Source organism: Streptomyces sp. DH10 (assembly GCF_029813805.1).
Lineage (GTDB): Bacteria > Actinomycetota > Actinomycetes > Streptomycetales > Streptomycetaceae > Streptomyces > Streptomyces coeruleofuscus.
Window position 1 is genome coordinate 113019 of record NZ_JARVKU010000020.1, and the last position, 57390, is coordinate 170408.

The following is a 57390-nucleotide window of genomic DNA, read 5'->3' on the forward strand; positions in this document are numbered from 1 at the left end:
CCGGTACGGGCACGCCGGTGTCGGGGTCAAAGCCGAGGTAGTCGTTCTCGTCGGAGTAGTAGCAGACGAGCCGGCCCTTGTGGGCCATCAGATACGGCTCCCAGAGGGGGTCCACCTGCCGGTGGGTGTTCGCGGCGGCGACGTTCCGGCCGACCGCGCCCGCGCTGCCGCCCTGCCATCCGCCGGTCGCGACGACGTTGACGACCTTCCACGACCTGCCCTCGTCCGTGCTGGAGTACAGCGCGATCGCCAGGTCCTCGCGGTCGCCGTCGTTGGACGGCGTCCAGTCCGGGTCGTCCGCCTTGTGCTCCCGGTAGTACCGGTCGTCGCCGGACACGACGCTCGCGAGCGGCAGCGTGCCCTTCTTCAGCTTCCCGACCGTCTGGGGGAGCACGTAGAGGTACGGATTGGTCCAGTTGCTCGTGTACTTCGCGTACTTGGGATCGCGGGAGAGGTACGCGGGAGCCCTGACCTCCGACAGAGGCTGCCAGGACGGGCCGTGGTCGTGGTCGTCGCTCTTGTAGACCGGCAGCGTCTCCCCGTCGGCGCTGCCCGTCTCCGGTACGACGGTGGCCTTCTCGAACGACGCGACGAGACGTCCGCCCGGCAGTTGCGCCGACTTCGGGTAGACCGCGCAGTTGCCCCTGCCCTTCAGGCACGGTTCGTCCCCGAGCCGGTACATGATGCCGCCCGTCGGGTTGTACGCCCGCGCGGTGGCCATGGGGACGGCCAGCAGCGCGGCCGCCGCGATGAAGCTGCCCAGCGCCTTGGCCGGTCTTCCTCCGTGCATGGCCCCTCCACGTTCGGCGTCATCGTATGACTGCGCAGTCAGAGGGGAGTCTGTGGGCGGTGTCGCGCCGCAGTCAAGACTCCGGCACCATCTGTCGAGGGAGGGGATTGCATGAAAGACGCGTGCAGCGGAAGGGCCGGCCGTTGAGTGCCCGTCGGCGGATCGTCGCCGCCTGGGCAGGAGTGTGTCTGGCCGGTCTCGTCGGTACCTACGCGCTCAACGCCGAGTCGCCCACGGGCGGTTCGGGCTCCCCCGCCGGGGAGCCGACGCCGACCGGCACGTACGCCGTCGACTGCCAGGAGTTCGCCGACCACATCGAGCAGGCCCGGGCCGAGGCCCTGCGCGAGCACCGGGAGGCGTTCGGGCCGTCGCCGACCGTGGGGTACCAGTCGGTCATCGTCGGGGACGTGGCCGTGCCGGAGGAGTGCGCGGAGGAACTCGAAGACCTGGGTATGGGAGAGCCCTGACGCGGGGTCAGGTGTCGAAGTCCACCGTCAGCGCGTCGGAGACGGGGAACGACTGGCAGGTGAGGACGTAGCCCGCGTCGACCTCGGCCGGTTCGAGGGCGAAGTTGCGGCGCATGTCGGCCTTGCCGTCGGTGACCAGGGCGCGGCAGGTGCCGCAGACCCCGCCCTTGCAGGCGAACGGCAGGTCGGGACGGGTCTGCTGGGCACCTTCCAGGATGGTCCGCTCGCGGGGCAGGGCGGAGGTGGTGGACCTGCCGTCGAGGGTGACGGTGACCTGGCTGACCGGGCCGGAGGGGCCGGCCTCGGCGTGGTGGACCTCGCGTACGGGTTCGTCGTCGGCGTAGAACAGCTCCTGGTGGACGCGGTCGCCGGGCACGCCGAGACCGGCCAGGACCTCTTGGGCGGCGCGGACCATGCCGTGCGGGCCGCACAGCCACCAGTGGTCGGCGGCGTCCACATCGACCAGCGCGTCGATGAGCGCCGACAGCCGCTCGGCGTCGAGGCGGCCGGAGAGCACCTCGGCCTCGCGGGGCTCCCGGGAGAGGACGTGGGCGAGCTGGAACCGCGTCGGGTACAGGTCCTTCAGGTCGGCCAGTTCGTCGGCGAACATCACCGTGCCGGTGCGGCGGTTGCCGTAGAGGAGCGTGACCGTCGAGCGGGAGTCGGCGGCCAGGACGGACTCGGCGATGGACACCATGGGCGTGATGCCGGAGCCGGCCGCGATCAGGACGTGGTGGCCGGAGGTGGTGAGGTCAGGTGTGAAGGCGCCGGTGGGGGCCATCACCTCGACGGTGTCGCCGGGGCGTACCTCGTGCACCAGCCAGGAGGAGAACAGGCCGCCGGGTACGACCCGGACGCCGATGCGCGGTGCCGTGCCGACGGGTGAGCAGATCGAGTACGAGCGGCGCTCGTCCCGGCCGTCGACCTCGCGCCGCAGGGTGAGCGACTGGCCGGGCGCGAAGGCGAACTCCTCGGCCAGCTCGCCCGGGATGTCGAAGCCGACGGCCACCGCGTCCTCGCACAGCGGCTGCACGGCGGCGACCCGCAGGGGGTGGAAGACCGGACGTCGGCGGGCACGCGCGCGTGCCGCCGGGGCGGGGGCCGGCTCCATCAGGTCCTCCATCAGATCTCCTTGACGTACTCGAACGGCTCACGGCAGGCGAGGCAGCGCCACAGCGCCTTGCAGGACGTGGCGGCGAAGCGGGAGGTCTCCTCGGTGTCCGCGCTGCCGCAGCGGGGGCAGGGCACGGAGCGGCGAGTCGGCGACAGCACGAGCGGGACCGATCCGGCAGTGCGCGCGGGGGCCGCCCCGGGCGGGGCGATGCCGTGTTCGGCGAGCTTGCGGCGGCCTTGTGGGGTGATCCAGTCGCTGGTCCACGGTGGGTCGAGGACGGTGCGGATCTCCACGCGCGCGTAGCCCGCGTCCTTGAGCCGGGCGGCCACGCCGGCGCGCATCTCGGCCATGGCAGGACAGCCCGAGTAGGTCGGGGTCAGGCTCGCGACCACCGTCCCGTCCGAGTCCAGGGACACCTCGCGCAGCACTCCGAGGTCGGCCAGCGTGAGCATGGGCAGCTCGGGGTCGGGCACCTGCTCGGCGATGCGCCGGGCCCGTCGCGCGTCCAGGGTCGTCGTCACCATGTCGCCTCCGGGTGGGCGCGGGCCACGCCCTGCAACTCGGCCAGCAGCGGGGCGAGATGCTCGGTGTGTTCTCCGGTGCGGCCCGAGCCGGGCAGCGGCCGGTAGACGGGCATGGGCAGCCCGGCCGCCTCGGTGACCTGGCGCAGGACGGCGACGACCTCGTCCCGTACGTCGTACGCCGTGAACAACTCGCCCAGGTAGGGCGCCACCTGCTCAAGCGCCCTGCGCGTCCGGCGCTTCGACTCCTCGGTGCCGTCGCCCAGCCGTACCGCCCACTCGGCCGCGTACTGCCGGTGGTAGGCCAGTTCCTTCACGCCCTTGGCGGCGATCGCGGCGAGCACCGGGTCGCGATGGGCGGTGAGCCGCTCGAAGTGCGCGAGGCGCCAACTGGAGAACACCAGCAGCCGCACGACCGAGAACGCGAAGTCGCCGTTGGGGAGTTCGGCCAGGCGTACGTTGCGGAACTCGCCGGCGTCGCGGAAGTAGGCGTAGGCGTCCTCGCCGCGCCCGGTCCCGTCGACCTGGCCCGCGCGGGAGTACAGCAGACGGGCCTGGCCGAGCAGGTCGAGGCCGATGTTGGCCAGCGCCACCTCCTCCTCCAGCTCCGGGGCGCGGGTGGTCCACTCGGCCAGCCGCTGAGCCGAGACCAGGGCGTCGTCGGCCAGGGTGACGCAGAGGGCGGCCAGTTCTCCGGCGTCCACGCCGTCGGGTACAGCGGTGTCGACGCCGTGCAGGGGGTCCTCGAAGCCGGTGCCGTAGGCCCAGCGGGTGTCGTCCTCGTGCCCCTCGGCGAGGGTCATGTAGACGTGGTCGTCGCTCATGCCTGTTCCTCGATGGCCTCGGTGACTAGATGTGCGGGACGTCTTCGGGGATGTCGTAGAAGGTCGGGTGCCGGTAGACCTTGTCGGCGCTGGGCTCGAAGAACGGGTCCTTCTCGTCCCGGGTCGAGGCGGCGATGTGCTCGGAGCGCACCACCCAGATGCTCACGCCCTCGTTGCGCCGCGTGTACAGATCGCGGGCGTGCGTGAGCGCCATGCGGTCGTCGGCGGCGTGCAGCGAGCCCACGTGGACGTGGTTCAGTCCGCGCTTGCCGCGCACGAACACCTCGTACAGCGGCCAGTTCTGCTTCCCGTCGGTCATGCCACCGCTCCCTTCTCCGCGCGGGCGGCCTGCTTGGCCGCGTGTGCGGTGGCCGCCTCACGCACCCAGGCGCCCTCCTCGTGGGCCGCCCGGCGCCGCTCCATCCGCTGGGCGTTGCACGGGCCGTCGCCCTTGATGACCCGCATCAGCTCGTCCCAGTCCGGGGTGCCGAAGTCGTGGTGCCCGCGTTCCTCGTTCCAGCGCAGCTCCGGGTCGGGCAGCGTCACACCGAGCTTCCCGGCCTGCGGGACCGTCATGTCGACGAAGCGCTGACGCAGCTCGTCGTTGCTGTGCCGCTTGATCTTCCAGGCCATCGACTGGGCGGAGTTGGGCGAGGCGTCGTCGGGCGGGCCGAACATCATCAGCGACGGCCACCACCAGCGGTCCACCGCGTCCTGCACCATCTCCCGCTGCTCCTCGGTGCCGCGCATCATCGTCATCAGCAGCTCGTAGCCCTGCCGCTGGTGGAACGACTCCTCCTTGCAGATCCGCACCATCGCGCGCGCGTACGGCCCGTACGACGACCGGCACAGCGGCACCTGGTTGCAGATCGCCGCCCCGTCCACGAACCAGCCGATCACCCCCACGTCCGCGAAGCTCAGCGTGGGGTAGTTGAAGATCGAGGAGTACTTCTGGCGGCCCTCGATGAGCCGCTCGGTCAGATCCGCGCGGTCGGCGCCCAGCGTCTCCGCCGCCGAGTACAGATACAGCCCGTGCCCGGCCTCGTCCTGGACCTTCGCGAACAGAATGGCCTTGCGGCGCAGCGACGGCGCACGCGTGATCCACTCGCCCTCCGGCTGCATGCCGATGATCTCCGAGTGCGCGTGCTGCGCGATCTGCCGGACGAGTGTCTTCCGGTAGCCCTCCGGCATCCAGTCACGCGGCTCGATCCGCTGGTCCCGCGCGATCGTCGCCTCGAAATGCCGCTGGAGAACCGGCTCGGCGCCGTCCGCCCCCGGGGGGCTGGAGTGTGTCGTGTCCATCCGTCCCACTTCCCAACCGACCATTCGTTCGGTCCATCATAGAACGACGCCGCGCGCCTTGGTAAGCCCCCGACCCTTGACAGGCCTCAGGGCGACTGGATTACTTGGCAACGCCGAAGCTAACCGAATGTTCGGTCGGGTCACAAGATGATGCGATCGATCCACGAGGTGGTGCGAGAAGTGACCGATACGGCTGACATGACGCCGGCCGCGGAGGCGATGTTCGCCACGGACGAGGCCTCCCGCAGCCTGGGCGTCGAGCTGCTGGAGCACGGTGAGGGGGCCGCCGTCCTCCGGATGACCGTGACGCCGGCGATGGTGAACGGCCACGGCATCGTCCACGGCGGCTACGTCTTCCTGCTCGCCGACAGCGCCTTCGCCTGCGCCTGCAACAGCCACGGCCCGGTGACCGTCGCGGCCGGGGCCGACATCACCTTCGTGGCTCCGGCCTGCGAAGGCGAAATTCTCGTCGCGCGGGCCGAGGAGCGCACGCGGTACGGCCGCAGCGGCCTCTACGACGTGACCGTCCTGCGGGGTGACGAGGTGATCGCGGAGTTCCGGGGCCGCAGCCGCAGCATCCGGGGCACGACGCCGAAGGAGTCGGGATGACCAGCGAGACGACGGCCATGACGACCCCGGCGACGGCCGGGCAGCGGCGGGGCGAGCCCCTCCCCCACGACCTGCTGGACGACGGCGAGCGCCTGACGCGCGAGGAGCTCCGCGAACTCCAGCTCGACCGGCTGCGGCGGAGCCTGCGCCACGCCTACGACAACGTGGAGACGTACCGGAAGAAGTTCGATGACGCCGGTGTCGGACCCGACGACTGCCGCTCGCTGGAGGACCTGTCCCGCTTCCCCTTCACGACCAAGGCGGATCTGCGCGACACCTACCCGTTCGGCATGTTCGCCGTCCCCATGGACCGGGTCCGGCGCGTCCACGCCTCCAGCGGCACCACCGGCCGTCCCACCGTGGTCGGCTACACGGAGAACGACCTGTCGATGTGGGCGGACCTGGTCGCGCGCTCGATCCGTGCCGCGGGCGGCCGCCCCGGGCACAAGGTGCACATCTCCTACGGCTACGGGCTGTTCACCGGGGGCCTCGGCGCGCACTACGGGGCCGAGCGGGCCGGGTGCACCGTCATCCCCGCCTCGGGAGGCATGACCGCACGCCAGGTGCAGATCATCCAGGACTTCCAGCCCGAGATCATCATGGTCACCCCCTCCTACATGCTCACGCTCCTCGACGAGTTCGAACGCCAGGGCGTCGACCCGCGCGACAGCAGCCTGCGCGTGGGCGTCTTCGGTGCCGAGCCGTGGACGGAGGAGATGCGCCGCGAGATCGAGGAGCGCATGGACATCCACGCCGTCGACATATACGGCCTCTCCGAGGTCATCGGCCCGGGTGTCGCCCAGGAGTGCGTGGAGACCAAGGACGGGCTGCACGTGTGGGAGGACCACTTCTACCCCGAGGTCGTCGACCCGATCACGGGTGAGGTGCTGCCCGAGGGCGAGGAGGGCGAGCTGGTCTTCACGTCCCTGACCAAGGAGGCCCTGCCGGTCGTCCGCTACCGCACCCGCGACCTGACCCGGCTGCTGCCCGGCACGGCCCGGCCCGCCTTCCGCCGCATCCGGAAGATCACCGGCCGCTGCGACGACATGATCATCCTGCGTGGGGTGAACGTCTTCCCCAGCCAGATCGAGGAGATCGTGCTGCGCACGCCCGGTGTCGCACCGCACTTCCAGATCCAGCTCACCCGGCGCGGCCGCATGGACCACATGACCGTCCGTGTCGAAACCCGCCCCGGCACGCCCGCCGAGCGGCGCGAGGCCGCCGCGCGCGCGATCGCCAAGGACGTCAAGGACGGAGTCGGCGTCACCGTCGACGTGACGATCGTCGAACCGGAGGCTCTGGAGCGCTCCGTCGGCAAGCTCCGCCGGGTCAAGGACCTGCGCGAGCAGCGGTAACACGCCCTCACAGGTAGCACCGCGCCTCGGAAGCCGCACCGGGAGGGGTCACCTCGGCGGGCACCCCTGCTTCGGACGCGGCCGGCTTGCGGATCAGGAGCAGTGCCGCGTCGTCGTGCAGCCGGCCGCCCACATGGGCCAGCAGCTCGTCGTGGAGCGCGTCGAGGGTGCGGGCCGGCTCGTGGGACACGTGGCGCTCCAGTCCTTCGGCGAGCGGGTAGAAGGCCCGCCCGTGGTCGCGGGCTTCGGTGACCCCGTCGGTGTAGAGCAGCAGCTGGTCACCGTCGGCGAAGGGCAGGGCGTGGAGGCTGGGCGCGTGACCGGCGAGGGCGCGCAACCCGAGAGGCGGGGACGGGTGGGCGGGCTCCACCGGCGTGACGCTCCCGCCGGCGCGCACCAGCAGCGGAGGCGTGTGCCCGCAGTTCACCACCTCCAGATGCCCGGCGGCCTGCGGGTATCCGGCGACCACGGCGGTGACGAAGTCGTCGTGACCGAGGTTGCGCGCCAGACTCCGCTCGATCCTGTCGACCACGGCGAGGAGGTCGGGCTCGTCGTGGGCGGCCTCGCGGAAGACACCGAGCACCAGCGCGGCGGTCCCCACGGCGGGCAGCCCCTTGCCGCGCACGTCGCCGACGATCAGCCGCACCCCGTGCGGGGTGGGTATCAGGGCGTAGAGGTCCCCGCCGATGCGGGCCTCGGCCGCCGCGGCGCTGTAGCGGACGGCCACCTGGAAGGGCCCGACGGTCGACGGCACGGGCTTGAGCAGCGCGTGCTGGGCGGTCTCCGCGACCGAGCGGACGGCCGCGAGCACCCGTTCCCGGCGCCCCCGCAGGACGCCGGCCAGGCCGCTCGCGAGGGTGACGGCCGCCAGGGCGGACAGTACGGCGGCCAGTTCGCGGCCCGGGATGCCGTCCCGGAAACCGAGCGTCGCGCCGAGCACGACGGCGAGGAAGCCGACCGAGAGGACTCCGCGCGGTCCGTTGGTCGTGGCCGCGAGGGCGGGACCGGCCGCGAGCAGGGGCAGCCAGATCATCCCGGCCCCGCCGACGAGGTCGACGAGCGCGATGACGATGACGATCAGTACGGGCAGGACGGGCGTACCGGCGGCCAGCTGCGCGAATGCGCGTCTGCGGGCCGAGGCCCGGGTACCGGCCACTCGGTTCCTGAACGGCCGTACGGCCCAGTGGTCGTCACCAAGGTCTCGGGGGTGGCTCATGTCTGTATCCGTGTTCCTCACCTGTGAGCGGGGCGCCGGGCTGGGGGCGCACCCCTGAAATGTCTGTTTCATCCAGAAAACGGGGTGAGCCGGGACAGCGGCAAGGAGCGGATTTTCAGATAGTGAGCGAGAGACTCCGCGTCACGCGGCTCGCGGTCGGGAGCAGCCGCGCGCTGATCTCCGGCAGCCGGGAGAGCCGGTTCGCCGGCAGTGACACACCGAGGGAGCCGAGTGTGTCCCCGCTGTAGACCGGGACGGCGACGCAGACCGTGCCGAGGGCGTACTCCTCCAGGTCCGTCACGGCCGGGGCCAGGGGCGAGGTCTCCAGCCTCCGGAGCAGTTCCGGCAGGCTGGTGACCGTCCGCGGGGTGAGGTCGGCGAGGTGGTGGCGGGAGAGGTAGTCCTTGCGGGCCTCCTCGTCCAGTTCCCTGAGGACGGACTTGCCCAGCGCGGTCGCGTGCCCCGCGTCCTCGAAGCCCACCCAGAGATCGACGCGGGGCGCCCCGGGGCCGTCCACGATCTCGGCGACCCGGATCTCACCTTCCTCGTAGAAGGTGAGGTAGGCGGGGGTCGTGAGCTCGTCCCGCAGCGCGGCGAGCGTGGGCCGGACGCGGCTGAGCAGCGCCTGCGCGCGGCCGGTGGTGCGAATCGTCTGCAACTTGTCGCCGAGGACGAACCCGCCGTCGTCCAGTTTCCGCACGTACCCGTCGTGCACCAGCGTCCGCAGCAGGTGATAGGCGGTGGCCAGGGGCAGGCCGGTCTCACGCGCCAGCTGCTTCGCCGGCGCGCCGTTCTGGTGCGCGCTCACCGCTTCCAGCAGCCGCATGGCCCGCTGGACGGAGGTGATGAGCGTAGGGCCCTCTTGCGCACCCATAGGAACAGCGTGCGCCACCGGTCCGGCGCGGGCAAGGCCCGGGAGGAGGCGGGCATCACCGGGAGGGCGGTGGTGCGGTCGAGCCGCGGACCACGAGTTCGACCGGGGGGTCGTTCGCCGGTGCCGGTTCCGCGTCCGGTTTCTCGATGGCCCGCACCAGGAGCCGGAGTCCCTCGCGCGCCACGGCGTCGAAAGGCTGGCGCACCGTGGTCAGCGGCGGGGTCACATACGCGGCGACGGGGACGTCGTCGAAGCCCACCACGCTGACGTCGTCCGGTACGCGCCGTCCGGCTTCCGTCAGGGCGCGGATCACGCCGATGGCCATGTCGTCGTTGGCGGCGAACACGGCGGTGACGTCACCGTCGGCGGCGAGTGCGCGGCCCGCCTCGTAGCCCGACGCGGCCGACCAGTCGCCGACGAGCACGGCCGGCCGCTCCCGGCCCCGCGCGGTGAGTGCGCCGCGCCAGCCCTCCATGCGGTCCCGGGCGGCGAACCACCGTTCGGGGCCCGCGAGGTGGTGGACCGTCGCGTGGCCGAGGTCCAGCAGGTGTTCGGTGGCCGTGCGCGCGAGGAGTTCGGCGCCGACGCCGGTGGCGACGGTCCGGGTGCCGCCGAACGTCGCCGGCGCTCCGAGGACGAGGACCGGCACGTCGACGCTGAGGGAGACGGCTCCCTCGTCGATGGGCTCGGAGACGACGATGCCGTCCACGCCCTGCTCCAGCAGCGACTCCACGGCGCCGACGACACCTCCCGGCTCGCCTTCCAGCGTGTTGACCACCCGGAGCGCGTATCCCGCGTCCCGCGCGGCCCGCTCGACGCCGATCAGGAGCGACGCGGGCCCGTAGAGGGCGGTTCCGAGCGTGACGACACCGATGGAGCGGGTCCGGCCGGAGGCCAGCGCCCTGGCCGCGCTGTTCAGCCGGTAGCCGAGCTCCCCGGCCGCGTCCAGCACCCGCCGGCGTACCTCGTCGGAGACGTACCGCTCCCCGTTGAGGACCCTCGACACCGTCTTCTGCGAGACGCCGGCCAGCCGGGCCACGTCCACGCTGCGCGGCGCGGTTCCGCCGGGCCGTCCTCCCGCTGACGTCATGCGTGTCTCCTTCGTCCTGCCGGATGCCGGATGCCGGATTGCCGGATGCCGGACTGCGCAGTCATACGTACGCAGTGAGACGGGCCGCGTCAAGGCGTCGAGCCTCGTGCGCTCGACGCGCGCCGCCCGGCCCCCGGCCTCCTGGAGGGGCAGGTCGGGGCGCGCTGAGCGCATTCGCGAGCAACGCCACCCTGAAAGGTTTTCCGGACCCGCGACCGCGTCGTTCACTCACTCTCCGACCACACCTCATCACCCGGCCGCCCAACTCCCATGATGTACGGCTCTCTTGACACTTCATCAGCTCCCTCCTACGTTGCGAAAACCTTTTAGGTCGTTTCCGTGCTCTTCCCGGTCCGGACAGGGAGCATCCGATGAGAAGACCGCAGGTACTGCTGGCCGCACTGGTGCTCGGCGTCTGTTCCCTCGTCCCGGCCGGCCCGGCCGCGGCGGCGCAGACGATCGGGTTTCCCACCTTCAGCGGCCCCTCGATCCCCGCCCCGCCCGTCGCCCACACGCCAGGCGACATGATGCGGGCGATCTACGACGCGGAGAGTTCGGGGACCGACTTCTGGATGGACCGCCTGCTCGCCCGCTCGGGCAACGACCCGGCCGGGCCCTGGCTGATGAGCCGGGGACGCGCGCTCTTCATGAAGGAGCACGACCCCGCCCGGTTCGGCTTCGGCGGCAAGGTCGCCTACTGGGAGAGCATCACCGGCGACAACGCCTACACCGTCGCGGTGTCCCCGGGCACCTTCACCGAGCAGGTCGCGCAGCGCCGGCAGACGCCCAGCCACTGGAAGAGCGTGCACACCAGCGGCTCGGTCACGGTCGAGCAGACGAAGTTCATCACGGACGACAACGTGGCCGTGACCAACCTGTCGATCAGGAACAACGGCTCCGGCTCCACCACGCTCCGGTTACGGGCGACGTCGCCGTACGCCACCTCCGGCAGCGGCAGTGAACTGACCGGGCAGGTGAACGCCCACAACAACCTCACGACCATCCGCCCGCGACTCACGGGCGACGGGTTCACCGTCTCCGGCGGCGGCCTCGACCGGTCCGTGACGGTCGCCGCCGGGGCCACCGTGACCGCCAAGGTGGTCATGGGCTTCGTCACCGACGAGATCCCCGGGTCGCGCACGGAGTACGACGCCTACGCGGGCTACTCGGCGGCCACCGCGTTCGCGACCCACGTGAGGGCCTACAACCGGTGGTGGGCGCAGAACGTGCCCTACATCGACGTGCCCGAGCCCGCGATCAAGAAGAACATCTACTACCGCTGGTGGCTGATGCGCTTCAACCACCTCGACGCCGACATCCCCGGGCAGACCTTCCAGTTCCCGACCTCGACCGAAGGCGTCCTCGGATACAACAACGCCATCGCGCTCACCCAGCCGATGCACATCGACGACCTGAAGTACCTGCGCGACCCGTCGTACGCCTACGGCGACTGGCTCAGCGTCGGCCAGACCTCCAAGGGCGGCCGTTTCCTGGACAACCCGGGCGACCCGGAGAACTGGTCCAACAGCTACACCCAGTACATCGCCGAGGCGGCCTGGAAGAGCTACCAGATCCACGGGGGCCAGCCGGCGATCGCCGCCGGCCTCGCGCGGTACGCCGAGGGCGACGTCAAGGGCCAGCTCGCCCACTACGACCACGACGACAACAACCTCATCGAGTACGACTGGGGTGCCCTGACCGGCAACGACGCCGACGCGGTGTCCTTCCACTGGAAGCCCGGGAACATGGACCGTGCCGAGTCCGCCTACCAGTACAGCGGGGCGCTCGCCGCCGCGCAGGCGTACGAGGCGACCGGCAACACGGCCAAGGCGGGCGAGATGCGCACGCTGGCGAACCAGATCAAGGAAGCCATCGTCGATGTGCTGTGGAACCCGAACCGGCAGCTGTTCGAGCACCGGCTGAAGTCGACGAACGAGTGGGTGCCCTGGAAGGAGATCAACAACTACTACCCGTTCTCGGTCGGTGCCGTCCCGAACACAGCGACGTACCGGCAGGCCCTTCGGCTGTTCGACGACCCGGCCCAGTACCCGGTCTTCCCCTTCTTCACGGCCAACCAGGCCGACAAGAAGGCGGCGGCCGAGGCCGGTGAACCGGGCTCCAACAACTTCTCGACCATCAACTCCACCGTCCAGTTCCGGCTCTACTCCTCGGTGCTGCGCAACTACCCCAACTCCTGGATGAACGCCACCGACTACAAGAAGCTCCTCTACTGGAACACCTGGGCGCAGTACGTCGGCGGCGACACCCGGTGGCCGGACGCGAACGAGTTCTGGGCCGACTGGAACGGCAACTCGATCAACTACCGGTCATGGATCCACCACAACATCCTCGGCAGCAGCAACTGGACCGTGATCGAGGACGTGGCGGGATTGCGGCCGCGCAACGACGCCAAGGTCGAGCTCTCCCCCATCGACATCGGCTGGTCCCACTTCACGGTGAACAACCTCCGCTACCGGGGCGCCGACCTGTCCATCGTCTGGGACGACCCGGCCGACGGCGTGGCGCGCTACCCCGGCGTCCCGGAGGGCTACTCGATCTACGTCAACGGCGACCGGGCCGCCACCGTCAGCTCACTGACGCCCTTCACCTGGGACCCGGCCACCGGTGAGGTCACCACCAAGGGCACGGTCACCCACCGCACGGCCGTCGCCGGGCTGAAGGCCCCCACCCAGGTCGTGCAGGACAGTCCCCGCATGGTCGACATGTTCGCCAAGGCCGGTGTCGACCTGACCGCCGACCCGGCGAACCTCGCCTCCGGGGCGACCGCGTCCGCCTCCCACACCGGGCCGGGCAGCACGGTCTCGGGTGCCGTCGACGGCTACCCCGTCAACGAGCCGTTCTGGGGCGCGGGCGGCTCCGCCGGAAGCCAGGACTGGTACGAACTGAACTTCGGCACCGCCCGGACGCTGAACGAGATACGCCTGTACTTCAAGGACAGCCGCCCGGCGAGCACCACCTACCGCGCACCGTCGTCGTACACGGTCCAGTACCACGACGGCGGTTCCTGGGTGAACGTGCCCGAGCAGACCAAGAGTCCGGCCGCCCCTCGGGCCAACTACAACCTGGTGCGGTTCCCGGCGATCAGCGCCCAGCGCGTCCGGCTCCTGGCCACCCATGCCTCCGGGGCGAAGACGGGCCTGACCGAGATCAAGGTCCACCACCGGGGCGGTGCCCAGCCACCCGCCAACCTGGCGTCGTCGGCGACGGCGTCCGCTTCGTACACCTCCCCCTGGGAGAGCGTCACCGCCGTCAACGACGGGGTCGACCCGCCCTCCTCCCACGACACGGTGAACCCGCGGTGGGGCACCTGGCCGGAGAGCGGGCAGCAGTGGGCCGAGCTGACCTGGCCGTCGGCGAAGACGCTGAACAAGGCCGAGGTGTACTTCTTCGACGACGACCAGGGCATCGACATGCCCGCCTCGTGGAAGCTCCAGTACTGGAACGGCGGCGCCTACGTCGACGTGCCCGGTGCGAGCGCCTACCCGGTGGCGAAGAACCGGTACAACACCGTCACGTTCACCGCGACGAACACCACGCGACTGCGTGTGCAGCTCACCAGCAACGGCACCAACTCCGTCGGCCTCCTGGAAGCGAAGGTGTACGGCCCGTGACCCGTTCCCGCCGCCTGTCCGCGCTCCTCGCCTCCCTCACCATGGCGGTCGCCTTCCTGGCCGCACCGCCGCCCGCTGCCGCCGCCGTCTCGTTCACCTCGACGGGCGTGAACCAGAACGGCGGCAACTGCCTCGACCTGCCGGGCGGTTCGTCGGCCAGCGGGACGCAGCTGCGTGCTTTCGCGTGCGACTCCGGCGCGAACCAGAGCCTCGGCTTCGCCCCCGTTGCGGGGACGAGCGACTCGTACACGATCACGACCCGGTCCGGTCAGTGCGTCGACGTCCACGGCGCCTCCACGGCGGACAACGCGACGATCATCCAGTGGCCGTGCCACGGCGGCACCAACCAACGGTGGCGACTGGTGCCGGTCAGCGGCGGGGACAAGACCTTCAACCTCGTCTCGGCGAGCTCGGGCAAGTGCGTCACGCCCAGTGGAGGTTCCTCGGCGTCGAACACCGGCCTGGTGCAGCTGCCGTGCTCCGCTTCGAACGGCAGGTTGTGGCGGCTGCCCGGCTTCACCCGGGGCGGCACGGGCCCGAACACCTTCACGAACCCGATCGCCCAGCGCGGCCCCGACCCCTGGATGACCTACCACGACGGCTACTACTACCTCGCCACCACGACCTGGAACTCGACGATCACCATGCGCAGGTCCCGCACATTGGCAGGGCTGGCCACGGCCACCGAGCAGGTGCTCTTCAACCTGACCCGGCCCAACGGGGCGGGCACGATGTGGGCGCCCGAGTTCCATCTGCTGGACGGCCCGAACGGCAAGCGGTGGTACTTCTACTACACCGCCGGGCGGGAGCCGTTCGACCTGGGTACGCAGCGGATCCACGTCCTGGAGAGCGCCGGCCTGGACCCTATGGGGCCGTACACCTTCAAGGCCGACCTGCTCGACCCGGCCCAGGACAACACCTGGGAGCTGGACCCGGGCATCCTCCAGCTGAACGGCAAGCTCTACCTGCTGGGCACGTTCTACAACGGCTCGCAGCCGATGTTCATCCGGCCGCTGTCGAACCCCTGGACCGCGAGCGGTACCCGCCGGATCCTGTCCACCCCCACCTACGGCTGGGAGACGGTCGGCGGCGCGGTCAACGAGGGCGCCGAGGTGCTCCAGCGGAACGGGAAGACGTTCATCGTCTACTCCGCCAGCCACTGCTCCACCCCCGACTACAAGCTGGGCATGCTCACGTACAACGGCGGCGACCCGCTCAGTTCCTCGTCCTGGACCAAGTCACCGAACCCGGTCTTCCAGCGGTCCGACGCCAACGGCGTGTACGGCCCCGGTCACAACGGCTTCTTCAAGTCGCCCGACGGCACGGAGGACTGGATGGTGTACCACGCGAACAGCTCGGCGAGCGGCGGCTGCGACATGAACCGCTCGACCAGGGCACAGAAGTTCACCTGGAACGCCGACGGCACGCCGGACTTCGGCACCCCGGTGGGCCTCGGCGTTCCGCTGACCGCGCCCTCGGGCGAGTAGCGGCCGCGCAGGTATCCGGATGGAGCAAGGGGCCCGTGAAGACCGGCGAAACGCCGCCGCGGTCCTTCTCGGGCCCCCCTCGACCGGCGAGCATGCCATGTCATGGACATCTTGCTCGTCGTCAGCGCGTTCAACAGCCTGTCCCAGCGTGTGTACGCGGAACTGTCGGACCAAGGGCACCACGTGGACGTCGTCCTGGCCTCGCACGGCGCCGACGCGGTCCGGGCCGCCGTACGGGAGGTGCACCCGGAACTGATCGTCGCGCCGATGCTGAAGTCGGCCCTGCCGGAGGACGTGTGGCAGGAGCACACCTGCCTGATCGTGCACCCGGGACCGCCCGGCGACCGGGGCCCGTCGTCGCTGGACTGGGCGATCGCCGAGGAGGCACCCGAGTGGGGCGTGACGGTGCTCCAGGCCGAGGCGGCGATGGACGCGGGAGACATCTGGGCGGACGGGTCCTTCCGGGTGCCGCAGGCCGGCAAGAGCGACGTGTACCGCAACGAACTGTCCGACGCCGCCGCGGACGCGGTGCTGCTGGCCGTCGGGCGGTTCGCCGACGGATCGTTCAAACCGCGGCCGCAGAGCGATCCCGGGATCCGTGTGGTGTGGCGGGACTTCTTCCGCCAGGAGCAGCGGCGGATCGACTGGGAGGACGACAGCACCCAGACGGTACTGCGCAAGCTCCGCGGCGCCGACTCGCAGCCGGGCGTCCTGGACGAACTGTGCGGCCAGGAGGTGTTCCTGCACGGCGGGCATCCCGAGGACCGGCTGCGCGGCCGGCCGGGCGAACTGCTGGCGACCCGGTCCGGCTCGCTCTGCCGGGCCACCCGGGACGGCGCGGTGTGGATCCCGGAACTGCGCCCCCGCAAGAACTCCGGCGACCCGGCCCCCTTCCGCCGTCCGGCGGCCTCGGTCCTCGCCTCCCTCCCGGTGCCGCCCGGCAGCGGCCCGGGCATGCCGGGTTCGAACGACCGCCCGTACTGGCTGCCGGAGATCGCCGCCCCGCTCGAACTGCCGCCGAACCGCACCACCTGGGCCGACATCCGCTACCGGCAGCGGGACGACGTCGGCTTCCTGTCCTTCTCGTTCCCGGGCGGGGCGATGAGCACCAACCACTGCCGCAGGCTGCTCGCCGCCTACCGGTACGCGCTCACCCGCTGCACCTCGGTGCTGGTGCTCGGCGGCGCCCGCGACTTCTTCTCCAACGGCATCCACCTCAACGTCATCGAGGCGTCGAGCGACCCGGCGGGTGAGTCCTGGTCCAACCTCATCGCCATGAACGACCTGGTGGAGGCCGTGCTGCGCACCACCGACCGGCTGGTGGTGGCGGCGCTCGGCGGCAACGCGGCGGCAGGCGGTGTCATGCTGGCCCTGGCCGCCGACGAAGTGTGGTGCCGCTCGGGCAGCGTCCTCAACCCGCACTACCGGAACATGGGTCTGTACGGATCGGAGTTCTGGACGTACTCGCTGCCGCGCCGCGTGGGAGCCGAGACGGCCGAGCGGCTGACGAGCGAGGCGTTGCCGGTGAGCGCCGCGACGGCCGCGCGGATCGGGCTGGTGGACCGTCTGGTGCCTGTTCCTCCCCAGGAGTTCGCCATGGAGGTCGAGCGTCTGGCCGCCGATGTGGCCGGCGACCCGGACATCGCCCGCCGGATCACCGCCAAGGCCACGGCACGCCACGCGGACGAGCTCCAGCGCCCCCTCGCCGAATACCGGCGAACGGAACTCGCCCGCATGCGCGCCATCTTCTTCGACCCGCAGGCCCCCTACCACGCGCTGCGGTCCGCCTTCGTCCGCAAGGTCCCGAGCGGCTCCGCCCGGCCGCTCGCGACCGAAGGCGCGCGATGAGCGCGCGGCTGCTCGTGGCGGGCGTCGGCAACATCTTCCTCGCGGACGACGCCTTCGGCCCCGAGGTGATCCGCGCACTGGAGCAGCGCCCGCTGCCGCCCGAGGTGCGGGTAGAGGACTTCGGCATCCGCGGCATGGACCTCGCGTACGCGCTGCTCGACGGCTACGACACGGCCGTCCTGGTCGACGCCGCCGTACGGGGACACGAACCGGGCACCCTGTCGCTGATCGAGCCGGACCTGCCCGACCGCGCCACGGTCGGCGCCCCGCCCGAGGCGCACGGCATGGACCCGGCGAAGGTCCTCGCCCTCGCCGCCCACCTGGGTGACGAGTCGCTCCCGCGCGTCCTCGTCCTGGCCTGTGAGCCCGAGCTGCGGACATCCGCCGACGAGGACATCGCCCCGGGCATCAGCGCGACGGTGCGCGAAGCGGTCGGGCGGGCCGTCGCGGCCCTGCACGCCATGGTTCCGGTGCTGCTCGCCGACCCGGCTGCCACGCCTCCGTTGAGCCGCCCGGACGAATCCCCCGCCCTGTCCCCGCCGGGCTGCCGGGCACCGTGACAGACGGCGCCGAGGATCGGTGGCGGACCGATTTCCCCACCCACCGCGAGGAGCGGCGCCCATGTGCGATTCCGTGGACGAGGTCACTCAGGCCGTCCTGGCGAAGAACGACGGTCTGGCCGCGGGCCTGCGCGACGAACTGGCCCGGCGCGGAGTGAGCGTGGTCAACCTGCTGTCCAGCCCGGGCAGCGGGAAGACGGAACTGCTCGGGCGGGTGCTCGCCAGGGCGGTGGAGCGGGGCCTTCCGGTGGCCGCGCTCACCGCCGACCTGGCGACCGAGAACGACGCCGACCGGCTGGCCCGTTCGGGAGCCCCCGTGAAGCAGCTGCTGACGGACGGGCTGTGCCATCTGGAGGCGCGGCAGCTGCGCGGCCACGTGGAGAGCTGGCTGCCCGAGGACACCTCGCTGCTGTTCGTGGAGAACGTCGGCAACCTCGTCTGCCCGGCGTCCTACGACCTCGGCGAGAGCCTTCGGATCGTGCTCATGGCGGTGACGGAGGGGGAGGACAAGCCGCTGAAGTACCCGACGGCCTTCGGGTCCGCCCAGCTGGTGGTGCTGACCAAGACGGATCTGTCCGGGCCCGCCGGGTTCGACGAGACCGCCTTCGGCGCCCACGTCCAGCGGGTCAACCCCGGGGTGGAGGTGCTGCGGTCCTGCGCCCGCACCGGCGCCGGCGTCGACGCTCTTCTGGAGCGGGTCCTCGCCGTACGGGACGGGGGGCCGGTGCACCGGCCTCCGCTGGCGCCCCGCCCGCACACCCACACCCATGAGGGCGCCGAAGCCGGCCTCGTCTCGTGACAGCGCCCGCCACACAGGCGGTGCGCCGCCGCGTCACCGTGCGCGGCACCGTACAAGGCGTGGGCTTCCGGCCCTTCGTGTACCGCCTGGCCACCGATCTCGCCCTCGCGGGCTTCGTGAGCAACACGGCGAACGGAGTCCTCATCGAGGTGGAGGGCCCGCCGGACCGTGTCGCCGGCTTCTGCGACCGGCTGGCCACGCAGCCGCCGCCGCTGGCCACCGTCAACGGCGTCGGGTTCGAGGAGCTGCCCGTCAGCGGCGCCGACGGCACCTTCACCATCCGCTCCACCGACCGCTCCCCCGGCCGCACCCTCCTCCCGCCCGACACGGCGACCTGCGCCGACTGTCTGCGGGACCTGACCGATCCGGCCGACCGCCGGCACCGGCACGCGTTCGTCACCTGCACCCACTGCGGGCCCCGCTTCACCATCGCCACCGGCATGCCGTACGACCGGGCGGTCACCACCATGGCCGGCTTCCCGATGTGCTCCGACTGCGCCCGGGAGTACGGCGATCCCTCGGACCGGCGTTTCCACGCCCAACCCGTGGCCTGCCCCGGTTGCGGTCCCCGGTTGCGCTTGGTGCCCGCCGCCGGCAGCGAGGCCCGCCCGGCACGGGACGCCGACGCACTCGCGACGGCGCGGGCCCTGCTGGCCGCCGGGCGGATCGTCGCCGTCAAAGGCCTCGGCGGCTACCACCTGGCGTGCGACGCGACCGACGCGCGAGCCGTCGAGACGCTGCGCACCCGTAAGGCGCGCGGCGGCAAGCCGCTCGCGGTGATGTGCGCGGACCTGGACACCGTACGGCGGATCGCCGTGCTCTCGACGCCCGAACTGGCCGCCCTCACCAGCCCCCGGCGCCCCATCGTCCTGCTCCCCCGACGGGCCGGGCAGGCGGGCCTCGCGCCCGGCGTCTGCCCCGGCAGCCCCCACCTGGGCGTCATGCTGCCCTACACGCCCGTGCACACCCTGCTGTTCGGCCTCCCCGGAGATCCGCCGGGACCGCGTGTGCTGGTCATGACGAGCGGCAACCGCTCCGGCGAGCCGATCGTCACGGACGACGACGAGGCGCTGACCCGGCTCGCCGGGCTGGCCGACGCGTGGCTCGCCCACGACCGGCCCATCGCCTCGCCCTGCGACGACTCCCTGCTGCGGGTACGCCCGGACGGCACCGAGCAGGTGCTGCGCCGCTCCCGGGGATACGTGCCCCGCCCGCTGCGGCTGCCGGTCCCGGTGCGGCCCGCGCTCGCCGTGGGCGGCGATCTGAAGAACGCCCTGTGTCTCGGCGAGGGCGACCAGGCCTGGTTCGGCCCGCACATCGGCGACATGGGCGATCTGACCACTCTGGAGGCGGCCCGGCGGGCGGAGACGCACCTGCGGTGCCTGACCGGCGTCGCCCCCGAAGTCGTCGCCGCGGACCGGCACCCCGGATACCACTCGGCGAGGTGGGCCGCCCGGCTGGCCGGGCACGCCCCTGTGCTGGTCCAGCACCACCACGCGCACATCGCCTCCGCGATGGCCGAGCACGGCCTCGACGGCACCGCACCCGTCATCGGCGTCGCCTTCGACGGCACGGGCTACGGCGACGACGGCACCGTCTGGGGCGGCGAGATCCTGCTCGCCGGCTACAACGGCTTCCGGCGCTACGCCCACCTCACCCCCGCCCCGCTGCCCGGCGGCGACGCGGGCGTGGCCAACCCGTGCCGTCTGGCGCTGGCCCGGCTGTGGGCGGCGGGGCTGCCGTGGGACGCGGACCTGCCGAGCGTGACCGCCTGCACGGCCGATGAGCTGGCCGTTCTGCGGCGGCAGTTGGCGCGCGGTGTGGCCTGTGTGGCGACCTCCAGCATGGGCCGCCTCTTCGACGCCGTGTCATCGCTCGTCGGCGTGTGTCATCGCGCGGGATACGAGGCCCAGGCGGCCCTGGAGCTGGAGGCGGCCGCCGCCGCGGCCTGGGACGCCGATTCGTCGGCGTACGCCTTCGCCGGCGATCTCGACCCGGGGCCGGTGCTCGGCGCGCTGGTCGCCGATCTGCGGCGCGGCACCCCGGCCCCCGTGCTCGCCGCCCGCTTCCACCGCGCGGTGGCACGGGCCGTCGCGGAGGTCTGCCGGCGTGCGCGCCGGGACACCGGCCTGGCCACCGTCGCCCTCAGCGGCGGGGTCTTCGCCAACGCGCTGCTGGAGGAGGAGTGCGCACGGCTGCTGGACGGCGAGGGCTTCGTGGTGCTCCGCCACGGCGAAGTCCCCCCGAACGACGGCGGATTGGCCCTCGGCCAGCTGGTGGTCGCGGCGCACCTACGACAGGAGGAGTGACCCATGTGTTTGGCAGTGCCCGGCAAGGTCGTGGCCATCGACGACGGCGCGGATCCGCTCACCGGGCTGATCGACTTCGGCGGAGTGCAGAAACAGGCGTGTCTGGAGTACGTGCCCGACGTGCGGGTGGGCGAGTACGTCATCGTGCACGTCGGCTTCGCGCTCCAGCGCCTGGACGAGGAGTCGGCCCTGGCCTCGCTGAAGCTGTTCGAGGAACTGGGGCTGCTGGAGGAGGAGTTCGGCGACGCCTGGGAGCAGGCGGCGAAGGAGGCGGGAACGGCGTGAAGTACATCGACGAGTTCAACGACCCGGAGCTGGCCCGGCGGCTGCTGGACGAGATCCGGGCCACCGCGACCCGGCCGTGGGCCCTGATGGAGGTGTGCGGCGGGCAGACCCACTCGATCATCCGGCACGGCATCGACCAACTGCTCCCCGAGCAGGTCGAGTTGATCCACGGCCCCGGCTGCCCGGTCTGTGTCACACCGCTGGAGGTCGTCGACAAGGCACTGGAGATCGCCTCGCGGCCCGGGGTGATCTTCTGCTCCTTCGGCGACATGCTCCGGGTACCGGGCACCGGCCGCGACCTGTTCCGGGTCAAGGGCGAGGGCGGCGACGTACGCGTGGTCTACTCGCCGCTCGACGCCCTGGAACTGGCCCGCCGCCACCCCGACCGGGAGGTGGTGTTCTTCGCGATCGGCTTCGAGACCACGGCCCCGGCCAACGCGATGGCCGTGCACCAGGCGCGGCGGCTGGGTCTGAACAACTTCAGCCTGCTGGTGTCGCATGTGCGGGTGCCCCCGGCCGTCGAGGCGATCATGACGGCTCCGGCCTGCCGGGTGCAGGGCTTCCTGGCCGCCGGGCACGTGTGCAGCGTGATGGGCACGGCGGAGTACCCGGAGCTGACCGAGCGGTTCGGGGTGCCGATGGTGGTGACCGGGTTCGAGCCGCTGGACATCCTGGAGGGCATCCGCCGGGCGGTCCGGCAGCTGGAGCGTGGCGAGCACCGCGTGGAGAACGCGTATCCGCGTGCCGTGCGCGAGGAGGGCAATCCGGCCGCCGTGCGCATGATCGAGGAAGTGTTCGAGGTCACCGACCGGTCCTGGCGCGGTATCGGGCGGATCCCTGCCAGTGGCTGGCGGCTGCGCGACGCCTTCCGCGCGTACGACGCCGAGCACCGCTTCGACGTCACCGGGATCCGTACCGAGGAGCCGGCGGAGTGCCGCAGCGGTGAGGTGCTCCAGGGGCTGATCAAGCCGACCGAGTGCGCCGCGTTCGGCACCACCTGCACCCCGCGCACCCCGCTCGGCGCCACCATGGTCTCCAGCGAGGGCGCCTGCGCGGCCTACTACCTGTACCGCCGGATGAACGCCCCGACGCCGCAGACCGGCCGGGCCACGCAGGAAGGGGTGACTCCCGTTGCCTGAGCGACTCTCCGATGTGGTCGACCCGGCCACCTGGACCTGCCCCGCCCCGCTGCGCGACCAGGGTGTGGTGGTGATGGGCCACGGCGGCGGCGGAGCCCTGTCGGCGGAGCTGATGGAGCAGGTCTTCACCCCCGCCTACGGCAACGCCACCCTCGCCGGTCTCGCCGACTCCGCCGTCCTCGAACTGGGCGGCGCGCGGCTGGCCTTCTCCACCGACTCCTACGTGGTCCGGCCACTGTTCTTCCCCGGCGGCAGCCTGGGCGACCTCGCGGTCAACGGCACCGTGAACGACCTGGCGATGAGCGGTGCGCGGCCCGCGTATCTCTCCGCCGCGTTCGTCCTGGAGGAAGGCGTCGAGCTGACCGTCGTGGAGCGGATCGCCCGCGCCATGGGTGCGGCGGCCGAGACGGCGAGGGTCACCATCGCCACGGGTGACACCAAGGTGGTGGAGTCCGGGCACGGCGACGGTGTCTACGTCACCACCGCCGGTGTCGGGCTCGTCCCGGACGGGGTGGACATCCGGCCCCGGCGTGCGCGGCCCGGGGACGCCGTGATCGTCAGCGGGCCGATCGGCCTGCACGGGGTGGCGATCATGAGCGTGCGGGAGGGGCTGGAGTTCGGGGTGGAGATCGCCAGCGACACCGCGCCGCTGGCGGATCTGGTGGCGGCGATGCTGGCCGTCACCCCGGACATCCATGTGCTGCGCGACCCGACCAGGGGCGGCCTGGCGGCGTCGCTCAACGAGATCGCCCGTGCTTCGGGGACCGGGGTCAGGCTTCAGGAGCGCGCCATTCCGGTGCCGGACGCGGTGGCGAACGCTTGCGGCTTCCTGGGGCTCGACCCCCTCTACGTCGCGAACGAGGGCAGGCTGGTCGCCTTCGTGCCCCCGTCGGCGGCGGACGAGGTCCTCGCGGCGATGCGCGACCACCCGCAGGGTGCCGGAGCCACGCTGATCGGCGAGTGCGTCGCCGATCACCCGGGCATGGTCGTGGCCGCCACCGGCCTCGGCGGCACGCGGGTGGTGGATCTGCCGCTCGGCGAGCAGTTGCCGCGCATCTGCTGATCCGGTCCGGATGTGAAGGGGCCCCGCCGCACGCGTCGGCGGGGCCCCTCACGCTATGCCGGGGCCGGTGACGGCTCGATCCCGGTGATCTCCAGTTCCCGGCCGCTGCGCAGGTCACTGGTGGGCTGGTCGCAGCGCGGGCACCAGAAGAACGGGGGCATGCCCACCGGGAACTCCTCGGCGCACGGGCCGCACCAGGCCTGCGCGGGGACCTGCTCGACCACGAGCCGGGCCCCGGCGAGGGCGGTGCCGTCGCGGGCCACCTCGAAGGCGAAGTCCAGGGCGTCGGGGACGACGCCCGCCAGTTCGCCGACCCGGACGGTCACCGCCGAGACGGTGGCCGTCCCGTCCGCCCGGGCCAGCTCGCCGGCCCGCTCGATGATCGCGGTCGCGATCGACAGTTCGTGCACGGCCGGCTCACGGGTAGCGGTGGCCGGCGCGGAAACCTCCGGCCATCCGCCAGATCCGCATCTCTCGCCTCAGGCTGGGAAACTCCCAGCACAGCAGTGCCAGGGCCGCACCGCCCACCAGGACGGCCTCGGCCTTCAGCACCCGCTGTCCGCTCACACCGCCTCGCCTTCGCGCGACGGGTCTGCGTGCTCGTCGGACCTTCATTACGGTGACTCCCTGCTTTCTCATCACGGCTCTCATCCCGGCGAGATGTTCGGCATGGTCTCCGCGAGGGCGTCATGCCGCTTCCAGTGGATCCCCGTGGAACGGCGCGCGTCGGCGGTGCCGTCCTCGTGATGCCCCTTCTGCTCGTCGTACCGCCCCTTGTTGCCCTGGTGCATGCCGGCGACGTGCCCGGGCGTGTCGGGCTTCGCCTGCGCCCGGCCCACTCTGATGCTGCCCATGGGGTGCTCTCCTTCCTCGCCTCCGACCTGCGGAGTGCGTCTTCATGGCCGCTCGGTGAGGTCCTCGAAGAACCGCTCGACGGCCGGCCAGACCTGGCCTCCGCCGGACAGGCCGCGCCACTCCCCGCGTACGACGGCGACCATCCGGTAGCAGTCGTCGATCGGCACGATCCAGTGGTGGTCGAGGCCGTGGACGGTGTTCACCAGCAGGGCCTCCACATCGGGTTCCACGCCGGCGAGCTGCGGACACGTCCCGGTCAGTTCCTGCCAGGCCGCCGCGTCCACCTCCCACCGCATGGCTCCCGCCGGGCTCGGGCCCTGCGCGGTGACCGTGCCGTCCGTCCGGGGCACGAAGAAGACCAGGCCGACGGGTACGCCCAGCACGGCCGTGTCCACCTTGGGCAGCCGGACCCGGCGCCGGGGCACGAGCCGGTAGTGGCCGTCGCCCGCCCCGGCCCCGGCGAACAGCACGGAGCAGGGGCCGCAGACGCAGTGCACCTCCTCCTGCCCGGTGTCGTAGAGGTGGGCGTGCTCGTCGGCGACGGGCGCGGCGCACAGGTCGCACCCCTCCGCCCCGGCCGCCGTCGTGCGGTCGGCCGAGGAGCGGATCAGGCGGGCCAGCGCCCCGTCGGTGGTCACCGTGCGCCTCGGTGCGTCAGCGTGGTCAGGGGTACGAACGCGGGAGCCGGCGTGCTCGGCAGGGGCTCCACCGCCGTCAGCTCGGGAGCGACGGCGAGCACCGCCTCCCGGACCGCGTCGGTGACGTCGGAGCCTCCACCGCCGCAGCCGGAGCCGCAGCCGCTCGTCTTCAGACGCACCCGGCCGGTCTCGCCTTCCACACCGGCCCACTCCACGTCGCCGCCCCGTTCCCGTACGGCGGGCCGCAGCCGCTCGACCGCGCGGGCCGCCCGGCGCTCGGGGGGCTCGGGGTGGATGTCGTGCAGCACCAGCAGGTGGCCCAGCAGCTCGTCGTCGGCCAGGCGTTCCGCCAGCTGTTCGTCCGCCTGGTCCAGGACGCGGGCCAGGGCCTCGCCGTAGACCTCGGTCAGCAGCCGGACCGCCTCCGTGGCCGCGCCGGGCAGGGGTTCGAGGCCTTCCAGTACCTCGTCGAGCCGGGCTAGCCGGGCCTCGACGTCCGGGTCGGCCAGCCGGGTGCCGGCGGCCTCAGCCATGGTTCGCTCCGTACGTCGGCGAGTGCAGGGTGGTGAGCGTCTTGCCCTTGCCGACGTACATGTGCACGCCGCACGGCAGGCAGGGGTCGAAGCTGCGGACCGTGCGCATGATGTCGACGCCCTTGAAGTCGTCCGGCCCGTTCTCCTCGAAGATGGGCTGGCCCTGGACGGCGTCCTCGTACGGGCCGGGGGTGCCGTACTTGTCGCGCGGGCTGGCGTTCCACGGGGTGGGCGGGTACGGGTGGTAGTTGGCGATCTTCTTGTCCTTGATCACCAGGTGGTGGGAGAGGACACCGCGCACCGCCTCGTGGAAGCCGCAGCCGATCGCCTCGTCGGGCACCTCGTAGTTCTCGAACACCTTGGTCTCGCCCGCGCGCACCATCCCCATGGCCTCTTCGATGAACTGAAGGGCCATGGCGGCGGCGTAGGCGACGAAGTACGGCCGGGCGCGGTCGCGTTCGATGGTGTTGCTCCACCGCGGGATGCGCCACTCCAGGGTGGTCTCCGGCAGGGACTCGCCCTTGGGCAGGGAGATGCGCACGCTGTGGCCGGTGGACTTGACGTACGGGGTGTCGACCAGGCCGCTCAGCGCGGTCGACCACAGGCGGGCCAGCGGGCCGCCGCCGGTGTCGAGGGCGAGGTGGTCGCCGGTGCGCTGGTCGAACCAGCGGGGGCTCATCACCCAGCTGTACTTGTCGTCGAAGTCGCGCTTCTGCGGCACCGGGACGGTGGTCTGGTTCCACGGGTGGCGCATGTCGACGGGGTTGCCGAGCGGGTCGTGGGTGACGAAGGGATCCTCGTTGACCCAGTCCTCGTAGTACGAGCTGCCGAGCATGATCCGCATGCCGAGATTGATGTCGACGAGGTTGTTGGTGACCAGTTCGCCGTCGACGATGATGCCCGGGGTGACGTACATCGCCTTGCCCCAGGTGTTCATCGACTCGTAGCGGTAGTCGACGACCTTGGGGTCCTGGAAGGCGCCCCAGCAGCCCAACAGGACGCGGCGGCGGCCGACCTCCTCGTAGCCGGGCAGCGCCTCGTAGAAGAAGTCGAAGACGTCGTCGTTCATGGCGACGGCCTTCTTCACGAAGTCGATGACCCGCATGAGGCGGCTGAGGTAGTCGGTGAAGGTGGTCGGCTGCGGCATCGTGCCGACGCCGCCGGGGTACAGCGTGGACGGGTGGACGTGCCGCCCCTCCATCAGGCAGAACATCTCGCGGGTGACCCGGCTGACCTTCAGGGCCTCCTTGTAGACCTCGCCCTCGAAGGGGTTGAAGGCCTTCATGATGTCGGCGATGGTGCGGTAGCCGTGGATGTCGCCGCGGGGCGCCGCGGTGCGTTCGGCGCGGGCCAGCACCCCGGGGTTGGTGGCCTTGACCATCGCCTCGCAGAAGTCCACGAAGACCAGGTTGTCCTGGAAGATCGTGTGGTCGAACATGTACTCGGCGGCTTCACCGAGGTTGACGATGTGCTCGGCCAGCGGGGGCGGCTTGACGCCGTAGGCCATCTGCTGCGCGTAGTCGGAGCAGGTGGTGTGGTTGTCGCCGCAGATACCGCAGATCCGGGACGTGATGAAGCCCGCGTCCCGCGGGTCCTTGCCCTTCATGAACACCGAGTAGCCGCGGAAGAGCGACGAGGTGCTGTGGCATTCCACGACTTCCCGGTTGGCGAAGTCGATCTTCGTGTAGATGCCCAGGTTCCCGATGATCCGCGTGATCGGATCCCAGGACATGTCCACGAGCTGTGGCGGCTTGCGGTCCGTGGGCCGGGCCTCGGTGGTGGTCATCTGCGGTGCTGCCCCTCGCTGTCGGTGCTGCGTGGTCGGGTGGTGGGGTGTGTGTCGCGCGGCATCAGGGCCGCCAGCGCGGGTCGTAGCCGCTGGACAGCTTGCGCTTGTTGTGACGCCACTTGGGTTCGTGGTTGACCAGTTCGTTGGTCATGCCGCGCAGGCGGCGGATGACGGCGCCGTACGGCTTGATGGCCAGGGAGGACAGGGTTCCGCCGGGGGGTTCGTCCATGAACGGCATGAACGCGTCGGGGAAGCCGGGCATCGTGCAGCCGATGCAGATGCCGCCGACGTTGGGGCAGCCGCCGATGCCGGCCATCCAGCCGCGCTTGGGCACGTTGCAGTTGACGACCGGACCCCAGCAGCCCGTCTTGACCAGGCACTTGGGCGAGTTGTAGTCCTTGGCGAAGCTGGCCTGCTCGTAGTACGAGCCGCGGTCGCAGCCCTCGTGGACCGTCTTCCCGAACAGCCACTGCGGGCGCAGCATGTGGTCCAGCGGGGGCGGGGGCGCGGAGCCGGCCGCGTGGTAGAGGACCCAGACCAGGGTCTCCATGAAGTTCTCGGGCTGGATGGGGCAACCGGGCACGTTGACGATCGGCAGGCCGCCCTGGGAGGTGAAGTCCCAGCCCAGGTAGTCGGCGAGGCCCATGCAGCCGGTGGGGTTTCCGGACATGGCGTGGATGCCGCCGAAGGTGGCGCAGGTGCCGGCGGCGACCACCGCCCAGGCCTTGGGGGCCAGTTGGTCGATCCACCAGTTGAGGGTCTGGGGCTCGCCGGTCTCCGGGTCGTTGCCGAAGGACGTCCAGTAGCCGTCGCCCTCGATGATGTTCTGGTTGGGGACCGAGCCCTCGATGACGAGGATGAACGGTCCGAGTTCGCCCCGTACGGCCGCCCGGTAGGGGGCGAGGAAGTCCTCGCCGCCCAGGCTCGGGGAGAGCACCTTGTTGACGAGGTTCACCTTGGGCAGGCCCGGGATCAGTCCGAGCACCAGGTCCTCGATGGAGGGCTGGCCGGCGGCGGTGAGGGAGACGGTGTCGCCGTCGCAGCTCATGCCTTCGGAGATCCAGAGGATGTGGATCTCGTCCATGCCCTGCCGGTCCTCGGACCGGTCGGGTTCCTTGCTGACTTCCGTGGTGCTGCTGTGCGTTGTCATGTCACTCGGCCTCCGCTGCGGGGGTCTCGGAGTCGGTCATGTGCCGCGCCTTCGCTGCGGCGGGAGCCGGTGCCGACGGCTCGTCCGGGGATCCGGCGGGCTCGATCGGTTCGAGCTCGTCGGGCCGGAAGTAGTGGAAGCGGCCGTACCAGGTGTGCAGTTCGGACGCGGGGTCGTCGTCGAGGGTGACGGCGAGGTGCACGCTGCCGTCCACGTCGTGGAAGACGGCGGCGACTTCGGCGGTGCGGCCGGCCAGGAACATGTCCTGGGCGTCGGCACCGCGTCCCCGGGGACGGAGCCGGACACGGCTGCCGCCGCCGAGCCGGACGCCGTCGACGAGCACGGTGTCGGTAGCCGGGGAGAGACCGTCGTCTGCGCCCTCCTGCCACCAGGCGGGGCGGTCGGTGGGGGTGGGGGATACGGACTCCGGGGGCGCGGGCGTCCCGAGCGCCGGGGGCGCGGGCGTCGCGGGGGCGGGAGCACCGGGTACCGGAGTCGCAGGCGCGGGGGTCACGGGCGCGGCAGGCCCGGCCGCAGACGTCGCAGGCGCGGCAGTCCCGGGCACCGGGGCCGCGGGCGTCACGCCGTCGGGAAACCCGGGCGCCTGAGTCACAGGGGCGGGAGTCCCAGGCGCTGGGGTCGAAGGGACGGCAGTCCCACGCGCCGAGGTCACGGGCGCGGCAGCCCCGGCCGCCGAAGTCGCAAGCACGGGCGTCATGGGCGCGGCACCCGCAGGCGTCGAAGTCGCAGGCGTGGCACCACCCGCAGGCGCCGGGGCCCCGGGCGCGGCGGCCCCCGGTGCCGGGGACGCGGGGACGGCAGCCCCGGGCGATGGGGACACCGCGGCGACCGGTGCCAAGGAGCGGACGGCGCCGTGCAGTCGTTCGAAGACCTCCTGCGGCATGGTGTCGACCCGGTCGAGGATCGCGGCCGCCCGCGGGTCGGTGGCCCGCGCCTCGCGCTTCTCCTCGTCGGTCAACAGCATCGTGCGCAGCGTGAGGATCTCGTCGATCTCGGCGGCGTCGTGCAGGTCACCCGGGCTCTCGGGGGCCACCTGGGGGTGGTCGGGCAGGATGATGGGTGCGGAGAGCAGGACGTGGCCGTCGTCGCCGCCGAGGACGGGGAAGGTGAACTCGTTCCGGCACGAGCGGGCGAGTGCGCTCAGGTCCGTCGGCGGGTCGGTCAGCGAGACGAACTCCACGCCGTCGCCGCCGATGAGGGTGTGCGTGGCGATGAGGGCGCGGCGCAGCGCCTCGTCACGAGTGGTCCGCGATTGCGGTGCGGGCCCGGTGTTCGTGGTGCGCACACGGAGCCGGCAGAGGTCGTCCGACAGTCGCTCGGCGGTGACGGTGGTGTCTGCCCGTACCTCGTCGCGGTGCCGCACCACCCGCCCGGCGTCACCGGGCAGCGGCTCGACGTCCACGCCGGCCGGCGCGACCACCGGCACGGTGCGTCCGTCCCGAAGGAGCTCGTCGAGCGGGACCTCGATCTCGTGTTCACGCGGCACGGCCTCGTCGAAGGTCAGATGCGTCGTGCCGTCGGCGGTGCGCAGCGACTCGACGGCGTGATGACGGCCCTCCCGGGTCTCCTCCACCTGCTTGCGCTGCATCTGGAGGTGACGGATCCGCACACGTACGGACGCGCTGCCGGGCTGCCGGATCCGCAGCAGGCACTCGGTCTGCTGGTACCAGGAGTCGGCGCTGCCGGAGACCCCGGGGACCACGGGGCCGTCCGCCTCCACCCAGTCCCTCGGGAACAGGACCCCGAACTGCCATCGGACGCGGTTCTTGGCCGAGGACCGGCGGTAGGGGTAGAGGAGGTATCCCTCGTAGAGGACGGCGTCGGCGACGGCGCTCACCTGCTCGAAGGAGTCCAGGGTTCGGTCCGGGGGCAGATCCTCGCCACCTGCGGCGGCAGCGCGCACCGTGCCGCCCTCGGCCAATCCCTCCGCCATCGCGTCTCCTCGTCCGGGTGTGCACACGCCTTCAGGGGTGCACGCGCATCCCTTCCACCACGTTCACACCGCTCATCCAAGGTCGCCTCCTCCGGCGCAGTCCCGTTGGGCCGTTCGGGTCTGTCGCGGTGGGCACGACGACGGCCCGTCGCGGTGAGCGCGACGGGCCGGTGTCGGGATCGTGGGGGTCGAGGGGTGTCACCTCCGCACGTGGGACAGCCGCCGTGCCACCAGGGGGATGATCACCGCGGCGGCCACCACGTGCGACACGGCGAGGACGATCTGGGTGGACGCGGCCGTGTGCGGGGCGACGGCCGGGCCGGCGAGGGACAGCGCGGTGAGGACGACGGTGGTCACGGTGAACGTCCGGGCGGGCTGCTTGGCCCAGCGGGCGAGCACCACCGCGAGGATGATCCCGGCGACCGACCAGAACACCACGCCGCCGCCGAAGCCGCCGACGGGGATCTCCGCCGCCTCCTTGGCCCCGGGGCTGGCCGCCTCCATCGGGACGCCCGCGGCCCGGGCGACGAGCGCGAAGGCCTCGGTCACGACGGCACCGGCGAGCGTCGCCAGGACGCCGACCAGCCATACGGGGCGCGTGGAGAGGAAGCCGGTGGTGTGCCGGGAGTCGGACCGGGTCTGCGTCTGAGGGGTCGTCACGCTCATGTCGCCTTCTCCTGCTCAGTGTTGGGCTCGGTACGCCTTACGGAGAGGTAGACCGGGCGAGGCGCCGGAACTCATCGGTGCACCGAGAACCGGCACGGCCCATCGGCCGAACAGCGCAAGTCGCCTGCACGAACCGGTGAGTCCAGGGAAGGCGTCACCCCATGGACCAGACCCAGCACCCCCGCACGACCACCAGCCCCGCCCTCACCACCCTGGCCGACCCGCTCGTCAACAAGGGCACCGCCTTCAGTCGGCAGGAGCGCGCCGAGCTCGGCCTCGACGGGCTGCTGCCGCCCGCCGTGGAGACCCTGGACGAGCAGGTCGCCCGCGCCTACGAGGCGTTCCACGGCTACGACAAGCCCCTCAACCGGCACATCTACCTGCGTCAGCTCCAGGACACCAACGAGGTGCTCTTCTACCGTCTGGTCACCGAGTACCTGGAGGAGCTGCTGCCCGTCGTCTACACGCCGACGGTGGGTGAGGCCTGTCAGCGTTTCAGCGAGATCTACCGGCGGCCGCGCGGGCTGTTCCTGACGTGGGAGGACCGGCACCGCTTCCGGGACATCCTGCGCAACCGCCCGCACCGCGACAAGGACGTGGACGTCATCGTCGTCACCGACGGGCAGCGCATCCTCGGCCTGGGCGACCAGGGCGTCGGCGGGATGGGCATCCCGATCGGCAAGCTCAGCCTCTACACGGCGATCGGCGGCATCCACCCCGCCCACACCCTGCCGATCCTGCTGGACATCGGCACCGACAATGAGGACCTGCTCGGCAACCCCCGCTACCTCGGCCGGCGCGACCGCAGGCTGTCCGGCGCCGACTACGACGAGATGATCGAGGCGTTCGTCTCGGCGGTGGAGGCGGAGCTGCCCGGCACGCTGCTCCAGTGGGAGGACTTCGCCACCGCCCACGCGTACCCGATCCTCGCCCGCTACCGGGACCGGCTGCTCACCTTCAACGACGACATCCAGGGCACGGCGGCCGTCACGCTCGGCGCGCTGTCCACGGCCGCTAACGTGTCCGGCACCCCGCTGTCCGGGCAGCGCCTGGTGATCCTGGGTGCGGGGTCGGCCGCCATCGGTGTCGCCGACATGATCCGGACTGCCATGATCGAGGAGGGCCTGTCCGAGGACGAGGCCACGGCACGGTTCTGGATCCTCGACGTCGACGGCCTGCTGGTGCGCTCGCGCACGGAACTGACGCCGCAGCAGCGGGTGTTCGCGCGCGACGACAGCGAGGTGAACGGCTGGGACGGCACCGGCCTCGCGGAGGTGGTGCGCCGTGTCGAGCCGACGGCGCTCATCGGACTGTCGACGGCTCACGGCGCGTTCACCGAGGAGATCGTGCGGCAGATGGGCTCGACCTGCGAACGGCCCGTCATCTTTCCGCTGTCGAATCCCACTTCCCACTCCGAGGCCGATCCGGCGGACCTCACCCGCTGGACCGACGGCCGGGCACTGATCGCCACCGGCTCGCCCTTCCCGCCGCTCACGGTGGACGGGCACGAGGTGCCGGTGGCGCAGTCGAACAACGTGTACGTCTTCCCGGCCATGGGGCTCGCGGTGACGGCGAGCCGGGCCACCCGCGTCACCGACCGCATGATGGTGGCCGCCGCCCGGGCCGTCGCCGAGTGCGCGGTACGGGCGGCGCACGGAGACGACGGCCCCGTGCCGCTGCTGCCGCCCCTGAATGGGATGCGCGAGTCCGCTCGCGAGATCGCCCTGGCGGCGGCTCTCGCCGCCGTCAAGGACGGGGTCGCTCCGCAGGCGACGGAGGAGGAACTGCGCAGGGCCGTCGCGCAGGCGCAGTGGACACCCCGTTACGAGGGCTGAGCGCCGCCACGGCTTGACTCACCAGAGAGACAGGGCAGGGCCCGGGTCTGTGACAGCCGTCCCGGCCCTGCGAGCCCTCTTCCCCACCGGAAGCCGTCGTGGCATGCTCATGCAACCCACCACCTGAACGTTGTTCACAGCCATGAACTCGAAGGGAGTGGATTCATGAGGGCACGATCTCGATTAGGCGTTGTGCTGATGGTTCTCGCCGCGCTCGTCACGGGAGTCGCCCCCGCCGCCTCGGCCCGTGCTGAGGCCGAGCACACGTACCGCGTCCCGCACACCGCCGTCATGGACGGTGCCCGTCTGCACCGCACCAAGGTCCGGCTGCAACACGGGGATCCCCGACTCCGGCGCGCCGTGGCGGTGTTGCGGGAGCGCGCCGACCGGTGGCTGGACCAGGGGCCCTGGACCGTCGTCGACAAACCCCGCCCCGCCCCCAGCGGGGACCCGCACGACTACCTCAGTCAGGCTCCGTACTGGTGGCCCACCAAGACACCGGCCCCGGACAATCCGTGGGGCTGTCCGTACGTGCAACGCGACGGCGAGCGCAATCCCGAGGTCGACTCCGGCACCGACCGCCAGGACGTCGAGAAGACCTTCGACTCCGCCTACGACCTCTCCCTCGCCTGGTACTACACCGGCGACGCGCGGTACGCCGAGAAGGCCGGTCAGGTGCTGCGCACCTGGTTCCTCGATCCGGCCACGAGGATGAACCCCCACCTGAAGCATGCGCAGTTCATCCCGTGCAAGTACGACGGTCGCGCCATCGGCATCATCGACTTCTCGCAGTCCTACACCAGCGTCCTCGACGCGCTCGCCCTCCTGGAGAGCGGCGCCCCGGGCTGGACCGCGAAGGACCGCAGGGGCATGACCCGCTGGAACACCGCCTTCCTCGACTGGCTCAGGAACAGCTACTTCGGCAAGCAGGAGGCCGCCGCCACCAACAACCACGGCACCTTCTACGACCTGCTGCTCGCCGGCCTCGCCTACGCGACCGGCGACCGGGAACTGGCCCGCCGAACGGTCCTGGACGCCCGGCACAAGCGCATCGCACCGCAGATCGCGGCCGACGGCAGCCAGCCCCAGGAGCTGACCCGGGCCAGGAGCTGGCACTACTCGACGTTCACCCTGGTCGCGCATGCGCGGCTGGCGGCCATCGGCCGGAACGCCGGAGTGGATCTGTGGGCCTATCAGGGACCGGAGCAAGAGAGCTTGTTCAAGGCGGTCGGTTACCTCCTGCCCGCCGCGACGGGAGCCGCCGCCTGGCCGCACCCGGAGCTTCAGTTCCGCCGGTACGCGGCGACCGACGTCGTGCACGCGGCGGCCGATGCCGGGGACAGGCGGGCGCAGCGGGCCGTCCGCTCGCTGGAGGAGCCGCCGGGCGGCGACTTGTGGGTCCTGCGCCCGGCGGCGGAACAGCTGGACTCCATCGCGGGCTGAGCGGCGCTGCCGGTCAGACCGTGGAGAGGTCGATCGCCCGGTCGATGTCCTGCGGCCGAAGCACCCGCAGGATGCCTTCCAGCAGGTAGTAGTCGGCGTACGGGAGGGAGATCTCGATGCCGTCCTCGGCCGGGCGGTTGCGGGTGCAGCGGGCCACCACCGCTTCCGCCCGGGCCGAGTTCTTCGTCAGGCACGTCTGCGCCAGTGCGGTGAGCAGCCGGAGCGCCACCTCGCGATAGGCCTGCCCGCCGGTGGCGGCGGACAGGTCGAGCAGCCCGCAGGCGGTGATCGCTCCGGCCGACGCGTCCTTGATGTCGTGAGGTTGCTGCGGCGCGCGGTAGTCCCACACCGGGACGTGGTCCGGGGTCAGTGCTCCGATCGCGTAGTCCGCGAGTGCGCGGGCAGTGGTCAGGAAGTCGCGGTTCCCGGTCCTTCTGTACATGGTGGTGAAGCCGTACAGCCCCCACGCCTGCCCGCGCGACCAGCAGGACGTGGGGCTGTAGCCCTGCACGGTGTTCGGGCCGACGGGGGTGCCGCTGTCGGGCTCGAAGTCGTAGACGTGCGGCGTCGATCCGTCCGGGCGGGGGAAGACCCGCCGGGTGGTCTTCGCGTGTTCCACGGCGATGTCCAGGTACCTGCCGTCCCCGGTCTGCCGGCTCGCGAACGCCAGCAGGTCGAGGTTCATCATCGTGTCGATGATGACGCGGCCGGCGTTCTTCGGATCGTTCAGCGCGCCCCACGCCCTGATGAAGCGCCCGCGCGGGTTGTACCGCTGGATCAGGGAGTCGGCAGCCCGCAGGGCGCCCGTCCGCCAGGCCTCGTCGCCGGTCAGCCGCCAGGCGGTGACCCAGGACGGGTAGAAGAGGAAGCCGAGGTCGTGCGTGCCGGTGTCGTGCTGGCGGGGGGCCAGCTTCCGCGCCGAGGCCACGGCCTGCGTGCGGAAGGCGTCGTCCTTGCTGTAGAGCCATGCCATCCACAGCGTGCCCGGCCAGAATCCGCCGACCCAGTCGCCGTTCTGCGAGTAGACCCACTTCTCGAACTTCGTGCCGACGGGGAAGGCGGTCACGTCCGGCGCGACGGCGGCGACCTTCTCGACGGCGTAGTCGGCCGCCGCGCGGAGCGTGCGCAGGGTGGCCGCCGTTGTCCGGCCGGCGGTCGTGTCCGCGGCCGCGGCAGGTGCCGGGGAAACGCATAACGCCGTGGCGCCGGCCGCCGTGGCCAGCACGGTACGCCGGGAAACACTCATGATGATCCCTCCCACTCGGTGTGCACGCACGGTGAACAGGCTCAGCGGTGGCAGGTGGTGACACCCGCGCGCCAAGGACAGGCGATCGCGGCGAAGCCGCCGTTCGCGACCACGTCCACGGCGAGCGTGTCGCCGCCGCGCAGCACCTGCCGGTTCCTGACGAGCCCGTCGGCACCGTCCTGGATCGTTTCGACCAGCCACCTCCCCGAGCCGATGGTCAGCGGCACCTCGGCCTTGCGGGCGGACCCGGCGTACACCCCGCCCAGGAACCAGCGGTCGCCGCTGCGGCGGCCGAGCACGGCTTCGCGGCCGGGCCGGCCGGCGAGCAGCCGGGTGTCGTCCCACGCGGCGGGGACCTGATCGAAGTAGTCCCGGGCGAGCGGCCGGGCGTCGTACGACTCGGGGGTTCCCGCGAACATCTGGAGACCCGACTCGTAGGCGACGGTGAGACCGACCTCTGCCGCGTCGGAGTTGGGGCGCAGGCCGACGCGCTGGAACGCCCCGGGGGTGAAGTCCATGGAGCCGATGACGTTGCGGGTGAAGGGCAGGGTGGTGAGGTGGGCGGCGGTGTTGGTCCGCTTCTCCTCGCCGGCGACGCCCTCCAGGGTCATGACGTGGGGCCAGGTGCGCTGCATGCCCTTGGGGATGGTCGACCCGTGGAAGTTCACCATGAGGTGGTGGGCGGCCGTCTCCCGGAGGATGGCGTCGTACCACTGGAGCGTGGCCTGCGCCTCGGAGTCCATGAAGTCGATCTTGACTCCCTTGACGCCCCACCGCTCCAGCGTGGGCAGCCACTGTGCGCGTTCCTCGGGTGTGTCGAGGTCGCGCTGGTGGATCCAGACGATGATCCCGACACCCTTGGCGCGGGCGTGGTCGACGAGTTCCGGCATCCAGCTGTTGGTCTGCCAGTCCGGGTCCGTGACGTCCCACTCGTCGGCCTTGAAGTACCAGCCCGCGTCGACGGCCTCGTAGGGCCAGTTCCGCTCGGCGGCGTAGTCGACGTAGGCCTTCTGCGCGGCGAGGCTCTGCCCGGCCGGGCGGCCGCCCGCGAGCCAGGTCCACAGCACGGTGCCGGGCCTGCTCCAGGACGGGTCGGCGACCTTGGATGCGGGAGCGAGGTCGTCGGTGAAGGTCGACCGGGTGACGGTGGCCAGGTCGCCGGTGACCATGGCGCGCCAGGGCGTGGCCAGGGGGCCGTCGGTCTTCACCCGGTCGTCGGCCAGCTCGACGCGGTAGGTGCCGGTGCCTTTGTCGTGGGCGAGCCGGGCGCCGGAGTAGGCGCCGGTGAGGTCGGATTCGGCGAGCAGGGTGTAGCCGCCGTCGGTCGCGAACAGCGCCTGGGGCGAGTACGCGCCGGTGGGGGCCGTGGCGGCGGTGTACTCGGTGAACTGGCCCTCGTTGTCGGGCCGGTAGGTGCCCAGCCACGCGCCGGCGTCCGGCGGCAGGTTGAAGGCCGAGGTCTCGCCGAGCACATCGCCGTGTCCGGCGGGCAGGACGTAGCGGTAGGCGACGCCGTCGGCGGCGGCGCGGACCAGCAGGTCGAGCCGGGCGCCGGCGGGGGTGGCGAAGGACAGGCGGGTCTCGTTCATGCGGACCCGGCGGTCGAGCCGCTTGCCCGACTTGGTGCGGTAGCGCTCCTCGACCTTCCGGTTCTTGCCGCGGATGAAGCGCAGGTCCTTGGAGAAGTCGGCCCGTTCGGTGACGATGCCGACGGGCGACGGCTCGATGACCGTACGGCCGGCACGGGTCACCGACAGGCTCAGTGTGCCGGTGCTGTCGTCCAGGGCTATCCGTGCGCGGGGTGCGTCGGCGGCGACGGTCACCGTCCAGGCGTGCTCCCGCTGCTCGGCCCCGGCGGGAGCGGTGGTGAGGAGGGTGGCCGCCAGTGCGGTGCACAGCGCGGCGACCACGGTTCTGATCGGAACAGCCATGTGAACCCTCCGAGGTGTGCGGTGATTACGGCAGTCCCCAGGCCGGACCCGGTTCGCCGGCGGTGACGGGCGCGATGACGAGGTCGGGCCGCGCTCCGGAGTGGACGAGCACCTCGCGGCCCTTGGGCAGGTCGATGGCGAGGGTGCCGCCGCCCAGGTCGCGAGTGCGGGCCGGGGTGCCGTCGTCGAGCAGCACGGTGAGGGTGCCGGTGAGGCCGTGCCGGAGCTTGAGCGGCTCGCCCGCCAGGCTCTTGATCCGGATGAACCGGGTGGTCCCCTTCTTGCGGACGGCGCTGACCAGGAAGGCGCCCTGGGTGCGGAAGTCGTGCAGGGTGACGTCCGCCCATGCGGTCGGGACGGCCGGGAAGACGCGGATCACGCCGCCCCAGCTCTGGCAGAACATGTCGTGCAGGGACTGCGAGGCGGACAGCGGCGTCTCGATGACCGGACCGGCCTCGGTGTAGTGGGTGTTGGCCTGGCAGGGGTAGCGGGTGGAGGTGTCGAAGAACTTCCGTAAGTAGCCGATCGCCGTGTCACCGTCGCCCGTCATCGCGTACATCGAGGCGGCGCCGGTGTAGCTGTAGCCGCGGTGGGCGCCGGTCAGCGCGTGCCAGTGCTCCACGGACCTGGTGATCAGGTCGCGGCTCTCGGGCTGGTCCCAGTTGACGAGGTACAGCGGGTACACCATCAGCAGGTGCGAGTAGTGCCGGTGGGACCGCTCGTACGGCGTGCCGGCGCCGATCATGAAGCCGTTGTCGTCGACCGGGTAGGGCGTGAGCTTGGCCAGCACCTCCCGCCAGCGCGGGGCCAGGTCGTCGTCGATGCCGAGGAGTTCGGCGGACTCTATGAGCGTCTGGCAGGCCCAGCGGATCAGGGCCAGGTCGTAGTTGGTGTCCTGCGGCGGTACGACGGGGTATTCGGGCGAGAGCGTGCTCGGCAGGTGGAGCTTGCCGTCGCTGCCCGGGGTGAGGAAGTGCAGGTAGTAGTTGACGGCCCGGCGCAGGACGGGGAAGACCGTGTCGCGCAGGAGTCCCTTGTCCATGGAGTGCCGGTAGGACAGCCACACGTTGTGCAGCGCCCAGGTGAGGTTGCCGGCCTCGGTGCCGCTGCCGGGCCTACCCACTCCCCGGTTGGCGAACATGTCGGAGCTGCGGCCGACGCCCGAGCTGTCGGCTCGGTAGGCGGTGGGCACGTTCGCGATGAGCTGTTCCTGGTTCTGGCGCAGGGTGGTGGCGAGCGCGTCGAGTTCCAGGTGGTTGGAGCCGTGGATGAGCCAGTACTCCAGCTGGACGTTGAGGTTCCACCAGACCGCGGGCCAGGGGGTGGGCTCCAGCCACGGGCCGGAGGTGGCCATGACGGGGCCGCCGGCCCGGCTGGCCGAGGCGACCTTGTAGAGCTGGATCCAGTGGAAGCTCTGGAGCCGCTGGTCGGGGAACGAGACGAAGCTCTTCTTGTAGAAGGCGTGCCACCAGCGGAGGTGCCGTCGCCGGAGGGTGCCGTACGACCCGGCGCGCCGCAGGTTGCGCAGGGAGTCGGCCTCGGCCGCCGTGGTGGAGGGGGCGCTGTGCCCGACGCTGAGCAGCAGGTCGTCGCCGTCGCGCCGGTAGGCGGTGGCGGTCTGGGCTCCGGTGAGGGGCTGGAGCACCTGCTCGGTGCCGTCGGCGGCGGTCTTCGTGGTCCAGGGCGGGTTGGGGATGTAGTCGGCGGGCGGGGCCTCCTGGATCTTCCGGGGGCTGATGGCCTCCTCGGGGTGGAAGGTCCAGACGGCGCGCTCGCCGCCGGAGGCCCGCACCCGGACGGCGAGTACCTCGTCGTGGATGAGGGCGGAGAGGGTGAGCCTGCCCGCGGTGGTGGTGACGGTGCCGGTGAGTTCGGCGTTCCACAGGCTCAGCCGCCAGTCGACGGCGGTGATGGTGCCGGCCGGTTCGAGCGTGAGGTGCCCCACCGGCAGTCGGCAGGTGCCCCAGCCGCTGCCGAACTCGGGGCGGTGGTCCTGCACTCGGCCGTGCTGGACGGTGAAGCGGACCTGGTTGGCGTTCGGCTCCCGGTAGATCATGCTGCCGAGCAGCCCGTCGCCGAGGAACGGGCCCTCGTACCAGCGGGTGGGCAGCCTGGTCCACAGCAGGTCCTGGCCGCGCAGGAACGTCGACCAGGCGCTGTCGGTGGTCATGGTGTCGCGGAGATTCCAGGGGCGTCTGCCGCCGCCGGTGACGGACGGCACCGGCCCCGCGGGCACTTCGGCATGGGCCGTCCCGGGCAGGGCCGCCGCTGCCGCGCCGGAGAGCGCGGTGCCGAGTACGGCTCTGCGGGCCACCTTCGAACGTTGCTCCGGCTGTGAGGTCATCGTGTCCTCCAGACCTGACGGATCATCGATACATCGGGTGTATCGGCGAACCTAAGCAGGGCTCATGCACCTGTCAATGGCCCGGAATGAGTTCACGTGGACGACCCATCCGATGTATCGAGGAGACTCCAGCTCCGTTCACCGGGCCTGAACAGGACGGCTCGGCCGCCCGCTGGCTCCCGTACGCCTTCTTCGCGTTCGTCCTGGTCATCGGCCTGCTGTACGGGGCGGCGCTGAGCTCGGTGGCGTCGCTCGCGCTGTCGACGCTGTTCCCCGCGCTGCCGGTGAGACCACTCGGCCTGGTGATCGCGCTGGCGTCGGCCGGGATCGTGTACGTGGGCCGGTACACGCTGTTCGAGCGGGTGATGAGCGGTTTCATGCTGGCCAAGTTCGTCGGCATGGTCGTTCTGGCCGTGGCCACGCTGGTGACCATGGACGACCCGTCCGGACTGGTGTCCTCGCTGCGGCCGCGGCTGCCGGAGGGCGACGTGATCACCGTGCTGGCGCTGGTCGGCGGGGTGGGCGGCACGGCCGGAGTGGCCTCGTACAGCTACTGGGTGCGGGAGAAGCGCTGGCGGCACGCGAGCTGGCTGCCCGTCATGCGGGCCGACACGGCGATGAGCTACACGGTCACGTTCCTGTTCGTGGCGTGCACCTCGATCGTGGGCACGGGCCTGCTGTACGGCAGCGGCCGGACGATCACCGGCAACGACGGACTCGCCGCGCTGGCCGAACCGCTCGGCGCGGACCTGGGGTCGGGGGCCCGGGTGCTGTTCCTGGGCACCTTCTTCCTCGTGACCTTGAGCGCCCTGGTCGGCGGCTTCAACGCCCTGTGCTACCTGCTGGCCGACTCGCTGCGCACCCTGCGCGGAGTGCCGGACGACGAGGCCGAGCGGCACATGGGCCAGCGCAGCCTCCCGTTCCGCCTGTTCGTCCTCTACTGCGCGGCAACGTCCGTGGCGGTGACCTTCGCCGGGAAGCCGGTCCCCCTGCTGCTCACCTACGCCGCCGTGGGCTCCCTCGTCCTGCCGCTGCTGTCCGGGGCGCTGCTGGTCCTTCTCAACCGGCGCGGCCTTCAGCCGCCGTATCGCAACAAGACCCTTTCGAACGTGCTGCTGTCGGGCTCCTTCGTCCTGTTCGGGGTGCTCGCCGTCGTGCAGCTCGAGGAAACCCTGGGAGGACTGTGAACCCCGCCGACCTGTGCTTCAGCACCGCGACCGAGCTCGCCGCGGCCCTGCGGCGCCGTGAGATCTCCGCCCGTGAGGTCGTCACCGCCCATCTCGAACGGATCGACCGGGTGAACCCGTCGGTGAACGCGATCGTCACCCTGGTCGCCGAACGGGCGCTCGAAGCGGCGGCCGAGGCGGACGAACGGGCCGTGTCACAGGCCGCGTTGGGGCCGCTGCACGGGCTGCCCGTCGCGCACAAGGACCTCCACGACACCGCGGGCATCCGCACGACGTACGGCTCCCCCGTCCTCGCCGACCACGTCCCGGCCCGGGACCACCTGGTCGTCGAGCGTCTCAAGCGGGCCGGGGCCATCACGCTCGGCAAGACCAACGTGCCCGAGCTCGGCATGGGTTCGCACACCGTCAACCCCGTCTTCGGCGCGACCCGCAACCCCTACGACCTCTCGCGCAGCGCGGGCGGCAGCAGCGGCGGAGCAGGGGCCGCACTCGCCTGCGGCATGCAGCCGATCGCCGACGGCAGTGACACCGGCGGCTCGCTGCGCAACCCGGCGTCCTTCAACAACGTGGTGGGTCTGCGCCCCTCCCCCGGCCGGGTACCGTCCTGGCCCGACAAGGCACCGTGGGGGCAACTGTCGGTCAAGGGCCCGATGGCGCGGACCGTGGAGGATGTCGCCCTGACGCTGTCGGTGCTGGCCGGGCCGGATCCGCGCAGCCCGCTCGCCCTGGAGACGCCGGGTTCCCTCTTCGCCGGCCGGCTCGACGCCGACGTCCGCGGATGGCGGGTCGCCTGGTCGCCCGACCTCGGCGGGAGCGTGCCCGTCGACCCGGAGGTCCGGGACGTGGTGCGCGGCGCGGTGGAGGTCTTCGCCGCGCTGGGCTGCGAGGTCGAGGAGACCTGCCCCGACCTGTCCGACGCCGACGAGGCGTACCTCGTCCAGCGCGCCTGGCAGATGGAGCTCGCCTACGGGCCCCTGTTGGACGAGCACCGGCACCGCATGGCGCCGGACGTCGTCTGGAACATCGAGGAGGGCCGCAAGCTCACCGGCCCGGACCTGGGCCGCGCCCAGCTGCTCCAGGCCGCGCTGTTCCACCGGGTCCGCGAGTTCTTCGCCACCTACGACATCTTGCTGCTGCCGGTGAGTCAGGTCGCGCCCTTCGACGTCCGCCTCCCTCACCCGGCCTCGGTGGACGGCGTCGCCATGGAGACGTATCTGGACTGGATGCGCTCCGCCGGCCTGATCACGATGACCGGCTGCCCGGCGCTGTCGGTCCCGGCCGGCTTCACCCCGGCCGGGCTGCCGGTCGGGCTCCAGGTGGTGGGGCCGCACCGGGGGGACGCGGCCGTGCTGAGGGCGGGGTACGCGTTCGAGCAGGCGACGCGGTTCGGGGAACGGCGGCCGGACGTCGCGGTGAGCACGGCCATGGTGGAAGGCGGTCGGTCATGAGTCCGCGCAGTGTCGTTGTCGTGGGTGCGGGCATGGCCGGGCTGGCGACGGCCTGGTTCCTCCAGGAGGCCGGTGTCGAGGTCACCGTGGTCGACCGGCGGGGCGTGGCGGCCGGCGCGTCGTGGGGCAACGCGGGCTGGCTGTCCCCCGCGCTGACCGTGCCCCTGCCCGAACCGGCCGCCCTGAAGCTGGGGTTGCGCAGCCTGCTCTCCCCCGCCTCCCCGCTCTACATCCCGCCCCGGCCGGATCCGCGGCTGGCCCGCTTCCTGCTGGCGTTCACCCGGAACTGCACCCATCAGCGCTGGCAGGTGGCCATGGCGGCACTCACCGCGCTGAACCGCGGGGCGCTCTCCGCGTACGACGATCTGGCCCGGGGCGGGATCGCCGAGCCGACGCGCACGGGCGAGCCGTGCCTGATCGCCTTCACCTCCGCGGCCGGCCGGGCCCCGCTCGTGGCGGAGCTGGACGCGGTGCGCGCGGCGGGGCAGGAGGTCGACTACGACCTGCTGACGGGCACCGAGGCGCGCGAGTCGGAGCCCGCGCTGTCGTCGCGCGTCGACGCGGCCGTACGACTGCACGGCCAGCGTCACCTCGACCCCGGGGCGTTCGTCGGAGCGCTGGCCGACGCGGTCCGCGACCGGGGCGGGAAGATCGTCACCGGCCTGGAGGTCACCCGTGTACGGGATCTGGGCACTGAGGTCGTCGCCCTCGCCCGGGACGGCACGTCCGTGCGGGCCGACGCGGCCGTCCTGGCCCCCGGAGCCTGGCTCGGCCGGCTGGCCGCGCCCTTCGGTGTGCGCACTCCGGTGCAGTCCGGACGCGGCTACAGCTTCTCCCTGCCTCCGGCCGGGCTGCCCGCCCGGCCCACGTACTTCGCCGAGCGGCGAGTGGTCTGCACACCGCTCGGGGACCGGGTGCGGGTGGCGGGAATGATGGAGTTCACCGCACCGGACCGCCCTGCGGACCCCCGCCGTATCGCGGCCATCGTCAACTCCGTCCGGGATCTGCTGCCTTCCGCGGACCTCACCCACCGAACCGACGAGTGGGCCGGCCCCCGCCCGTGCACGGCGGACGGCCTGCCCCTGGTCGGCCCGACCCGCTCGCCCCGGGTCCGCGTCTGCGGCGGCCACGGCATGTGGGGCATCGCCCTGGGCCCTCTCAGCGGCAAGCTGCTGGCGGAGTCGATCGTCACGGGCCGTGGGGCCGCCGAGTTGACGGCGCTGCATCCGCTGCGGTGACGCACGGTCAGTGGCTGCCCCGGTGTACGTGTGCTTCGGCGAGGAGGAGGTAGCTCGCGGCGGTCCAGGTGTAGGCGCGGTCGCGCAGACCCGTGCCGGTGAGGGCGTCGAAGTTCTCGGCGAAGCCGTGGGTCTCGCACAGGGCGCGGAAGCGGGCGCTGATGTCGTCGGCGAGCCGGTGGTGGCCGGCGCGGCGCAGGCCGTCCTCGATGAGGACGGTGGCGGGGGCCCAGACGGGGCCGCGCCAGTAGCCGTCGGAGAGGTAGTGCGGTGAGGTGGGCAGTTCGGTGGCGAGGCCGTACGGGGTCAGATGGGCCTTGATGTGGTCGGCCAGCGCGCTGCCGACCTCGCCGGGCAGGTGCTCGCCCAGCACGATGGGCATCAGGTCGAGGAGGCTGGAGCTGCTCCAGGTGTCCCCGGTGGCGGCTCCCCGGGCGACGAACCGTTCGCCGGTCCAGAGCTCGTCCAGCAGCGCCGATTGGATCTCGCGGGCCGTGCGCGTCCACCGGCTCGCTTCGTCCGGCATCTCCAACTCCGTCGCCATCGCGGCGAGTTCATGGAGTTGGAGGACGAGGAAAGCGGCCAGGTCGGCGGTGACGACCACCCGTTCGGGGTCGAAGGTGGTGGCGTTGTCCCAGCCGCTGTCGTTGCCGTGCTGGTAGTGGGGCAGAGCGGCGCCGGGTGCGCGCCGGGCGGTGAGCCAGAAGTGCGTCCAGCGTTCCAGCCGGTCGTACGTTCCGGCGAGTTCCGCCCGGCTGGGAGGCACCGGCAGCCGTCGGCGCAGACGGCCCGACGCCCAGCCGTGGATGGGCGGTTTGACGAAGTTGTGGAGGACCTCGGAGTGGGTGACAGAGTCGGGCAGGGCTCCGCTGCCGTCCTGGTGGTCGAAGGGCAGGGCGAACTGGTCCGTGGCCAGTTCGGGACAGCCCTGGGCCAGGGCCAGCGCGTTGAAACAGTGGTCCCAGCTCCAGACCTTGTCCATCCAGTGCTTGGACATGAGGACGGCGGGCCGGGAGACGAGTCCGGTCGGGCGTACGGTCGCCGACCAGAGGACGTAGGCGGCGAGTTCGGCGGCCGGGGTGGCGGACGAGCGCCAGGGGGCCACCGCCTCGACGAAGTCCGCGAAGGCTCCGCATGCCGACGCCGCGATCTCGCCGAAGGCGGCCGAGGACACGTACGGCGGGCGAGCGGTGTCGACCTCCTCGACGGCGATCTCCCACCCGCCGTCCGCCGCCGCGGTCAGGGCGAGGCCGCGGTCGCCGCTGCCCAGGGCCTGGGCTCCGGCGGTCTGGGCGATACGGCCGGACAGGAGGGTGACGCGGTAGCGGCGCCCCGTCTCGTACGACGTGAACACGTGCGCGTCCGCCGCCGGGTCGTGGAAGAAGTACGTCCCGCTGAACGGCGTCAGGACCTGCGCGGCCGCGAAGACTGCGATGTCCAGGCCGCTGCCCCGCAGGCGTACGGTGTCCGGCGACTCGTAGGCGAGGTCGATACGCCCGGCCGGGCCGACCCAGCTGAGCAGTCCCGGTGTCGCCTCGACACGGGCCCCGGCGCGCTCCCCGGTCGCCGGGTCCAGGGGGACGAGGCGGAGGACGGCGTGCATGCCGTTCTGGTGCGAGACGAGGTGGAGGTCCTCGGCGTACGTCTTCTCCGCCACCACGGGTGAGATGCCGAACCAGGATCCGAACGTGCTGAACGGGATGTCGTGGACGGAGAAGGCGGGTCCGGACGACGGGGCGGCGGTCATGGAGGCGTGACTCGTTTCTCGAGCAGGGATCGTCGGCAGAAGGGAAGGTCCGCGGGAGGTCAGTCCTTGACGGCTCCGGCGGTCACGCCGGCGGCGACGTAGCGCTGAGCGAGGACGAGGATGACCGCGGCGGGCAGTGAGGCCACGACGGCGGTGGCCATGATGGCGTTCCACTCCTGGTTGTTGTTGCCGATGTACTGGTAGATGCCGAGGGTGATCGGCTGGTGGGCGCCGCCGCTGGCGAGGGTGCTGGCGAAGACGAAGTCGGACCACGACCACAGGAACGCGAACAGGGACACCGTGACGACGGCGTTGCGGCTCATCGGCAGCACGATGGACCGGAAGGTGCGCAGGGCCCCGGCCCCGTCGGTCTTCGCGGCCTGGAGCAGTTCGCCGGGGATGCCAGACATGAACGCGGTGAAGATGAGGACGGCGAAGGGGACGGCCAGGGTGGAGTCGGCGACGATCAGGCCGGGGACGGACTGGAGCAGGCCGAGCTGGAGGTAGATGGCGTAGAAGCCCATCGCCATGATGATGCCGGGGATCATCTGCGCGACCAGGAAGAGGAAGCCGAGCAGACCGCCGCCGCGCGGGCGGAGTTTGGCCAGGGCGTAGCCGGCGGGCGCGGCGAGGGCCACGGTCAGTACGACGGTGCCCAGGCCGATGACGAGGCTGGTGCCGAGGTAGGGCAACTGCTGGTCGAGGACGGCCCGGTAGCCCTCCAGGGTGGCGTCGGCCGGGAACAGGTCCGGGGGCGACTTGCGCATGTCCTGGTCGCGGGTGAAGGACACATTCAGCATCCAGTAGACCGGGAAGAGCATGATTCCGGTCAGCAGCAGACCGGTGGCCGTCTTCCACCACGTGCGGCTGGGGCTTCGGTTCATGACAGCGCCTGCTTTCGCTGGACCCGGATGTAGACGAGGCCGAACACCAGGGCGGCGACGACGAGCAGGTTGCCGACGGCCGCTCCGGGGCCGAAGGCGGGCAGGAGGTTGCCGAAGCCGAGCTGGTAGGACCAGGTGGCGAAGGTGGTGGACGAGTCGGCGGGGCCGCCCTTGGTCATGATCCAGATGATGTCGAAGACCTTGAGCGTGTAGACGAGGCCCAGCAGCAGGGTGATCGCGGATACGGGGCGCAGCAGCGGGAAGGTGATGCGCCAGAAGCGCTGCCAGGCGTTCGCCCCGTCCAGTGCCGCGGCCTCGTACAGGCTGGCGGGGATGGACTGGAGGCCGCTGTGGAGCACGACCAGGTTGAAGGGGACGCCGATCCAGATGTTGGCGATGATCACCGAGGTCAGTGACCAGGACGGTGAGGTGAGCCAGTTCACCGGGCCGATGCCGAGCGCGTGCAGGGCGGCGTTGACGATGCCGGAGTCGCTGTTGAGCATCCACGACCAGGTGGAGGCCGACACGATCAGCGGCAGGAGCCACGGCACCAGGAACAGGGCCCGCAGGGTCGCCGAGAGTCGGAAGTGCTGGTGGAAGAAGACCGCCAGCGCCAGGCCGATGGCGTACTGGAGGACCAGGCACACGGCGGTGAAGACCACGGTGTGGAGCAGGGCCGGGGCGAAGGTCGGGTCGTCGAGGATCTTCCCGTAGTTCTCCAGGCCCGTGAACGGTGCGTCGCCCTGGACGAAGGAGCGGACGGTGTAGTTCCGCAGACTGAGGTCGATGTTGCGGTAGAGCGGATAGGCGTAGAAGAGGACGAGGTAGAGGGTCACCGGGGTGAGGAAGGCCCAGGCGGCCCACTGCTGGGATGCCGGCCGGCGTCGTGTCGCGGCACGGGCCGGGGGCGGGGCGGGTACCGCCGCCGTCCCGGTCGGTGTGCGCACGGTCCGGTGGTCCGGCGGATGTGCCGTCTGCTTCATCGGACCCATGTCACTTGACCGCGGCCTGCGCCGACGTCAGCGCGTCCTCGGGCGACCTGGACCCGCTGAGGGCGGACTGGACGGCCTTCCACAACTGCTCGGAGATCTTCGGGTACTTGGTGCCGAGGTCGTCGCTGGTGCGTCCCCTGGCCGCCTTGACCGCGTCGACCCAGGCCTTCAGGTCGGCGTTCGCCGCCACCTGCTTGTTCTGGACCTCGGTGGTGGGAGCGACGTAGGACAGGGTGGTGTCGGTGTCGTACAGGTTCTGGGTGCTGGTCAGGCAGGTCGCCAGCTTCTGGGAGGTGGTGTAGCGGCCGGTGTCGTCCTGCACCGGGAGGGTGACGAACTCGCCGCCGGTCGGGGCGGCGGCGTTGCCTCCGTCGGAGCCCGGGATCGGCAGGACGCCGTACTCGAAGCCCGCCTTCTCGGCGTTGGCGAGCTGCCAGGTGCCGTTCTCGGCGAACGCGTAGTCCCCGCCGGCGAACTCCTGCCAGCTGGTCGTCTGGGTGTTGTTGATGACCGAGTTGGGGGCGTAACCCTTCTTCAGCCAGTCCTGCCACAGCGACAGCGCGGAGACGGCCTTGTCCGAGTCGAGTTCGGTGAGCTGGGCGCCGGAGCCCCAGAACCAGGGCAGGAACTGGAAGCTGCCCTCCTCCGTACCGATCGCGGAGAAGGTGATGCCCTTCTTGCCGGCCTTCTCGACCTTCGCGAGGGCCGCCGTCAGCGACTTCCAGTCCTTGACCGAGGCGATGTCCACCCCGGCCTCCTTCAGCACCTCCTTGTTGTAGTAGAGGGCGAGGGTGTTGGCGCCGATCGGCGTGCCGTACGTCTTGCCGCCCGACTGACCCGCCGCGAGCAGGTTGGGGTCGACCTTGGAGGTGTCGAGCTTGTTGTCGTCGGTCGTCGTGAGCACGCCCGCCTCGGCCAGGGTCGAGACGACGGGGTTGTCGACGATGAGGACGTCCGGGGAGTTGCCCTGCTGGGCCGCGAGCAGCGTCTTGTTGGCCAGATCGCTGGTGTCGAAACCGGTCCGCTTGATCTTCACGCCGGCCTGGGTGCCGCACTTGTCCAGCAGCTTCGTCCAGGCCGAGCCCTTGGCGAACTGCGGGTACGGGTCCCAGACCGTGTAGGTGCCGCTGTCGGCGTCCTTGGCGTCGGTGCTGCCCGCGCCGGAGGAGCAGGCGGTGCCGACGACGGCGACGACGGTCGACAGGGCCACGGTGGCGAGGAGCCGTCTCGAGGAGCTGTGCATGGCGGGTCCTTCGTTCTCGGCATACGGGTGCCGTGGGAGAGGTGACGAGGGGTGTGCGGGTACGCCGAACGGCGGTGGCGTACCTGGTGAAGTGAGAAGGGTCCGGGGGGTTCGAGGGTCAGGCGTTCGGGGTCAGGCGGAGTGCGTACCGCCGGCGGGCCCGGTACTCGCCCGCAGGGAGATGGGTGGCGCGAGAAGGTGGTGCCGAGGCGGCGCGCCGGGGTGGTCGAGCCGTTCGATGAGCAGGTCGACGGCGCGACGGCCCATCTCCTCGGCCGGTACGTCCGCCGCGGTGAGCTGCGGGGTCACCGTCTCCGCCCACCGGCCGGCCACGACTCCGGTGACGGAGAAGTCGCGCGGTACGTGTCGGCCCGCTTGGGCGAGCCCTCGGTACAGGCCGCCCAGCGCGGCCTCGTTCAGCGTGACCAGGCCCGTGGTCGCCGGGTCGTCGTGCAGGATCCGCTCCAGGCACGCCTGGCCGGACGCGGCGTCGTCCCCGCAGCAGTATGTGCGCACGGTCAGCCCGCGCTCGGCCGCTGCCTTGGTGAACCCGTCCAGGCCCCGGTGCGCGGACTCGTATCCCGCCCTCAGGAGCTGCTCCGGCCGGTTGACGAAGGCGACCCGGCGGTGGCCGAGGTCGGCGAGATGGTGGACGCACGCCGCCGCCAGTGCGGTGTGGTCCAGGCCGACCCACCAGCCGCTCTCCGGATGCGCGGTGCGGCCGATGGCCACGGAGGGGAAGTCCAGGGCGGCCAGGTGATCGACCCGGTCGTCCTCCAGTCTGATCTCCATCAGGATCGCGCCGTCGACCCGCCGCTCCCCCAGCAGCCGCTGGAACGAGCGGTCGCTGTCCACGCCGCTCGGGGACAGCAGCACGTCGTAGTCGTGGGCCGCGGCGGCTTCGACGACACTGCCGATGAAGTCCAGCTGCATGCCGGTGTAGTGGTTCCCGGCGGGCGGGAAGACCAGGCCGATCGTGCTGGTCCGGCCGTTGGCCAGGGCACGGGCGCTGGCGTTGGGCCGGTAGCCCAGCTCGTCGATGACGTCCTGGATCTTCCGGCGTGTCTCGTCCGACACCGGGCGCTTGCCGCTCAGCGCGTACGACACGGTGCTCCGCGAGACACCGGCCCGCCGGGCGATCTCACCGATGTTCACGGGGGAACTCCTTGCGTGGGCTGTCGAACCGACGCTTGTCGAACCGGTTCGCGTGAAGTGAAGCTAGGAACTCCCCGGACGCCTGTCAACACCCCGCGCAGTACTTCTTGCGCTGCGGCAGGGGTATTGCTGGGCGATTTCACCGGTGCTAACTTCCTGCGAACCGGTTCGACGGGCGGCCGTCTCTGTGTACCGCAAGGGATGACGGACGGATCACAGCCCACCTCCACTCGACGAATCGAACCGGTTCGACTCCTACAGCGTCCGAGCAATACGGAAACCACGGAGACCTCAGTGCGACGAAGCAGAACGACGGTGGCCACAGCCGCGGTGACGGCCGCCCTCGCCACCCTCCTGGTAGGCCCTTCCACGGGAACCGCCGGGGCGGCGGAGCGGGAACGGCTCGTCATCGACCTCGCCACCGACACCGGTGCCTTCCACGGCGGAGCGAGCGGCTCGCTGTACGGCGTGTACGGCGACGGCGTGCCGAGCCGCAACCTCATCGAGGGCATGCACCTGCGCACGGTGTCAACGAAGGCGCAGGACGGTCCGCAGCACCCGGGAGCGGACGCGCTGGAGATGCTGCCGCCCTTCGTGGACTCGGGCGGCAAGGACGTCTACATCTACATGACCGACATCTACCGCGGCTTCCCGTACCAGTGGCCGGGCGCGGACGGTCCGGCGCGGCTCGCCGACTTCAAGCAGAAGATCAAGAAGCAGGTCCAGCAGGTCCTGACCATGGGCGAGTACAAGGACAACGTCGTCTACGTGCCCTTCAACGAGCCCGAAGGGAACATGTTCGGGACCGGCGAGTGGAGCTACAACAAGGTCTCCTGGCTGAAGGACCCCCGGCACTACTTCGCGGCCTGGAAGGAGGTCTACCACCTCATCAAGGGCCTCGACCCGGACGCCCGCATCGCCGGCCCCAACACCAGCGTCCTCTACAGCCAGGTCAAGGACTTCCTCCAGTACGCCAAGGCCAACGACGTGGTGCCGGACGTGATGACCTGGCACGAGCTGTCGTCGCCCGCCGCGGTCCGCACGAACGTGGCGAAGTACCGGCAGATGGAGAAGGACGTGGGGGTCGGCCCGCTGCCGATCAACGTGAACGAGTACGGGCACAACTACCACCTGTCCGTGCCCGGCCAGGTCGTCCAGTGGGTCTCCGCCATCGAGGAGTCCAAGATCGACGCCGACCTGGCGTACTGGAACATCGACGGCAACCTCAACGACTCGGCCGTGGAGGCCAACAAGGGCAACGGCCAGTGGTGGCTGTTCAACGCCTACGGGCAGATGTCGGGCCACACGGTCGAGGTGACCGCCCCGCACCCCAACCAGCAGTACACGCTCCAGGGCGTGGCCACCCTCGACGAGGACAAGAAGCAGTCCCGCGCCCTCTTCGGCGGCAAGAGCGGTGACGCCGACATCGTCTTCGACCACCTCGACCCGAAGCTGTTCGGGAAGACCGTGCGCGCCACCGTCCAGGAGATCCCCTGGACAGGGCAGGTCGGCGACTCCGCCCAGCCGTTGCGGCTCGCGGACCAGGAGCTGACGGTCGGCGCGGACGGCTCGGTGACACTGCCGATGACGGGCATGAACGAGATGTCCGCCTACCAGGTCATCCTCTCCCCCGGCGGCAACGGCGGTGAGCCTGCCGCGCCTTCGGTGAGCTGGCGCCGGACGTACGAGGCGGAGAACGCCACCTACACCGGCAAGGGCTACTCCAGGAACGGCCCCGAGGGCACGCCCTCCGACGTCGGCAAGTTCGCCACGTCGGGCGCCTACAACGTGGGCGGTCTGCGCACCGGCTCCGACGGGGTCCTCGCCTTCGACGTCGAGGTCCCGCGGGACGGCACGTACGACCTGAGCGTCTTCGCCAACTCCTACAACCTGTACGACCTGGTGAAGGAGCAGGGCCCGACCAACGTCTTCCTGCGTGTCGACGGCAAGGACCCGCAGGAACTGCGGCTGCCGCTGGGCTACAAGTGGGTGGTGTGGGGCCACACCGACACGACGGTGAAGCTGACGGCGGGCAAGCACCGGATCACCCTGGCCGCGCAGGACCCCGACCTCGGGGTCACCAAGGGTGACGCGATCATCGACAAGGTCGATCTGTCCCTGCGCGACGAGAAGGTGACCGCCCCGGCGATCTACGAGGCCGAGTACGCCACGCTCACCGGTACCGGGCCGCGCTACACGGACCGCAGTGCCTCGGGGCCGGGCGCGGTTCCGCTGCCGAAGGGCGCCTCCGCGGCCTTCTGGGTGCACTCCCCCACCGACGGTGAATCGACCGTGTCGGTCGACCACTTGGGCGGCGGCCGCGCGAGCCTGGCGCTCAACGGCGAGAAGCTCGACCTGCCGAAGACCGGTGGTGCCAAGAAGGGCACGGACACGGTCCGGATGTTCCTGTCCGGCGGCATCAACAAGATCACCGTGACCGGCACGGCAGGCGAACTCGTCCTCGACCGGCTGCGGGTCGCCCCGTCGAAGGGCACCCTGGTGCCCACCGTCCAGCAGGCGGAGGACGGCAGGCTCACCGGGGCGGCGAAGGTCACCGACGCCTACACCTTCGCCACGAACGGCAAGGCCGTCACCGGCATCGGCGACGGAAAGGCCAACGCCCTCACCGTCGACGTGGTGGCCGCCAGGGCCGGGCGGCACGCGCTGACCATCCGCTACTCCAACGCCGAGCAGGCACCGGCCACCCACTACAACCCCGACCCGATCGCCCGCCACGCCGACCTCTCCGTCAACGGCGGACCGGCGCACCGGGTGCTGTTCCCGACCACCTTCCACTTCAACAACTTCTGGGACCTGACCGTCCCGGTCACTCTCAAGAAGGGCACGAACCGGCTCGCCTTCACGGCGGAGGAGCTGCCGGACTTCGACGGCGACACGTACAACCAGTACGACCAGCGGTCCCCGTACGCACCGGTGATCGACCGGATCGCCGTCACGCCGATGGCGGCGAAGTAGCCGCTGGTCAACGCGAGGCGCCGATCCGGAAACCCGGTCGGCGCCTCGCCGCCGTGAGAGGAACTGCTGAGTTCCACCACCCCGTGGTCGGCGGTCTCACCGTCACCTGGGAAGCCCTGGCCATCACCGCCGAGCCAGGCCTCACTCTCACCATCTAACCCGCCGAACCCGGTTCGCCCTCCGCGGAGAACGTGAACCTGCTCGCACCTGGGCCGCCACTCAGGAGGCGGACTCCGCCACGCGGTAGGCGGACCGGCCGGTGCGTCAGCTCCTCTTGTCGGGCGCCGGTGCGGTGGGGCCTCCCGGGCCGGCGCGGAGCATCGCCCGGTAGAGGGCGTCGTGCTCGGGCGGGTCGGGCAGGGGGCCGCGGGCCGGGGCCTGAAGCGACTGGATCATCAGGGCGACGACGCGCCGCCAGGCGTCGGGGGCGGCGTCGCCGGTGGCGTTGACGACACCGGCGTTGGCCATGTGGATCAGGACCAGATCCGAGGGGTCGAAGTCCTCGCGCAGCCGGCCTGCCGCCTTGGCGCGGTCGATCAGCCGCACCATGGCCTCGTACGCCTCGTCGCGGCGCCGCTCCAGGGCCTTGGCGGTGGGGAAGGTCATGGTCAGGACGTCGGCGAAGCCGGAGTCGGCGGCCTGCATCGCGCACGCGGTCTCGATGTAGCCGACGAAACCGTTCCAGGGATCCGGGTCGTCCAGAGCGGCCGCCACCGCGTCGGCGTAAGCGTCCATGCGGTCGGAGAAGACGGCGTCGACCAGCTCCTCCTTCGTCGGGAAGCGGCGGAACATGGTGGCGATCCCGACGCCTGCCTCGCGGGCCACGGACGCCATGGAGGCGTTCAGGCCGTCGCGCGCGAACACCCTGCGCGCGGCGGCGATGATCCGCTCCCGGTTGCGCTCGGCGTCCTTGCGCAGCGGCTGGGCGGCGGGGCCGTCGGAATGCTGGGCGCCAGGACTCATACCGGCCACCCTAGCAATCGGATCACCCTATCCGGTTCCCCGGTCAGGTCATGGTCGGAACCTCCGGCAGAGGTGCCTGACCAGTGAGGTTCTCCGGACGCAGGATCGTGTCCAGTTGCTCGGCGGTGAGCAGACCCGCTTCCGTGGCCAGGTCCTTGATGCCGCGGCCCGTGTCGAGGGCGCGGCGGGCCAGGGCGGTGGAGGCGGCGTAGCCGATGTGCGGGGCGAGTGCGGTGACCAGGCCGATGGAGCGGTGGACCGTGTCGTGGAGATGCTCGCGGTTGGCGGTGATGCCGGGGACGCAGCGGGTGGCGAGGGTGTCGCAGGCCGCGCGCAGATGGGCCAGGGAGCGCAACAGGCTGTAGGCGATGACCGGTTCGAAGGCGTTGAGCTGGAGCTGCCCGGCTTCGGCGGCCATGGTGACGGTCAGGTCGTTGCCGATGACCTCGAAAGCGACCTGGTTGACGACCTCGGGGATCACCGGGTTGACCTTGCCCGGCATGATCGACGAGCCCGCCTGGACCGGCGGCAGGTTGATCTCACCGAGTCCGGCGATGGGCCCGGAGGACATCAGTCGCAGGTCGTTGCAGGTCTTGGAGAGTTTCACCGCTACGCGCTTGAGGACGCCGGAGAGCTGGACGAATGCGCCGCAGTCCTGGGTGGCTTCGATGAAGTCGCCCGCGGGCCGGACGGATTCGCCGCTGATGTCGGCGAGGTGGCGGCAGGCGAGTTCGGCGTAGCGGGGGTGGCCGTTGATGCGGGTGCCGATCGCGGTGCCGCCGAGGTTGGACTCCAGCAGCAGGGCGGCGGCCTCGGTGAGACGTTGCCGGTCCTCCTCGATCATGACGGCGTAGGTGGTGAATTCCTGACCGAGGGTCATGGGGACGGCGTCCTGGAGCTGGGTGCGGCCCATCTTCAGGACGTCGCCGAACTCCGTCGCCTTGGTGGTGAAGGCCGCGGCCAGCGCCCGCAGGGAGTCGCCGAGCCGGCGCAGTGAGGCGACCAGCGCCAGACGTACGGCGGTGGGATAGACGTCGTTGGTGCTCTGGCCGAGGTTGACGTGGTCGAGCGGGTGGATCGCGCCGTAGCGGCCGCGGGGGCGGCCGAGGATCTCCAGGGCCCGGTTGGCGATGACCTCGTTGGCGTTCATGTTCGTCGACGTGCCGGCCCCACCCTGGACGGGGTCGACGACGAACTGGTCGTGCAGCCGTCCGGCGCCGATCTCCTCGCAAGCCCTGATGATCGCCCCGGCGACGTCCGGGGGCAGTAGGCCCAGGTCGCGGTTGGCCTGCGCGGCCGCCTGCTTGACCGCTGCCAGCGAGGTGATCCGTTCGGGGAGACCGGGCGATGGTCGACCCGGTGATCGCGAAGTTCTCCACCGCCCGCACCGTGTGCACGCCGTAGTAGGCGTCGACCGGGACCTCCTTGTCCCCCACCAGGTCGTGTTCCACGCGTGAGCCCTGCGCCATCTGCGCCTCCTCGTCGGGCGCCGACTCGGGCCGGCGCCGCCGGTGCGAGGCCCCTTGACAGGCCACCGCCTCGGAGCCCAGTCTTACCGCCCAATACGCAGAGCGCAATATATTGGAGCAGTAGGAGGCTTCCATGAGCACATCGCAATCCACTCCCACCAGCACAGACGGCCCCAAAATCCGGCCCTCGGGGCTGCTGCGGCGCTGCCTGAAGATGCCGATCGGGGTCCAGTCGATCATCGCGGTCGGACTCGGAGCCCTGATCGGATCACTCGCCCCGTCGGCCGGCGAGCAGATGAAGATCCTCGGGGAGGTGTTCCTGAACCTGGTGCAGGTCGTGGTCCTGCCGCTGGTCTTCCCGCTCATCGTGCTGGGCATCGCCCGCATGGAGTCGGTCAAGAAGGTCGGCCGGATCGCCGGCAAGGCCATCCTCTACTTCGAGATCGTCACCACGGTCATCCTGCTGATCGCGGTGGGACTGGCCAAGTTCACGGGCATCGGCAAGGGCGCCCCCGTCCAGGAGGCCGACGCCAAGGACCTGGACGGTATGAGCCAGGGCATCGACTTCCACGAGCTGGTCCTGCACGCCGTGCCGAAGAACATCTTCGCCGCGTTCGGCGAGGGCAACCTGCTCGGCGCGATCGTCTTCGCCCTCCTCGTCGGCGTCGCCATGGCCGCGATCGGGGAGAAGTCCGAGCCCTTCGCCTCCGTCTTGGAGTCCGTCGCCTCGGTGATGTTCAAGGTCGTCGGCTACGTCATCCGCGTCGCCCCGCTGGGCGTGCTCGGCTTCATCTCCTACGACGTCGCCCACTACGGCTTCGGCAATCTCCGCAGCCTGCTGGGGTTCATCGCCGTGGTCTACACGGGCCTGGCCATCGTCGTCGGCGTGCTCTTCCCGCTCATCGCCGCGATCTACCGCATCCGCTACGTCGAGTTGCTGAAGTCGATCGCCGGGCTGGCCGGGATCGCCTTCGTCACCCGCAGTTCCGAATCGGTACTGGCCCCGCTGATGGGCAAGCTGGAGGCGTTCGGTCTCAGCCGGTCGACGACCTCGTTCGTCGTTCCGCTCGGCTACTCCTTCAACACCGACGGCTCCGTCCTCTACCAGGCCGCCGCGCTGGTCTTCCTCGCCAACGCCTACGGCGCCGACACGTCCCTGCCCGCCCTGCTCCTGATGGTCGGCGTGCTGGTGATCCTCTCCAAGGGCATGGCCGGTGTCGCCTCCGCCTCCATCGTCGTCCTCATCGCCGCCGGCAACTCCGTCGGGCTTCCCGCTGAGGGAATCGCCCTGCTCCTGGGCGTCGACTTCATCGTCGGCATGGCCCGCACCGGCGTGAACGTCATCGGCAACTCGCTCGCCGCCGCCGTCGTCGACAGCTCCGAGAAGCGGCGTGAGGCGAAACGCGGCGGGCCTGAGACCCCCGGGATCCCGGCCGAGGCCGAGGCCCCGGCCCTCCAGAAGGAACCCGCGCAGTGACCACCTCCACCTCGGAGATCATCGGCATCCTGGGCGGCATGGGCCCGGCGGCCACCGCCGACTTCTACGCCAAGCTGGTGTCGATGACTCCGGGCAGCAGCGACCAGGACCACCTCCGTACGGTCATCTGGTCGGACCCCACCATCCCCGACCGCACCGACGCCCTGCTGGGTGACGGACCCGATCCCACGCCCTGGCTCCTCGACGGCAGCCGTGTCCTGCGCGAGGCCGGCGCCACGGTCATCGCCATTCCCTGCAACACCGCGCACGCCTTCGTGCCGCGCATCGCCGACCACGTCGGCCTGCCCATCGTCCACATGATCGGCGAGGTGGCCCAGCACCTCGCCACCGTGAGCCCCCGCATCCACACCGCCGGACTGCTCGCCACCACCGGCACCCTTCGCGCGGGCCTGTACCAGGACTGGCTGGGCCGCTTCGGGATCCGCCTCCTGCTGCCCGACGCCGACAGCCAGGACCGCGAGGTGATGGCCGGCATCCGTGCGGTGAAGGCCGGTGGCCGGGACGGCGCGACCGCGCTCCTGGAACGCGCCGCGCGGCGCCTGACCGGACAGGGCGCCCAGGCGGTGATCGCGGGCTGCACCGAGATTCCCCTCGGCCTGCCCGCCGGCGCCGTGGACGTCCCCCTCGTCGACCCGGCGCTCGTGCTGGCCCGGGCCCTCGTGCGCCGGGCCGGGCGCGGGAGCGCGGCCGGGGAGGCGGCCTAGATCGATGTACTGTACGCAGTATGTCACTCGACAGCCCGGTCTCCCGCCGTCTCCTCAGCGACGAGGTCTTCCACCGCCTGCGCGACTCCATCGTGCGCGGGGAACTCGCCCCCGGGGAGAAGGTCAAGGACAGTGAGCTCGCCGAGCGCCTCGGGCTCAGCCGCACCCCGGTGCGCGAGGCGCTCGCCCGGCTCGCCGACAGCGGCCTGGTCGAGGCG

Annotated in this window: 47 protein-coding genes and 2 pseudogenes (2 of these 49 running past the window's edge); 21 read left to right on the forward strand and 28 right to left on the reverse strand. The window is 71.2% G+C overall.

The window, feature by feature from the left end; genetic code table 11:
- Positions 1-721, reverse strand: the 5' portion of a protein-coding gene (locus QC385_RS33055) for an RICIN domain-containing protein (protein WP_443033056.1). Its footprint begins 1043 nt before the window's first position; 721 of the gene's 1764 nt are visible here — the first part of the coding sequence; its start codon is at positions 719-721; its stop codon lies beyond the left edge, outside the window.
- A gap of 212 nt (positions 722-933) precedes the next feature.
- Between QC385_RS33055 and QC385_RS33060 the strand changes: the two genes are divergently transcribed.
- Complete coding sequence (locus tag QC385_RS33060; protein WP_279545036.1) at positions 934-1257, forward strand: hypothetical protein; 324 nt, start codon at positions 934-936, stop codon at positions 1255-1257.
- Positions 1258-1264: 7 nt separating this feature from the next.
- On the opposite strand, the gene paaE is transcribed toward QC385_RS33060, so the two are convergent.
- Genes paaE through paaA form a run of 5 tightly spaced genes read right to left on the reverse strand, consistent with a single transcriptional unit; the run spans position 1265 to position 5018 of the window.
- Positions 1265-2380 (reverse strand): 1,2-phenylacetyl-CoA epoxidase subunit PaaE, encoded by a 1116-nt coding sequence (paaE, locus tag QC385_RS33065; protein WP_279545037.1) that lies wholly within the window; start codon positions 2378-2380, stop codon positions 1265-1267.
- Positions 2380-2895 carry a 1,2-phenylacetyl-CoA epoxidase subunit PaaD gene (paaD, locus tag QC385_RS33070; protein ID WP_279545038.1) on the reverse strand — a complete coding sequence of 172 codons (516 nt, stop codon included), beginning with the start codon at positions 2893-2895 and terminating at the stop codon, positions 2380-2382. Before paaD ends, paaE begins: the two co-directional genes overlap by 1 nt.
- Positions 2889-3716 (reverse strand): 1,2-phenylacetyl-CoA epoxidase subunit PaaC, encoded by an 828-nt coding sequence (paaC, locus tag QC385_RS33075; protein WP_279545039.1) that lies wholly within the window; start codon positions 3714-3716, stop codon positions 2889-2891. The genes paaD and paaC overlap by 7 nt, the downstream gene beginning before the upstream one ends.
- Before the next feature lie 25 nt (positions 3717-3741).
- Positions 3742-4035, reverse strand: coding sequence for a 1,2-phenylacetyl-CoA epoxidase subunit PaaB (paaB, locus tag QC385_RS33080; RefSeq protein WP_086598780.1), 294 nt, complete (start codon positions 4033-4035; stop codon positions 3742-3744).
- Positions 4032-5018: a 1,2-phenylacetyl-CoA epoxidase subunit PaaA gene (gene paaA / locus QC385_RS33085; protein WP_279545040.1), complete on the reverse strand. Its 987-nt coding sequence runs from the start codon at positions 5016-5018 to the stop codon at positions 4032-4034. The genes paaB and paaA overlap by 4 nt, the downstream gene beginning before the upstream one ends.
- Before the next feature lie 198 nt (positions 5019-5216).
- On the opposite strand from paaA, the gene paaI reads away from it, so the two are divergent.
- Positions 5217-5627: a hydroxyphenylacetyl-CoA thioesterase PaaI gene (gene paaI, locus QC385_RS33090; protein WP_279545099.1), complete on the forward strand. Its 411-nt coding sequence runs from the start codon at positions 5217-5219 to the stop codon at positions 5625-5627.
- Positions 5624-6982 (forward strand): phenylacetate--CoA ligase PaaK, encoded by a 1359-nt coding sequence (paaK, locus tag QC385_RS33095; protein WP_279545041.1) that lies wholly within the window; start codon positions 5624-5626, stop codon positions 6980-6982. Before paaI ends, paaK begins: the two co-directional genes overlap by 4 nt.
- A gap of 7 nt (positions 6983-6989) precedes the next feature.
- On the opposite strand, the gene QC385_RS33100 is transcribed toward paaK, so the two are convergent.
- From QC385_RS33100 to QC385_RS33110, 3 genes are all read right to left on the reverse strand, one after another.
- Positions 6990-8198, reverse strand: coding sequence for a PP2C family protein-serine/threonine phosphatase (locus QC385_RS33100; RefSeq protein WP_279545042.1), 1209 nt, complete (start codon positions 8196-8198; stop codon positions 6990-6992).
- 115 nt (positions 8199-8313) lie between these two features.
- Positions 8314-9072, reverse strand: a complete 759-nt coding sequence (locus QC385_RS33105) for an IclR family transcriptional regulator (protein ID WP_279545043.1) — start codon at positions 9070-9072, stop codon at positions 8314-8316.
- Between the two features lie 55 nt (positions 9073-9127).
- Positions 9128-10162, reverse strand: a complete 1035-nt coding sequence (locus tag QC385_RS33110; protein WP_279545044.1) for a LacI family DNA-binding transcriptional regulator — start codon at positions 10160-10162, stop codon at positions 9128-9130.
- A 371-nt stretch (positions 10163-10533) separates the two neighbouring features.
- Between QC385_RS33110 and QC385_RS33115 the strand changes: the two genes are divergently transcribed.
- From QC385_RS33115 to hypE, 9 genes and pseudogenes are all read left to right on the forward strand, one after another.
- The gene (locus QC385_RS33115) at positions 10534-13794 is read left to right on the forward strand and encodes a discoidin domain-containing protein (protein WP_279545045.1); all 3261 of its coding nucleotides are present in this window, start codon (positions 10534-10536) and stop codon (positions 13792-13794) included.
- Positions 13791-15281 (forward strand): family 43 glycosylhydrolase, encoded by a 1491-nt coding sequence (locus QC385_RS33120; protein WP_279545046.1) that lies wholly within the window; start codon positions 13791-13793, stop codon positions 15279-15281. The genes QC385_RS33115 and QC385_RS33120 overlap by 4 nt, the downstream gene beginning before the upstream one ends.
- Positions 15282-15383: 102 nt before the next feature.
- Positions 15384-17129 (forward strand): enoyl-CoA hydratase-related protein, encoded by a 1746-nt coding sequence (locus tag QC385_RS33125; protein WP_279545047.1) that lies wholly within the window; start codon positions 15384-15386, stop codon positions 17127-17129.
- A pseudogene (locus QC385_RS33130) lies at positions 17126-17709 on the forward strand (hydrogenase maturation protease); the annotation flags it as partial. The gene QC385_RS33125 and the pseudogene QC385_RS33130, both read left to right, overlap by 4 nt.
- Positions 17710-17750: 41 nt before the next feature.
- On the forward strand, positions 17751-18488 hold the full coding sequence (gene hypB / locus QC385_RS33135; RefSeq protein ID WP_279545049.1) for a hydrogenase nickel incorporation protein HypB: 738 nt from the start codon (positions 17751-17753) through the stop codon (positions 18486-18488).
- Positions 18485-20797: a carbamoyltransferase HypF gene (gene hypF, locus QC385_RS33140; protein ID WP_279545050.1), complete on the forward strand. Its 2313-nt coding sequence runs from the start codon at positions 18485-18487 to the stop codon at positions 20795-20797. Before hypB ends, hypF begins: the two co-directional genes overlap by 4 nt.
- A gap of 3 nt (positions 20798-20800) precedes the next feature.
- Positions 20801-21082: a HypC/HybG/HupF family hydrogenase formation chaperone gene (locus QC385_RS33145; protein WP_086849068.1), complete on the forward strand. Its 282-nt coding sequence runs from the start codon at positions 20801-20803 to the stop codon at positions 21080-21082.
- Positions 21079-22221: a hydrogenase formation protein HypD gene (gene hypD, locus QC385_RS33150; protein WP_279545051.1), complete on the forward strand. Its 1143-nt coding sequence runs from the start codon at positions 21079-21081 to the stop codon at positions 22219-22221. Before QC385_RS33145 ends, hypD begins: the two co-directional genes overlap by 4 nt.
- Positions 22214-23284, forward strand: coding sequence for a hydrogenase expression/formation protein HypE (hypE, locus tag QC385_RS33155; protein ID WP_279545052.1), 1071 nt, complete (start codon positions 22214-22216; stop codon positions 23282-23284). Before hypD ends, hypE begins: the two co-directional genes overlap by 8 nt.
- A 53-nt stretch (positions 23285-23337) precedes the next feature.
- On the opposite strand, the gene hypA is transcribed toward hypE, so the two are convergent.
- From hypA to QC385_RS33200, 9 genes are all read right to left on the reverse strand, one after another.
- Positions 23338-23694, reverse strand: coding sequence for a hydrogenase maturation nickel metallochaperone HypA (gene hypA, locus QC385_RS33160; protein ID WP_279545053.1), 357 nt, complete (start codon positions 23692-23694; stop codon positions 23338-23340).
- 7 nt (positions 23695-23701) lie between these two features.
- Positions 23702-23851, reverse strand: coding sequence for a hypothetical protein (locus QC385_RS33165; RefSeq protein WP_279545054.1), 150 nt, complete (start codon positions 23849-23851; stop codon positions 23702-23704).
- An 80-nt stretch (positions 23852-23931) separates the two neighbouring features.
- Complete coding sequence (locus QC385_RS33170; RefSeq protein ID WP_279545055.1) at positions 23932-24138, reverse strand: hypothetical protein; 207 nt, start codon at positions 24136-24138, stop codon at positions 23932-23934.
- 42 nt (positions 24139-24180) lie between these two features.
- Complete coding sequence (locus tag QC385_RS33175) at positions 24181-24777, reverse strand: DUF5947 family protein (protein ID WP_279545056.1); 597 nt, start codon at positions 24775-24777, stop codon at positions 24181-24183.
- Positions 24774-25310, reverse strand: a complete 537-nt coding sequence (locus QC385_RS33180) for a NifU family protein (protein ID WP_279545057.1) — start codon at positions 25308-25310, stop codon at positions 24774-24776. Before QC385_RS33180 ends, QC385_RS33175 begins: the two co-directional genes overlap by 4 nt.
- Positions 25303-27096 (reverse strand): nickel-dependent hydrogenase large subunit, encoded by a 1794-nt coding sequence (locus tag QC385_RS33185; protein ID WP_279545058.1) that lies wholly within the window; start codon positions 27094-27096, stop codon positions 25303-25305. Before QC385_RS33185 ends, QC385_RS33180 begins: the two co-directional genes overlap by 8 nt.
- 64 nt (positions 27097-27160) lie before the next feature.
- Entirely contained in the window at positions 27161-28249 is a 1089-nt protein-coding gene (locus QC385_RS33190; RefSeq protein ID WP_279545059.1) for a hydrogenase expression protein HypE, read from the reverse strand.
- A gap of 1 nt (position 28250) precedes the next feature.
- Positions 28251-30203: a hypothetical protein gene (locus QC385_RS33195; protein ID WP_279545060.1), complete on the reverse strand. Its 1953-nt coding sequence runs from the start codon at positions 30201-30203 to the stop codon at positions 28251-28253.
- A 198-nt stretch (positions 30204-30401) separates the two neighbouring features.
- Positions 30402-30869 (reverse strand): DUF6069 family protein, encoded by a 468-nt coding sequence (locus QC385_RS33200; protein WP_279545061.1) that lies wholly within the window; start codon positions 30867-30869, stop codon positions 30402-30404.
- 161 nt (positions 30870-31030) lie between these two features.
- Here QC385_RS33200 and QC385_RS33205 point away from each other — a divergent pair, with 161 nt between their 5' ends.
- Positions 31031-32704 (forward strand): NAD-dependent malic enzyme, encoded by a 1674-nt coding sequence (locus QC385_RS33205; RefSeq protein WP_279545062.1) that lies wholly within the window; start codon positions 31031-31033, stop codon positions 32702-32704.
- Between the two features lie 165 nt (positions 32705-32869).
- Entirely contained in the window at positions 32870-34147 is a 1278-nt protein-coding gene (locus QC385_RS33210; protein WP_279545063.1) for an alginate lyase family protein, read from the forward strand.
- 13 nt (positions 34148-34160) lie between these two features.
- On the opposite strand, the gene QC385_RS33215 is transcribed toward QC385_RS33210, so the two are convergent.
- The 3 genes from QC385_RS33215 to QC385_RS33225 are packed head-to-tail and all read right to left on the reverse strand — an operon-like array spanning position 34161 to position 39668.
- Positions 34161-35393, reverse strand: a complete 1233-nt coding sequence (locus tag QC385_RS33215) for a glycoside hydrolase family 88 protein (RefSeq protein ID WP_279545064.1) — start codon at positions 35391-35393, stop codon at positions 34161-34163.
- Positions 35394-35434: 41 nt separating this feature from the next.
- Entirely contained in the window at positions 35435-37324 is a 1890-nt protein-coding gene (locus QC385_RS33220) for a glycoside hydrolase family 97 protein (RefSeq protein WP_279545065.1), read from the reverse strand.
- A 25-nt stretch (positions 37325-37349) separates the two neighbouring features.
- Entirely contained in the window at positions 37350-39668 is a 2319-nt protein-coding gene (locus QC385_RS33225) for a glycosyl hydrolase family 95 catalytic domain-containing protein (protein WP_279545066.1), read from the reverse strand.
- An 86-nt stretch (positions 39669-39754) separates the two neighbouring features.
- On the opposite strand from QC385_RS33225, the gene QC385_RS33230 reads away from it, so the two are divergent.
- From QC385_RS33230 to QC385_RS33240, 3 genes are read left to right on the forward strand one after another with little or no spacing between them, the layout of a single operon-like run.
- Positions 39755-40855, forward strand: a complete 1101-nt coding sequence (locus QC385_RS33230) for an Nramp family divalent metal transporter (RefSeq protein WP_279545067.1) — start codon at positions 39755-39757, stop codon at positions 40853-40855.
- On the forward strand, positions 40852-42303 hold the full coding sequence (locus QC385_RS33235; RefSeq protein WP_279545068.1) for an amidase: 1452 nt from the start codon (positions 40852-40854) through the stop codon (positions 42301-42303). The genes QC385_RS33230 and QC385_RS33235 overlap by 4 nt, the downstream gene beginning before the upstream one ends.
- Positions 42300-43541: an NAD(P)/FAD-dependent oxidoreductase gene (locus QC385_RS33240; RefSeq protein ID WP_279545069.1), complete on the forward strand. Its 1242-nt coding sequence runs from the start codon at positions 42300-42302 to the stop codon at positions 43539-43541. Before QC385_RS33235 ends, QC385_RS33240 begins: the two co-directional genes overlap by 4 nt.
- A gap of 7 nt (positions 43542-43548) precedes the next feature.
- On the opposite strand, the gene QC385_RS33245 is transcribed toward QC385_RS33240, so the two are convergent.
- The 5 genes from QC385_RS33245 to QC385_RS33265 all read right to left on the reverse strand — a co-directional run bounded on the left by QC385_RS33245 (position 43549) and on the right by QC385_RS33265 (position 49562).
- On the reverse strand, positions 43549-45288 hold the full coding sequence (locus QC385_RS33245; RefSeq protein WP_279545070.1) for an amylo-alpha-1,6-glucosidase: 1740 nt from the start codon (positions 45286-45288) through the stop codon (positions 43549-43551).
- A gap of 59 nt (positions 45289-45347) precedes the next feature.
- Positions 45348-46172, reverse strand: a complete 825-nt coding sequence (locus tag QC385_RS33250) for a carbohydrate ABC transporter permease (RefSeq protein WP_150478704.1) — start codon at positions 46170-46172, stop codon at positions 45348-45350.
- The gene (locus QC385_RS33255; RefSeq protein WP_279545071.1) at positions 46169-47155 is read right to left on the reverse strand and encodes a carbohydrate ABC transporter permease; all 987 of its coding nucleotides are present in this window, start codon (positions 47153-47155) and stop codon (positions 46169-46171) included. The genes QC385_RS33250 and QC385_RS33255 overlap by 4 nt, the downstream gene beginning before the upstream one ends.
- A 10-nt stretch (positions 47156-47165) precedes the next feature.
- On the reverse strand, positions 47166-48407 hold the full coding sequence (locus QC385_RS33260) for a sugar ABC transporter substrate-binding protein (RefSeq protein ID WP_279545072.1): 1242 nt from the start codon (positions 48405-48407) through the stop codon (positions 47166-47168).
- Between the two features lie 132 nt (positions 48408-48539).
- The gene (locus QC385_RS33265) at positions 48540-49562 is read right to left on the reverse strand and encodes a LacI family DNA-binding transcriptional regulator (protein WP_279545073.1); all 1023 of its coding nucleotides are present in this window, start codon (positions 49560-49562) and stop codon (positions 48540-48542) included.
- A 201-nt stretch (positions 49563-49763) separates the two neighbouring features.
- Between QC385_RS33265 and QC385_RS33270 the strand changes: the two genes are divergently transcribed.
- On the forward strand, positions 49764-52538 hold the full coding sequence (locus tag QC385_RS33270; protein WP_443033055.1) for a cellulosome protein: 2775 nt from the start codon (positions 49764-49766) through the stop codon (positions 52536-52538).
- A gap of 264 nt (positions 52539-52802) precedes the next feature.
- On the opposite strand, the gene QC385_RS33275 is transcribed toward QC385_RS33270, so the two are convergent.
- Both QC385_RS33275 and QC385_RS33280 read right to left on the reverse strand, forming a co-directional pair.
- A complete protein-coding gene (locus tag QC385_RS33275) occupies positions 52803-53501 on the reverse strand; it encodes a TetR/AcrR family transcriptional regulator (protein ID WP_279545075.1) in 699 nt (232 codons plus the stop codon).
- A gap of 43 nt (positions 53502-53544) precedes the next feature.
- A pseudogene (locus tag QC385_RS33280) lies at positions 53545-54970 on the reverse strand (aspartate ammonia-lyase).
- A 133-nt stretch (positions 54971-55103) separates the two neighbouring features.
- Here QC385_RS33280 and QC385_RS33285 point away from each other — a divergent pair.
- The 3 genes in view from QC385_RS33285 to QC385_RS33295 are tightly spaced (at most 20 nt apart) and all read left to right on the forward strand, a layout consistent with a single transcriptional unit that may run on beyond the window.
- Complete coding sequence (locus QC385_RS33285; protein ID WP_279545076.1) at positions 55104-56447, forward strand: dicarboxylate/amino acid:cation symporter; 1344 nt, start codon at positions 55104-55106, stop codon at positions 56445-56447.
- Entirely contained in the window at positions 56444-57172 is a 729-nt protein-coding gene (locus QC385_RS33290) for an aspartate/glutamate racemase family protein (RefSeq protein WP_279545077.1), read from the forward strand. Before QC385_RS33285 ends, QC385_RS33290 begins: the two co-directional genes overlap by 4 nt.
- 20 nt (positions 57173-57192) lie before the next feature.
- Positions 57193-57390: the 5' end (the start) of a GntR family transcriptional regulator gene (locus QC385_RS33295; protein WP_279545078.1), read on the forward strand. 489 nt of this gene lie beyond the right edge of the window; only the first 198 of its 687 coding nucleotides appear in the window; it begins with the start codon at positions 57193-57195; its stop codon lies off the right edge, out of view.

Excerpts from the sequence above, each read along its gene's own strand:
- paaE (WP_279545037.1), bottom strand. The coding sequence starts at position 2,380 with ATGGAGGACCTGATGGAGCCGGCCCCCGCCCCGGCGGCACGCGCGCGT.
- paaD (WP_279545038.1), bottom strand. The coding sequence starts at position 2,895 with ATGGTGACGACGACCCTGGACGCGCGACGGGCCCGGCGCATCGCCGAG.
- paaC (WP_279545039.1), bottom strand. The coding sequence starts at position 3,716 with ATGAGCGACGACCACGTCTACATGACCCTCGCCGAGGGGCACGAGGAC.
- paaB (WP_086598780.1), bottom strand. The coding sequence starts at position 4,035 with ATGACCGACGGGAAGCAGAACTGGCCGCTGTACGAGGTGTTCGTGCGC.
- paaA (WP_279545040.1), bottom strand. The coding sequence starts at position 5,018 with ATGGACACGACACACTCCAGCCCCCCGGGGGCGGACGGCGCCGAGCCG.
- paaI (WP_279545099.1), top strand. The coding sequence starts at position 5,217 with ATGACGCCGGCCGCGGAGGCGATGTTCGCCACGGACGAGGCCTCCCGC.
- paaK (WP_279545041.1), top strand. The coding sequence starts at position 5,624 with ATGACCAGCGAGACGACGGCCATGACGACCCCGGCGACGGCCGGGCAG.
- QC385_RS33100 (WP_279545042.1), bottom strand. The coding sequence starts at position 8,198 with ATGAGCCACCCCCGAGACCTTGGTGACGACCACTGGGCCGTACGGCCG.
- QC385_RS33105 (WP_279545043.1), bottom strand. The coding sequence starts at position 9,072 with ATGGGTGCGCAAGAGGGCCCTACGCTCATCACCTCCGTCCAGCGGGCC.
- QC385_RS33110 (WP_279545044.1), bottom strand. The coding sequence starts at position 10,162 with ATGACGTCAGCGGGAGGACGGCCCGGCGGAACCGCGCCGCGCAGCGTG.
- QC385_RS33115 (WP_279545045.1), top strand. The coding sequence starts at position 10,534 with ATGAGAAGACCGCAGGTACTGCTGGCCGCACTGGTGCTCGGCGTCTGT.
- QC385_RS33125 (WP_279545047.1), top strand. The coding sequence starts at position 15,384 with ATGGACATCTTGCTCGTCGTCAGCGCGTTCAACAGCCTGTCCCAGCGT.
- hypB (WP_279545049.1), top strand. The coding sequence starts at position 17,751 with ATGTGCGATTCCGTGGACGAGGTCACTCAGGCCGTCCTGGCGAAGAAC.
- QC385_RS33145 (WP_086849068.1), top strand. The coding sequence starts at position 20,801 with ATGTGTTTGGCAGTGCCCGGCAAGGTCGTGGCCATCGACGACGGCGCG.
- QC385_RS33170 (WP_279545055.1), bottom strand. The coding sequence starts at position 24,138 with ATGGGCAGCATCAGAGTGGGCCGGGCGCAGGCGAAGCCCGACACGCCC.
- QC385_RS33180 (WP_279545057.1), bottom strand. The coding sequence starts at position 25,310 with ATGGCTGAGGCCGCCGGCACCCGGCTGGCCGACCCGGACGTCGAGGCC.
- QC385_RS33185 (WP_279545058.1), bottom strand. The coding sequence starts at position 27,096 with ATGACCACCACCGAGGCCCGGCCCACGGACCGCAAGCCGCCACAGCTC.
- QC385_RS33190 (WP_279545059.1), bottom strand. The coding sequence starts at position 28,249 with ATGACAACGCACAGCAGCACCACGGAAGTCAGCAAGGAACCCGACCGG.
- QC385_RS33195 (WP_279545060.1), bottom strand. The coding sequence starts at position 30,203 with ATGGCGGAGGGATTGGCCGAGGGCGGCACGGTGCGCGCTGCCGCCGCA.
- QC385_RS33200 (WP_279545061.1), bottom strand. The coding sequence starts at position 30,869 with ATGAGCGTGACGACCCCTCAGACGCAGACCCGGTCCGACTCCCGGCAC.
- QC385_RS33205 (WP_279545062.1), top strand. The coding sequence starts at position 31,031 with ATGGACCAGACCCAGCACCCCCGCACGACCACCAGCCCCGCCCTCACC.
- QC385_RS33210 (WP_279545063.1), top strand. The coding sequence starts at position 32,870 with ATGAGGGCACGATCTCGATTAGGCGTTGTGCTGATGGTTCTCGCCGCG.
- QC385_RS33215 (WP_279545064.1), bottom strand. The coding sequence starts at position 35,393 with ATGAGTGTTTCCCGGCGTACCGTGCTGGCCACGGCGGCCGGCGCCACG.
- QC385_RS33220 (WP_279545065.1), bottom strand. The coding sequence starts at position 37,324 with ATGGCTGTTCCGATCAGAACCGTGGTCGCCGCGCTGTGCACCGCACTG.
- QC385_RS33225 (WP_279545066.1), bottom strand. The coding sequence starts at position 39,668 with ATGACCTCACAGCCGGAGCAACGTTCGAAGGTGGCCCGCAGAGCCGTA.
- QC385_RS33230 (WP_279545067.1), top strand. The coding sequence starts at position 39,755 with ATGAGTTCACGTGGACGACCCATCCGATGTATCGAGGAGACTCCAGCT.
- QC385_RS33240 (WP_279545069.1), top strand. The coding sequence starts at position 42,300 with ATGAGTCCGCGCAGTGTCGTTGTCGTGGGTGCGGGCATGGCCGGGCTG.
- QC385_RS33245 (WP_279545070.1), bottom strand. The coding sequence starts at position 45,288 with ATGACCGCCGCCCCGTCGTCCGGACCCGCCTTCTCCGTCCACGACATC.
- QC385_RS33250 (WP_150478704.1), bottom strand. The coding sequence starts at position 46,172 with ATGAACCGAAGCCCCAGCCGCACGTGGTGGAAGACGGCCACCGGTCTG.
- QC385_RS33255 (WP_279545071.1), bottom strand. The coding sequence starts at position 47,155 with ATGAAGCAGACGGCACATCCGCCGGACCACCGGACCGTGCGCACACCG.
- QC385_RS33260 (WP_279545072.1), bottom strand. The coding sequence starts at position 48,407 with ATGCACAGCTCCTCGAGACGGCTCCTCGCCACCGTGGCCCTGTCGACC.
- QC385_RS33270 (WP_443033055.1), top strand. The coding sequence starts at position 49,764 with ATGACGGACGGATCACAGCCCACCTCCACTCGACGAATCGAACCGGTT.
- QC385_RS33275 (WP_279545075.1), bottom strand. The coding sequence starts at position 53,501 with ATGAGTCCTGGCGCCCAGCATTCCGACGGCCCCGCCGCCCAGCCGCTG.
- QC385_RS33285 (WP_279545076.1), top strand. The coding sequence starts at position 55,104 with ATGAGCACATCGCAATCCACTCCCACCAGCACAGACGGCCCCAAAATC.